Annotated in this window: 54 protein-coding genes, 1 tRNA gene and 1 pseudogene (2 of these 56 cut by a window edge); 20 read left to right on the top strand and 36 right to left on the bottom strand. The window is 68.9% G+C overall.

Annotated features, from left to right (window positions below; all coding sequences use genetic code 11):
- From MRAB57_RS20985 to MRAB57_RS20955, 7 genes and pseudogenes are all read left to right on the top strand, one after another.
- Positions 1–653, top strand: partial view of an MCE family protein gene (locus MRAB57_RS20985; protein WP_077090740.1) — the 3' portion only. It extends 403 nt beyond the left edge of the window; 653 of the gene's 1,056 nt are visible here — the last part of the coding sequence; its start codon lies off the left edge, out of view; its stop codon occupies positions 651–653.
- Positions 646–1,692 (top strand): MCE family protein, encoded by a 1,047-nt coding sequence (locus MRAB57_RS20980; RefSeq protein WP_077089050.1) that lies wholly within the window; start codon positions 646–648, stop codon positions 1,690–1,692. Before MRAB57_RS20985 ends, MRAB57_RS20980 begins: the two co-directional genes overlap by 8 nt.
- Positions 1,683–2,807 carry an MCE family protein gene (locus MRAB57_RS20975; protein ID WP_425436824.1) on the top strand — a complete coding sequence of 375 codons (1,125 nt, stop codon included), beginning with the start codon at positions 1,683–1,685 and terminating at the stop codon, positions 2,805–2,807. Before MRAB57_RS20980 ends, MRAB57_RS20975 begins: the two co-directional genes overlap by 10 nt.
- Positions 2,804–4,022: pseudogene (locus MRAB57_RS20970) on the top strand (MCE family protein). The gene MRAB57_RS20975 and the pseudogene MRAB57_RS20970 overlap by 4 nt, the downstream one beginning before the upstream one ends.
- Entirely contained in the window at positions 4,019–5,269 is a 1,251-nt protein-coding gene (locus tag MRAB57_RS20965) for an MlaD family protein (protein ID WP_077089048.1), read from the top strand. Before MRAB57_RS20970 ends, MRAB57_RS20965 begins: the two are co-directional and overlap by 4 nt.
- Positions 5,270–5,291: 22 nt before the next feature.
- Entirely contained in the window at positions 5,292–6,050 is a 759-nt protein-coding gene (locus MRAB57_RS20960; protein ID WP_077089047.1) for a hypothetical protein, read from the top strand.
- 8 nt (positions 6,051–6,058) lie between these two features.
- A complete protein-coding gene (locus MRAB57_RS20955; RefSeq protein WP_077090739.1) occupies positions 6,059–6,826 on the top strand; it encodes a mannan-binding family protein in 768 nt (255 codons plus the stop codon).
- A gap of 16 nt (positions 6,827–6,842) precedes the next feature.
- Here the strand turns inward: MRAB57_RS20955 and MRAB57_RS20950 are convergent, their stop codons facing one another.
- Positions 6,843–7,109 (bottom strand): hypothetical protein, encoded by a 267-nt coding sequence (locus MRAB57_RS20950; RefSeq protein WP_077089046.1) that lies wholly within the window; start codon positions 7,107–7,109, stop codon positions 6,843–6,845.
- A 4-nt stretch (positions 7,110–7,113) separates the two neighbouring features.
- Positions 7,114–10,872, bottom strand: coding sequence for a methionine synthase (gene metH, locus MRAB57_RS20945; protein WP_077089045.1), 3,759 nt, complete (start codon positions 10,870–10,872; stop codon positions 7,114–7,116).
- Positions 10,873–11,169: 297 nt separating this feature from the next.
- Here metH and MRAB57_RS20940 point away from each other — a divergent pair, with 297 nt between their 5' ends.
- Together MRAB57_RS20940 and MRAB57_RS20935 are read left to right on the top strand one after the other, a co-directional pair.
- Entirely contained in the window at positions 11,170–12,042 is an 873-nt protein-coding gene (locus MRAB57_RS20940) for a PAC2 family protein (RefSeq protein ID WP_173813954.1), read from the top strand.
- 114 nt (positions 12,043–12,156) lie between these two features.
- Positions 12,157–13,656: an amino acid permease gene (locus MRAB57_RS20935; RefSeq protein WP_077089044.1), complete on the top strand. Its 1,500-nt coding sequence runs from the start codon at positions 12,157–12,159 to the stop codon at positions 13,654–13,656.
- Positions 13,657–13,658: 2 nt separating this feature from the next.
- On the opposite strand, the gene MRAB57_RS20930 is transcribed toward MRAB57_RS20935, so the two are convergent.
- From MRAB57_RS20930 to MRAB57_RS20900, 7 genes are all read right to left on the bottom strand, one after another.
- Positions 13,659–14,540, bottom strand: a complete 882-nt coding sequence (locus MRAB57_RS20930; RefSeq protein WP_077089043.1) for an SDR family oxidoreductase — start codon at positions 14,538–14,540, stop codon at positions 13,659–13,661.
- 40 nt (positions 14,541–14,580) lie between these two features.
- Positions 14,581–15,816 carry a cysteine--1-D-myo-inosityl 2-amino-2-deoxy-alpha-D-glucopyranoside ligase gene (gene mshC / locus MRAB57_RS20925; RefSeq protein WP_077089042.1) on the bottom strand — a complete coding sequence of 412 codons (1,236 nt, stop codon included), beginning with the start codon at positions 15,814–15,816 and terminating at the stop codon, positions 14,581–14,583.
- Between the two features lie 18 nt (positions 15,817–15,834).
- Positions 15,835–16,602, bottom strand: coding sequence for a 3'(2'),5'-bisphosphate nucleotidase CysQ (locus MRAB57_RS20920; protein ID WP_108637975.1), 768 nt, complete (start codon positions 16,600–16,602; stop codon positions 15,835–15,837).
- A 52-nt stretch (positions 16,603–16,654) separates the two neighbouring features.
- Positions 16,655–17,470: an SCO1664 family protein gene (locus MRAB57_RS20915; protein ID WP_077089040.1), complete on the bottom strand. Its 816-nt coding sequence runs from the start codon at positions 17,468–17,470 to the stop codon at positions 16,655–16,657.
- Complete coding sequence (locus MRAB57_RS20910; RefSeq protein ID WP_077089039.1) at positions 17,454–18,041, bottom strand: DUF3090 domain-containing protein; 588 nt, start codon at positions 18,039–18,041, stop codon at positions 17,454–17,456. The genes MRAB57_RS20915 and MRAB57_RS20910 overlap by 17 nt, the downstream gene beginning before the upstream one ends.
- Before the next feature lie 76 nt (positions 18,042–18,117).
- Positions 18,118–18,873, bottom strand: a complete 756-nt coding sequence (locus MRAB57_RS20905) for a histidine phosphatase family protein (RefSeq protein WP_077089038.1) — start codon at positions 18,871–18,873, stop codon at positions 18,118–18,120.
- A 36-nt stretch (positions 18,874–18,909) separates the two neighbouring features.
- Entirely contained in the window at positions 18,910–19,212 is a 303-nt protein-coding gene (locus MRAB57_RS20900; RefSeq protein ID WP_077089037.1) for a hypothetical protein, read from the bottom strand.
- Positions 19,213–19,358: 146 nt separating this feature from the next.
- Between MRAB57_RS20900 and MRAB57_RS20895 the strand changes: the two genes are divergently transcribed.
- The 3 genes from MRAB57_RS20895 to MRAB57_RS20885 are packed head-to-tail and all read left to right on the top strand — an operon-like array spanning position 19,359 to position 21,786.
- Positions 19,359–20,411, top strand: coding sequence for an SMP-30/gluconolactonase/LRE family protein (locus tag MRAB57_RS20895; protein ID WP_077090737.1), 1,053 nt, complete (start codon positions 19,359–19,361; stop codon positions 20,409–20,411).
- Positions 20,408–20,677, top strand: coding sequence for a DUF5703 family protein (locus MRAB57_RS20890; RefSeq protein ID WP_077089036.1), 270 nt, complete (start codon positions 20,408–20,410; stop codon positions 20,675–20,677). The genes MRAB57_RS20895 and MRAB57_RS20890 overlap by 4 nt, the downstream gene beginning before the upstream one ends.
- Positions 20,674–21,786, top strand: coding sequence for a quinone-dependent dihydroorotate dehydrogenase (locus tag MRAB57_RS20885; RefSeq protein WP_245835969.1), 1,113 nt, complete (start codon positions 20,674–20,676; stop codon positions 21,784–21,786). Before MRAB57_RS20890 ends, MRAB57_RS20885 begins: the two co-directional genes overlap by 4 nt.
- Positions 21,787–21,973: 187 nt before the next feature.
- Here MRAB57_RS20885 and MRAB57_RS20880 read toward each other — a convergent pair whose 3' ends face one another.
- The 4 genes from MRAB57_RS20880 to MRAB57_RS20865 all read right to left on the bottom strand — a co-directional run bounded on the left by MRAB57_RS20880 (position 21,974) and on the right by MRAB57_RS20865 (position 24,871).
- On the bottom strand, positions 21,974–22,165 hold the full coding sequence (locus MRAB57_RS20880) for a hypothetical protein (protein WP_077090735.1): 192 nt from the start codon (positions 22,163–22,165) through the stop codon (positions 21,974–21,976).
- A 173-nt stretch (positions 22,166–22,338) separates the two neighbouring features.
- Positions 22,339–22,926 (bottom strand): alpha/beta fold hydrolase, encoded by a 588-nt coding sequence (locus tag MRAB57_RS20875; protein ID WP_077089035.1) that lies wholly within the window; start codon positions 22,924–22,926, stop codon positions 22,339–22,341.
- A complete protein-coding gene (locus MRAB57_RS20870; RefSeq protein ID WP_077089034.1) occupies positions 22,927–23,457 on the bottom strand; it encodes a YbhB/YbcL family Raf kinase inhibitor-like protein in 531 nt (176 codons plus the stop codon).
- A gap of 49 nt (positions 23,458–23,506) precedes the next feature.
- Positions 23,507–24,871 carry a M20/M25/M40 family metallo-hydrolase gene (locus tag MRAB57_RS20865; protein WP_077089033.1) on the bottom strand — a complete coding sequence of 455 codons (1,365 nt, stop codon included), beginning with the start codon at positions 24,869–24,871 and terminating at the stop codon, positions 23,507–23,509.
- A gap of 345 nt (positions 24,872–25,216) precedes the next feature.
- On the opposite strand from MRAB57_RS20865, the gene MRAB57_RS20860 reads away from it, so the two are divergent.
- Together MRAB57_RS20860 and MRAB57_RS20855 are read left to right on the top strand one after the other, a co-directional pair.
- Positions 25,217–25,302, top strand: a tRNA-Leu gene (locus tag MRAB57_RS20860).
- A gap of 136 nt (positions 25,303–25,438) precedes the next feature.
- On the top strand, positions 25,439–26,116 hold the full coding sequence (locus MRAB57_RS20855; RefSeq protein WP_077089032.1) for a phosphoribosyltransferase: 678 nt from the start codon (positions 25,439–25,441) through the stop codon (positions 26,114–26,116).
- A 17-nt stretch (positions 26,117–26,133) separates the two neighbouring features.
- On the opposite strand, the gene MRAB57_RS20850 is transcribed toward MRAB57_RS20855, so the two are convergent.
- From MRAB57_RS20850 to MRAB57_RS20770, 16 genes are all read right to left on the bottom strand, one after another.
- On the bottom strand, positions 26,134–26,469 hold the full coding sequence (locus tag MRAB57_RS20850) for a hypothetical protein (protein WP_077089031.1): 336 nt from the start codon (positions 26,467–26,469) through the stop codon (positions 26,134–26,136).
- A gap of 93 nt (positions 26,470–26,562) precedes the next feature.
- Positions 26,563–27,363 (bottom strand): DivIVA-like cell division protein Wag31, encoded by an 801-nt coding sequence (gene wag31, locus MRAB57_RS20845; RefSeq protein WP_077089030.1) that lies wholly within the window; start codon positions 27,361–27,363, stop codon positions 26,563–26,565.
- A 250-nt stretch (positions 27,364–27,613) separates the two neighbouring features.
- Positions 27,614–27,907: a YggT family protein gene (locus MRAB57_RS20840; protein WP_077090734.1), complete on the bottom strand. Its 294-nt coding sequence runs from the start codon at positions 27,905–27,907 to the stop codon at positions 27,614–27,616.
- 154 nt (positions 27,908–28,061) lie between these two features.
- Positions 28,062–28,709 (bottom strand): cell division protein SepF, encoded by a 648-nt coding sequence (locus MRAB57_RS20835; RefSeq protein ID WP_077089029.1) that lies wholly within the window; start codon positions 28,707–28,709, stop codon positions 28,062–28,064.
- Between the two features lie 66 nt (positions 28,710–28,775).
- Complete coding sequence (locus MRAB57_RS20830; RefSeq protein ID WP_077090733.1) at positions 28,776–29,558, bottom strand: YggS family pyridoxal phosphate-dependent enzyme; 783 nt, start codon at positions 29,556–29,558, stop codon at positions 28,776–28,778.
- A gap of 17 nt (positions 29,559–29,575) precedes the next feature.
- Positions 29,576–30,283: a peptidoglycan editing factor PgeF gene (gene pgeF, locus MRAB57_RS20825; RefSeq protein ID WP_077090732.1), complete on the bottom strand. Its 708-nt coding sequence runs from the start codon at positions 30,281–30,283 to the stop codon at positions 29,576–29,578.
- A 37-nt stretch (positions 30,284–30,320) separates the two neighbouring features.
- The gene (ftsZ, locus tag MRAB57_RS20820; protein ID WP_077090731.1) at positions 30,321–31,475 is read right to left on the bottom strand and encodes a cell division protein FtsZ; all 1,155 of its coding nucleotides are present in this window, start codon (positions 31,473–31,475) and stop codon (positions 30,321–30,323) included.
- Positions 31,476–31,690: 215 nt separating this feature from the next.
- Positions 31,691–32,659, bottom strand: a complete 969-nt coding sequence (locus MRAB57_RS20810; protein ID WP_077089028.1) for a cell division protein FtsQ/DivIB — start codon at positions 32,657–32,659, stop codon at positions 31,691–31,693.
- Positions 32,656–34,089 (bottom strand): UDP-N-acetylmuramate--L-alanine ligase, encoded by a 1,434-nt coding sequence (gene murC / locus MRAB57_RS20805; protein ID WP_077090730.1) that lies wholly within the window; start codon positions 34,087–34,089, stop codon positions 32,656–32,658. Before murC ends, MRAB57_RS20810 begins: the two co-directional genes overlap by 4 nt.
- 35 nt (positions 34,090–34,124) lie before the next feature.
- Positions 34,125–35,354 (bottom strand): undecaprenyldiphospho-muramoylpentapeptide beta-N-acetylglucosaminyltransferase, encoded by a 1,230-nt coding sequence (murG, locus tag MRAB57_RS20800; protein ID WP_077089027.1) that lies wholly within the window; start codon positions 35,352–35,354, stop codon positions 34,125–34,127.
- Positions 35,351–36,994 (bottom strand): putative lipid II flippase FtsW, encoded by a 1,644-nt coding sequence (gene ftsW, locus MRAB57_RS20795; protein ID WP_077090729.1) that lies wholly within the window; start codon positions 36,992–36,994, stop codon positions 35,351–35,353. Before ftsW ends, murG begins: the two co-directional genes overlap by 4 nt.
- A 30-nt stretch (positions 36,995–37,024) precedes the next feature.
- Complete coding sequence (murD, locus tag MRAB57_RS20790) at positions 37,025–38,476, bottom strand: UDP-N-acetylmuramoyl-L-alanine--D-glutamate ligase (RefSeq protein ID WP_077089026.1); 1,452 nt, start codon at positions 38,474–38,476, stop codon at positions 37,025–37,027.
- Position 38,477: 1 nt separating this feature from the next.
- A complete protein-coding gene (mraY, locus tag MRAB57_RS20785) occupies positions 38,478–39,557 on the bottom strand; it encodes a phospho-N-acetylmuramoyl-pentapeptide-transferase (protein WP_077089025.1) in 1,080 nt (359 codons plus the stop codon).
- Entirely contained in the window at positions 39,554–41,137 is a 1,584-nt protein-coding gene (locus tag MRAB57_RS20780) for a UDP-N-acetylmuramoyl-tripeptide--D-alanyl-D-alanine ligase (protein ID WP_077089024.1), read from the bottom strand. Before MRAB57_RS20780 ends, mraY begins: the two co-directional genes overlap by 4 nt.
- Positions 41,134–42,696, bottom strand: coding sequence for a UDP-N-acetylmuramoyl-L-alanyl-D-glutamate--2,6-diaminopimelate ligase (locus MRAB57_RS20775; RefSeq protein ID WP_108638116.1), 1,563 nt, complete (start codon positions 42,694–42,696; stop codon positions 41,134–41,136). The genes MRAB57_RS20780 and MRAB57_RS20775 overlap by 4 nt, the downstream gene beginning before the upstream one ends.
- A 66-nt stretch (positions 42,697–42,762) precedes the next feature.
- On the bottom strand, positions 42,763–43,368 hold the full coding sequence (locus MRAB57_RS20770; RefSeq protein ID WP_216823752.1) for a TetR/AcrR family transcriptional regulator: 606 nt from the start codon (positions 43,366–43,368) through the stop codon (positions 42,763–42,765).
- 70 nt (positions 43,369–43,438) lie between these two features.
- Between MRAB57_RS20770 and MRAB57_RS20765 the strand changes: the two genes are divergently transcribed.
- Positions 43,439–44,551, top strand: coding sequence for an FAD-dependent monooxygenase (locus tag MRAB57_RS20765; protein WP_077089022.1), 1,113 nt, complete (start codon positions 43,439–43,441; stop codon positions 44,549–44,551).
- Positions 44,552–44,556: 5 nt separating this feature from the next.
- Here the strand turns inward: MRAB57_RS20765 and MRAB57_RS20760 are convergent, their stop codons facing one another.
- From MRAB57_RS20760 to MRAB57_RS20740, 5 genes are all read right to left on the bottom strand, one after another.
- The gene (locus MRAB57_RS20760; RefSeq protein ID WP_077089021.1) at positions 44,557–46,611 is read right to left on the bottom strand and encodes a peptidoglycan D,D-transpeptidase FtsI family protein; all 2,055 of its coding nucleotides are present in this window, start codon (positions 46,609–46,611) and stop codon (positions 44,557–44,559) included.
- Complete coding sequence (gene ftsL / locus MRAB57_RS20755) at positions 46,608–47,816, bottom strand: cell division protein FtsL (protein ID WP_077089020.1); 1,209 nt, start codon at positions 47,814–47,816, stop codon at positions 46,608–46,610. The genes MRAB57_RS20760 and ftsL overlap by 4 nt, the downstream gene beginning before the upstream one ends.
- Complete coding sequence (gene rsmH / locus MRAB57_RS20750) at positions 47,813–48,991, bottom strand: 16S rRNA (cytosine(1402)-N(4))-methyltransferase RsmH (protein ID WP_108637973.1); 1,179 nt, start codon at positions 48,989–48,991, stop codon at positions 47,813–47,815. Before rsmH ends, ftsL begins: the two co-directional genes overlap by 4 nt.
- Positions 48,966–49,397 carry a division/cell wall cluster transcriptional repressor MraZ gene (gene mraZ / locus MRAB57_RS20745; RefSeq protein ID WP_077089018.1) on the bottom strand — a complete coding sequence of 144 codons (432 nt, stop codon included), beginning with the start codon at positions 49,395–49,397 and terminating at the stop codon, positions 48,966–48,968. The genes rsmH and mraZ overlap by 26 nt, the downstream gene beginning before the upstream one ends.
- 380 nt (positions 49,398–49,777) lie before the next feature.
- Positions 49,778–50,179 carry a DUF3040 domain-containing protein gene (locus MRAB57_RS20740; RefSeq protein WP_077089017.1) on the bottom strand — a complete coding sequence of 134 codons (402 nt, stop codon included), beginning with the start codon at positions 50,177–50,179 and terminating at the stop codon, positions 49,778–49,780.
- 322 nt (positions 50,180–50,501) lie between these two features.
- On the opposite strand from MRAB57_RS20740, the gene MRAB57_RS20735 reads away from it, so the two are divergent.
- Both MRAB57_RS20735 and lppM read left to right on the top strand, forming a co-directional pair.
- Positions 50,502–51,104 (top strand): GNAT family N-acetyltransferase, encoded by a 603-nt coding sequence (locus MRAB57_RS20735; RefSeq protein WP_077089016.1) that lies wholly within the window; start codon positions 50,502–50,504, stop codon positions 51,102–51,104.
- Positions 51,105–51,203: 99 nt separating this feature from the next.
- Positions 51,204–51,854, top strand: coding sequence for a lipoprotein LppM (gene lppM, locus MRAB57_RS20730; protein ID WP_077090727.1), 651 nt, complete (start codon positions 51,204–51,206; stop codon positions 51,852–51,854).
- 10 nt (positions 51,855–51,864) lie between these two features.
- On the opposite strand, the gene MRAB57_RS20725 is transcribed toward lppM, so the two are convergent.
- The gene (locus MRAB57_RS20725) at positions 51,865–52,761 is read right to left on the bottom strand and encodes a mycobacterial-type methylenetetrahydrofolate reductase (RefSeq protein ID WP_077089015.1); all 897 of its coding nucleotides are present in this window, start codon (positions 52,759–52,761) and stop codon (positions 51,865–51,867) included.
- A 210-nt stretch (positions 52,762–52,971) separates the two neighbouring features.
- Here MRAB57_RS20725 and idsA2 point away from each other — a divergent pair, with 210 nt between their 5' ends.
- Positions 52,972–54,021 carry a bifunctional (2E,6E)-farnesyl/geranyl diphosphate synthase gene (gene idsA2 / locus MRAB57_RS20720; protein ID WP_077089014.1) on the top strand — a complete coding sequence of 350 codons (1,050 nt, stop codon included), beginning with the start codon at positions 52,972–52,974 and terminating at the stop codon, positions 54,019–54,021.
- A gap of 4 nt (positions 54,022–54,025) precedes the next feature.
- Positions 54,026–55,570, top strand: a complete 1,545-nt coding sequence (locus MRAB57_RS20715) for an alpha-(1->6)-mannopyranosyltransferase A (protein ID WP_077089013.1) — start codon at positions 54,026–54,028, stop codon at positions 55,568–55,570.
- A 6-nt stretch (positions 55,571–55,576) separates the two neighbouring features.
- On the opposite strand, the gene MRAB57_RS20710 is transcribed toward MRAB57_RS20715, so the two are convergent.
- A complete protein-coding gene (locus tag MRAB57_RS20710; protein WP_077089012.1) occupies positions 55,577–55,981 on the bottom strand; it encodes an Rv2175c family DNA-binding protein in 405 nt (134 codons plus the stop codon).
- Between the two features lie 90 nt (positions 55,982–56,071).
- On the opposite strand from MRAB57_RS20710, the gene MRAB57_RS20705 reads away from it, so the two are divergent.
- On the top strand, positions 56,072–56,511 hold the start of the coding sequence (locus tag MRAB57_RS20705) for a protein kinase domain-containing protein (RefSeq protein ID WP_077089011.1). 784 nt of this gene lie beyond the right edge of the window; 440 of the gene's 1,224 nt are visible here — the first part of the coding sequence; its start codon is at positions 56,072–56,074; its stop codon lies off the right edge, out of view.

Here is a 56,511-nt window from a genome sequence, read left to right as displayed (position 1 = left end):
ACGTCACCGCGTTGCTGAATGGCTACGAACCGCTGTTCAGCCTGCTGAACCCGCACGACGCCGACAACCTGACCAAGGGCATCATCGCGTCGCTGCAGGGTGATACGGCGTCGCTGACCACGCTGATCGGCCAGACGTCCACGCTCACCGAGACATTCGCCGGACGCGACCAGGCCCTGGGCGATGTGATCACCAACCTCAACAAGGTGGTCGGCAACCTCGCCGCGCAGAACGACAATTTCGACGGCGTCATCACCCAGACCCGCGAGGTCGTCGCGCAGCTCGACGCGCGGCGGCCGGAGCTGGTCTCCTCGGTGGGGTCGCTGTCCCGGGTGATGGGCCGGCTGTCGACCTCGGCCCACGACGTGTATCCATCGCTTCGCGAGTTCGTCGACCGCAAGCCCGGTGTGGCCCGGCACCTGATGGACGTCGAACCACAGGTCGCGTTCTTCGGTGACAACATCCCGCTGCTGTTGAAAGGGCTCGCGCGGGTGGGCAATCAGGGCGCCTACGGCAACGCCTATGTCTGCGACGTGAACTTCATGGGATTCTTCCCCGGCCTCAACGACGTCGTGCCGATCATCGTCGCCGCCGCCACGCCCGGAAACAAGACGTGGCACACCCCGAGATGCAGGAGCACCGCCGATGGCTGATCCGTCCGTATGGGAGCGGATCAAGAAGCGTCCGCTGGAAAGCTACAACATGACGTGGCTCGGGTTCATCGGCGTCGTCGTGGTTGCGGTGGTGATCGGGGCCCTGCTGACGGTGCATGCGCTCGGCGCCGGATACCGGCACTACACCGCGGAATTCCTGCAGGCGGCCTCGCTGCGGCCCGGTAACCCGATCGTGGTCGCGGGCATTCCCGTCGGCGAGGTGACGAGCATGAAACTCGACGGCGATCACGTCGAGGCGGGACTGAAGATCCGCGACGACATCGCGCTCGGCAAGGACTCCCGGGCGAAGATCAGGGTCACCACCATCCTGGGTTCGCGTTATCTCTCGCTGGAGCCCAGCGGCTCGGGCTCGCTGCCCCACAACACCTTTGACCTGCCGCATACCGAGGTGCCCTACGACCTGCAGGCCGCACTACAGGATGCCACCACGACTTTCGAGCAGGTCGATTCCGACCGGTTCGCCCAGTCGCTGTCGGTGCTCGGCAAGCAACTCGAGGGCCTACCCGCGGTGATTCCGCAGGCCATCACGAACATTCACTCGCTGTCGTCGATCATCGCGGTGCGCCGCGACCAACTGGGGCAGCTGCTGCGCAGCACCGAACAGGTGACCAACACCCTGCGGCGCCAGCAGGCCGGCATCGGCAACTTGATCAACCAGGGCCAGGACCTGCTGGGCCAATTCGTCGCGCGGCGAGCCGTTTTCCACGCCATGATGCAGTCGCTGACGGGCCTGGTCGACACCATGAACCAGCTCGTGGTCAACGATCGGTCCGGCCTGGACTCGCTGATCGCCGACATGCGTGACTTCACCGGCCTGATGGCTCAGCACGACGACCTGCTGGGCAGCATGCTGCAGATCAGCCCGATCTTCTTCCGGGAAGCGGCCAACCTCACCGGTGAGGGCAACGCGGTGAACTTCAACGCGAACAACGTGCCGCTGGTCGACTCGTGGATGTGCGCGATCAGCGGGCGCGCCAAGCAGTTCGGCATGATCGAGTACTTCAAGGACTGCAAGTGACGGCGGCGCTGCGGTCCAAGGTGGTAGCCATCGTCGCCGCCGCGGTAGTGCTGGCGGCGGCCGTCGGCGTCGGCTGGTGGTACCTCGGCTCCGGCGAGGACACGATCAGCGTGACGGCCCAATTCGACAGCGCCTCTGGACTTTACGAGGGCAACGTGGTCGCGGTGCTGGGCATGCCGGTGGGCAAGATCACCAAGATCAACGCCAAGGGCCCCTATGTCGAAGTCGTATTCACCGTCGACCGCCGGGTGAAGGTTCCCGCTAACGCGCAGGCCGTCACGGTGTCCACCTCGATCCTCACCGACCGGCAGATCGAGCTCACCCCGGCCTACCACGGCGGTCCGGTCCTGGAGAATCACGACACCATCGGGCTGACCCGCACCAAAACTCCGGTCGAATTCAGCCGCGTGCTCAGCGTTCTCGACAAGGTCACCAAATCGCTGGAGGGCGACGGCCACGGCGGCGGACCGATCGCCGACGTGATCAACAACGGCAGCAAGGTCGTCGACGGCAGGGGCGCGGATATCAAATCGTCGCTCGACGAGCTGTCCAGGGCGCTGCGCCTGTCCAGCGACGGCGGCGCGCAGACGCGCGAGCAGATCACCACGATCGTCAAGAACATCAGCGCGCTGTTCGACGCGACGGCCGCCAACGACGGCAAGCTGCGCGAATTCGCCTCCACCATCCACCAAGTCAGCCAGATCATGGCCGACGAGGACATCGGGAGCGGCAACACCGGGAAGCGGTTCGATCAGCTGGTCCAGCGGGCCGGCGACCTGCTCGACGAAAACCGCGACACGATCAAGCAGGCACTGGTCAACGGCAACGGCACGGTGCAGACGGTGACCGAGCACAAGCGCGATCTCGCCGAAATGCTCGATGTGGCACCGATGCTGGCCGACAACGCCTACAACATGATCGACCGGGCCAACGGCGCCGTGCGGGCCCGCTTCCTCACCGACCGCCTGCTTTTCGACAGCCAGTACACCAAAGAGATCTGCAACCTGATGGGCCTCCGCCAACTCGGCTGCAGCACCGGGACGATCCAGGATTTCGGCCCGGACTTCGGGTTGACCTATGTGCTCGACGGCATGGCTGCGATGGGCCAGAAATGATCACCGTCCGCGTCAAAAGCTCGCTGGCCATACTGGCCGCGGTGTTGATCACCGCGGGGTGCGGCACGAATGGCCTTGCCAGCCTTCCGCTTCCGGCGCCCGGGCTCGGTTCGGGCGGATACACGCTGACCGCGGTGTTCTCCAACGCGCTGAACCTCCCGATGAACGCGAAGGTCAAGCTCGCCGGTGCCGACGTCGGGCAGGTCGAATCGATGACCGCCCGCAACTACACCGCGGTGACGACGCTGCGCATCCGCAACGGCGTGCTGCTGCCACGGGGCAGCACCGCCGAATTGCGCACCGCCACACCGCTCGGCGACGTCTTCGTGGCGCTCAAGCCGCCGGCCGATGATCCAGCGGACATGCCGATGCTGCGTAACGGCGACACCATCAGCCTGGAGTCGACGGCCGCCGCCTCGACCGTCGAATCGGTGCTGAGTTCGGCTGCGATCCTGGTCAACGGGGGGGCGGTGCGCAATTTCACCAACATCATCAATGGCTTCGGCAAGGCGACCGGCGATCAGGGCCAGGCCTTCGGAAACATGATCCGCAAGTCCAACCAGCTGGTCGGGACCCTCGACGCGAGGTCCGGCCAGATCTCCGACGCGATGACCCAATTGTCCCGTCTTTCAAACCAACTCGATGCGAAAGACCGCGCTATCTCCGACCTGATGGCGGCCGCCAGGCCCGCCACCTCGGCGCTGGCCGATAACACCACTGAACTCACCAATCTGGCCGTGCAGGCGGGCGACACCTCCCGGTTGCTGGCCAGGTTCCCGTCGATCGGCGGCACCGACACCAGCGGCCGCAGCATCATCCGCGACCTCAACACGATCGCCGGGGCCGCCAATGACGTGGCGGTGAGCCCGGACACCAGTTTCTACTCGATAAACCGGTTGATTCCCCCACTCGTCAAATCAACGTCAGGAAGCGCGATTTCGGTGCACGTGGGCGTGGACAAGCTGATCCTCGGATCGCTTCCCGACATCGGATACCCCGGCGACATCGGGCTGCACGGGCCGCACCACTACAACATCAACCTGCTCGTAGGTTCGCTGAAGTACACCCTGTGGCGGCTGCAGGAGCGGGTGGTCGGCCGGGGCCCGAACTCGCCGCAGGTGCCCGTCATTCCGGACCCGAACGTGCCGGGGCAAATCGACGTCACCGCCCCCCGGTCCCCCGCCGGGTCCGCTGTCACCGGGGTCGCAGCCATGATCGCCGCGGTCGCGAACTTCGTGGTGCGAGTGGTCCGCGCCGGCCACCGCCAGCAGGTGTGGCTGTCGGTCGCCGGGCTGGTGCTCACGCTGGTGGTGGCGAGCGCGTACCTGCTCGTCGGAGCGCTGCGGGTGACACCGTTCGCGTCCTCCTATCGGGTCACCGTGCAGTTGCCGGAATCCGGTGGCCTGCTACCGAATCAGGACGTCGCGCTGCGCGGCGTGCGCATCGGGCGCGTCGAGTCCCTGCAGATCACCGACGCAGGCGTCAACGCCGTCGCGAGCATCACCTCGAAGGCGAAGATCCCGTCGAACAGCGTCGTGCACGTGTCGGCGCTGTCGCCGGCCGGCGAGCAATACATCAACTTCGAGGCCGAATCCGACGCCGGGCCTTATCTGCACGACGGCAGCCTGATCGGCCTGGACCGCACCACGGTCCCGGTCAGCCTGGCGCGGTTGCTCGGTGACGCCGACGGCTTACTGGCACAGGTCGATCCGCACAAGATCGAGCTGATCAAGAAGGAACTGAGCATGAGTAAGGAGGGCCCGGTGAAGCTGGCCGCCATCGTCGACGGCGGCACCTTCCTGCTGTCCACGCTCGACTCGGTGCTGCCGCAGACCACCAGCATCATCAAGAACAGCCGCGTCGTACTCACGCTGGCCGGCGACAAGAACGCCGGCCTGGCGGCCACCGCCACCGAACTGCAGCACACGCTGTCCGGCGTCGCCCGGATGCAAAGCGGCTACCGGCGATTGATCGAACGGACGCCGCGGGCCCTGTCGGCCGTCGATAACCTGTTCTCCGACAACTCCGACACGATGGTGCAGTTGCTGGGCAGCATGGCCACCATGTCGCAGCTTCTGTATCTGCGGGTGCCGGCCCTCAACGCGCTGTTCCCCGACTACCGGGGCTCGGTGCTGGACGCGGTGACGAGCGCGTTCCACGACAACGGCGTGTGGGCGATCGCCGACCTCTACCCGCGCTACGTGTGCGACTACGGGACCCCGGCACACCCGCCGTCGTCGGCCGACTATTACGAGCCGTTCATGTACACCTACTGCCGCGACGACGACCCCGCCGTCTCGATCCGGGGGGCCAAGAACGCGCCGCGGCCGGGCGGCGACGACACCGCCGGCCCGCCACCTGGAGCGGACCTGGGCCGCAGGACCGACCCGACACCGAAGGGCCGCTTCACTATTCCGACTCCCTACGGTGGTCCGGCCCTGCCGATAGAACCGCCGCACTAGAAGCCGACACGGCAAAAAGGAGATGATGGTGGTCGCGACAGTCAAAAAGGACCCGAAGGTGCAAGACGAAACATCCGAAGACACGCCCGTCGACGAGGCTCAAGACGAGGCCGGCGACGTGGCCGAGGACGACACCGACACAGCGGACGCCGAGGAAATCGACGCCACCGCCGACGCCGAAGACGACGCAGACGTAGACGACGCAGACGCAGACGCCGAAGACGAAGACGACGAGGGCACCGGCCTGCTCAGGCGCAAGCGCCCCAAGGAGGCGCGCAGCAAGCGGCGCTGGCGGCAATACCTGCAGCGGCAGTATCTGCGGCGCGCCATCCTGCCGGTGCTACTGGTTGCCTCACTGTCGGTTTCCGGCTTCCTCGGCTGGATGCAATGGCAGGACCACCAGGTCAAGGTCGCCGGCCAACAGGCCCAGCAAGCGGCCATCGCCTACGCGCAGGTGCTGACGAGCATCGACTCGAACAAGGTCGACGAGAACTTCCGCGCGGTACTCGACGGCGCGACCGGCGAGTTCAAGGACATGTACACCCAGTCCAGCGTGCAGCTGCGCCAGCTGCTGATCGACAACAAGGCGAGCGCGCACGGCGTCGTCGTGGACTCGGCCGTTCAGTCGGCATCCACGAACAAGGTTGTGGTGCTGGTCTTTATCGACCAGACCGTCGCGAACTCGACGGCACCCGACCCGCGCATCGACCGCAGCCGGATCAAGATGACGATGGAGAAGGTCGACGGCCGCTGGCGGGCCAGCAAGGTCCAGCTGCTGTGATGCCCGCTATGACGAGAATGCTCATCGCGACGCTCGTATTGGCCGGCACCGCAACGGTTCCCAACGCCGGAAACGCGCACGCGTCGGCACCGTCGTTCTGCGGTGAGCTCGGCGGCAACTGGGACGGCCAGTACTGCCACACCTCGGTGACCTCCGAACGCAATGCCGTGCGGGACATCAAGGTCGCCGTCCCCGACGACCTCGTCGACAACCCCACCACGGGGCCGGCAATCCGCGACTACCTGCGCACCCTGGTCAACAACTGGAAGACCGCCAACGCGCACATGGCCGCGGACAGCTACGGCGAGGAGAACTTCGAAGTATTCCGGCACGCCAACCTGCTCAGCGCGGTGTTCCACGAGGACTACCACGCCGACGGGCCCCAGCCGAACAACGCCTACCGCACCTTCACCTTCGACATGGCGGCGGGCAGGCGGGTGCAGCTCGCCGACCTGACGACGTCGAACCCGCTGACCGCGATCCCACCGCTGGCCGCGCCGTTCATCGATACGGCGCTCAATCAGGCTCCGCCGCCCCATGATCCGGGCACCTACCCGTTCATCCTCGACCGTTGGACCCCCGACAAGGTCTACTCCGGCGCGTACAAGGCGTGGGCGCTGACGCCCGATGAGTTGATCATCTACATGCCCGACTATCCGGTGGGCCACGACGAGCCGATCAACTTCTCCCCCGGCCTGCCGCAGTGGTATATGGACGGCGGCACCGTCCAGGCTCACATCCCGCTGTCGGCCCTGGGTTCGGTGCTGCGCGTCTAGCCCCGAAACCCTTGTTTCAGTTGGCCTTTCGACGACGCATATCGATCGATATCACGTCGGCGACGTGCTCGCTCTGCATCGCGGGACCCTCATCCGCGGTGGACGCGCGGCCCCGGCGGGCCGAGAAACGAACGCTTGCCGCCAGATTCTGGTAGTCCCAAGCCAAGTCGCTGACCTCGCGCCTGGTGCGACCCAGAGCGGTGCACAGCGCCCCGACGATGCGCCGCAGATGCAACACCGTGGCATTGACGGCTTCGGCGGCGATATCGGCGATGCGGTGCACGGGCTCAGTCCTCCGGGTTGTAACCGAGGTTGGGGCCGAGCCAGCGCTCGGCTTCCTGCAGGGTCCAGCCCTTCCGCTTGGCGTAGTCGGCGACCTGGTCCTGGGCCATCCGGCCGACCACGAAATACTGCGACTGCGGGTGCGAGAAGTACCAGCCGCTGACGGCGGCGCCGGGCCACATCGCCATCGAGTCGGTCAGCTCAATGCCGGTGCGCTCGGTCACGTTCATCAACTCGAACAGCGTCGCCTTCTCGGTGTGCTCCGGGCAGGCCGGGTAGCCGGGGGCGGGCCGGATTCCGACGTACTTCTCACCGATGAGCGCCTCGTTGTCCAACGCCTCGTCCGGCTGGAATCCCCAGAACTCCTTGCGGACTCGTTGGTGCATCCGTTCGGCGAACGCCTCTGCCAGCCGGTCCGCGATCGACTCCAGCAGGATCGCGCTGTAGTCGTCGAGGGCTTCCTTGAACTCCATGATCTTGTCCTGGCTGCCGAGCCCTGAGGTAACGGCGAAGGCGCCGACGTAGTCGGCCAGGCCGGTTTCTTTGGGGGCGATGAAGTCGCCCAGCGACCGGTTCGGGATGCCGTCGCGGTGCTCGCCCTGCTGGCGCAGGTTGCGCAGCGTGGTCAGCACCTCGGTGCGGCTCTCGTCCGTGTAGACCTCGATGTCGTCGCCGACCGCGTTCGCCGGGAAGAAGCCGATCACCCCGTTGGCCGTCAGCCACTTCTCCTCGATCGCGGTGTCGAGCATCTCCTGGGCGTCGTCGTAGAGCTTGCGAGCGGCCTCGCCCGAGGCCGGGTTGTTGAGGATGTCGGGGAAGCGACCCTTCATCTCCCAGGCGTTGAAGAACGGCTGCCAGTCGATGTACTCCCGCAACTCGGCGAGGTCATAGGCGAGGAACTCCCGCACTCCCACCCCGATTTCGGGCACCGGCGGCGTGTAGGCGTCCCACTCGATCGGCGTCCGGTTGGCGCGGGCCTTCTCCAGCGTCAGCATCGGCCGTTCGTTCTTCTGCGCGTGCCGTTCGCGCAGGGATGCGTAGTCCGCGGCGGTGGCCTCCAGCAGGCCCGGACGTTGCTTGTCGTCCAGGAGTGCCGCAGCCACCGGCACCGAGCGGGACGCATCCTTGACCCACACCACCGGACCGCTGCGACGCGGCGCAACCTTGACCGCCGTGTGGGCGCGCGAGGTGGTCGCGCCACCGATCAGCAGCGGGATCTCCAGCCCCTTGCGTTCCATCTCGGCGGCGAAGTTGACCATCTCGTCCAGCGACGGGGTGATCAGGCCGGACAACCCGATGATGTCGGCGTCGTATTCCTCGGCCGCGGCCAGGATCTTCTCGGCGGGCACCATCACCCCGAGGTCGATCACTTCGAAGTTGTTGCACTGCAAGACAACTCCGACGATGTTCTTGCCGATGTCGTGGACGTCGCCCTTGACCGTCGCCATGATGATCGTGCCGTTGGTGTCCTTGCCGGCAGCGGCGCCGGAATCCGCCTTCTCCTTCTCGATGAACGGCAGCAGGTAAGCCACCGCCTTCTTCATCACCCGGGCCGACTTCACCACCTGGGGCAGGAACATCTTGCCCGAGCCGAAGAGGTCACCGACGACATTCATGCCGTCCATCAGCGGGCCCTCGATCACCTCGATCGGGCGGCCACCGGCGGCGGCGATCTCGGCGCGCAACTCCTCGGTGTCGTCGTCGACGTGGGCGTCGATGCCCTTGACCAGGGCGTGCGTGATCCGCTCGCGGACCGGGAGGCTGCGCCATTCGGCCGCGACCGGGGCTTTACCTTCCGAGGCCTGGTCCTTGCTGGCGAACCGCTCGGCGATCTCCAGGAGCCGCTCGGCCGCATCCTCGCGACGGTTCAGCACGACGTCCTCGATGCGCTCCCGCAGCTCGGGGTCGATCGAGTCGTATGGCACCAGCGCACCGGCGTTCACGATGCCCATGTCCAGGCCGGCCTTGATGGCGTGAAACAGGAACACCGCGTGGATCGCCTCGCGCACCGGGTTATTGCCGCGGAACGAGAACGACACGTTCGAGATACCGCCGGAGATGTGCACCCCGGGCAGGTTCTCCTTGATCCAGGCGCAGGCCTCGATGAAGTCGATCCCGTAAGTCGCGTGCTCCTCGATACCGGTCGCCAGCGCGAAGCAGTTCGGGTCGAAGATGATGTCCTCGGCCGGGAAGCCGACCTCTTCGGTCAGGATCCGGTAGGCGCGCCCGCAGATCTCCTTGCGGCGCTCGAGGTTGTCGGCCTGCCCCTGCTCGTCGAAGGCCATCACGACGACGGCGGCGCCGTACTTGCGGCACAGCCGCGCCTCGCGGATGAACTTCTCCTCGCCCTCCTTCATGGAGATCGAGTTGACGATCGGCTTGCCCTGCACGTTCTTCAGGCCCGCCTCGATGACCTCCCACTTGGAGGAGTCGATCATCACCGGGACGCGGCTGATGTCCGGCTCGGCCGCGATCAGCTTGGTGAACCGGTCCATCGCGGCGACGCCGTCGATCATGCCCTCGTCCATGTTGATGTCGATGACCTGCGCACCGACCTCGACCTGCTGCAGGGCCACCGATAGCGCGGTGTCGTAGTCCTCGGCCTTGATCAGGTTACGGAACCGGGCCGAGCCGGTGATGTTGGTGCGCTCGCCGATGTTCACGAACAGGGAATCGTCGGTGATGTTGAGCGGCTCCAGGCCCGATAGCCGGGTGGCCATGTCGATCTCCGGCAGCGCGCGGGGCGCCTTGCCCTCGACGACCTTCGCGATCTCGGCGATGTGCGGTGGCGCCGTCCCGCAGCAACCACCGACGAGGTTGACCAGGCCGGCGTCGGCGAAGTCGGCGATGTAGGAGGCCTGAGCCTCCGGGGTCTCGTCGTACTCGCCAAAAGCGTTGGGCAGGCCGGCATTTGGATAGCAGGAGACGAAGGTGTCCGCGATCCGCGACACCTCGGCGATGTAGGGCCGCATCTCCGGCGCCCCCAGGGCGCAGTTGAGGCCGACCGCGATCGGCTTCGCGTGCCTGATCGCGTTCCAGAACGCCTCGGTGACCTGACCCGACAACGTCCGCCCGGAGGCGTCGGTGATGGTGCCCGAGATGATCAGCGGCCAGCGGCGTCCGCGCTCCTCGAACAGCGTCTCGACGGCGAAGACCGCCGCCTTGGCGTTCAGCGAGTCGAAGATCGTCTCGATGATGAGCAGGTCGGCACCGCCGTCGACCAGACCGTTGGCGGCTTCGAGGTATGCAGCGACCAGCTGGTCGTAGGAGACGTTGCGGGCGCCGGGGTCGTTGACGTCCGGCGAGATCGACGCGGTCCGTGTCGTCGGCCCGATGGCGCCGGCCACGTAGCGGGGCTGCTCCGGGGTGCTGAATTCGTCGGCGGCCTTGCGGGCCAGGGCGGCGCCGGCGTAGTTCAACTCGTAGCTCAGGTCGACCATGTCGTAGTCGGAGAGCGAGACCGCGTTCGCGTTGAACGTGTTGGTCTCGAGGATGTCGGCGCCCGCCTCGAGGTACTCGCGGTGAATGCCCTCGATGATCTGCGGCTGCGTCAGGGTGAGTAGGTCGTTGTTGCCCTGCAGGGCGGTCGGCCATTCGGTGAACCGGTCGCCGCGGTAGCCCGCCTCGTCCGGCCGGTCCCGCTGGATCGCCGTGCCCATGGCGCCGTCGATCACCATGATCCGCTGGCGCAGCGCGGCGCTCAGTTCGTCGCTGCAGTCGGGGCGGATATTGGGCTCAAAGGCGCTCACGTACGTTCCTTCCATAGCGGAAGGCGTCCTTGACTCTGCCGAGCGTGGCGGATACCGGCGGGGAACCGGAACCGTTGCAACGCCTCTCGACCAGAAAAGTCTACGTTGTCACCCGACGTATAGACGCCCTGCTAGATCGAATTTAGTTACCAAGGTTAACCAGTTTGCGGCCACCCCTATTTCGCCTCGACGATCGCCGCAGTCACCTCATAAGCATAGACGTGCTATGCAAATGGCCCGGTCGTAACGGATTCCGGTCGGTGTCGGCGAGCGCTGGCACCGACCGTCCGGCGCAGGCCGTACCCTGATTTTGTGAACCCCGAAGGCAGCCCCCTGCCCGATCTGCACAACACCGTCGTCGTGGCGGCGTTCGAGGGCTGGAATGACGCCGGCGACGCCGCCAGCGACGCGCTGGAGCACCTCGACGCCATCTGGGAAGCCGATCCGATCATCGAGATCGACGACGAGGCGTACTACGACTACCAGGTGAATCGCCCCGTCATCCGGCAGGTCGACGGGGTAACCCGCGAGCTGGTGTGGCCCGCGATGCGGATTTCGCACTGCCGGCCGCCGGGCGCCGACCGCGACGTCGTGCTGATGCACGGTGTCGAGCCGAACATGCGCTGGCGCACCTTCTGCGCCGAGTTGGTGGCCATCGCCGACAAGCTCAACGTCGACACCGTCGTGATCCTCGGGGCGCTGCTGGCCGACACCCCGCACACCCGCCCGGTGCCGGTCTCGGGTGCGGCCTACTCCCCCGAGTCGGCCAAGCGCTTCGGCCTCGAGGAAACCCGCTACGAGGGGCCGACCGGGATCGCCGGGGTGTTCCAGGACGCCTGCGTCGCCGCCGGGATCCCCGCCGTGACTTTCTGGGCCGCGGTCCCGCACTACGTGTCGCAGCCGCCGAACCCCAAGGCGACGGTGGCGCTGCTGCGCCGCGTCGAGGACGTGCTGGACATCGAGGTGCCGCTGGCCGACCTGCCGACGCAGGCCGAGGAGTGGGAGCAGGCGGTCAGCGAGATGGCCGCCGAGGACGAGGACCTGGCCGAGTACGTGACGGCGCTGGAACAGCGCGGCGACGCCGAGGTCGACGTGAACGAGGCCCTGAACAAGATCGACGGCGACGCGCTGGCCGCCGAGTTCGAACGCTATCTGCGCCGCCGCCGTCCCGGCCGCGGTAGGTGACCCGCAGACCGTCGTGTTGCCCCGGCCGGTCGACTGCGAAAGGATCGCTAGCTAGCCAACCGGGGATCGAGACATTCGCAGCGGGTTGGGCGAACGACGACGATTGGATTTTCCTTGGCCGCCGAGCCCGTCACTCCTGAACCCGGCCCGAACGCCGCGGACAGCTTCAACGAGCAAGCCGGCTACCACAAGGGGCTCAAACCCCGGCAACTCCAGATGATCGCGATCGGCGGTGCGATCGGCACCGGCCTGTTCCTCGGCGCCGGCGGCCGACTGGCGAAAGCCGGCCCAGGGTTGTTCCTCGTTTACGCGGTGTGCGGCATCTTCGTGTTCTTCATCCTGCGGGCGCTGGGCGAATTGGTGCTGCACCGCCCGTCGTCGGGATCGTTCGTGTCCTACGCGCGGGAGTTCTTCGGCGAGAAGGCCGCCTACGCCGTGGGCTGGATGTACTTCCTGAACTGGGCGATGACGTCGATCGTGGACACCACCGCGATCGCCACCTACCTGCGGCACTGGACGACCTTCACGGCGATACCGCAGTGGGTGCTGGCCCTGATCGCGCTGGTGGTCGTGCTGTCGATGAACCTGATCTCGGTCGAGTGGTTCGGCGAGCTCGAGTTCTGGGCCGCGCTGATCAAGGTTTTCGCGCTGATCGCATTCCTGGTCGTGGGCGTGGTGTTCCTGGCCGGGCGATACCAGATCGACGGGCACCAGACCGGTCCCGGCGTGTGGGAAGGCCATGGCGGGCTGCTCCCGAGCGGCGCGCTGCCCCTGTTGGTGGTGGCCTCGGGGGTCGTATTCGCTTACGCCGCTGTCGAATTGGTGGGCACCGCGGCCGGGGAGACCGCCGAGCCGGAGAAGATCATGCCGCGCGCGATCAATTCGGTGATCGTCCGCATCGCGATCTTCTACGTCGGCTCGGTCGCCCTGCTGGCGGTGCTGCTGCCCTACACCGCCTACAAGGCCGGCGAAAGCCCGTTCGTCACCTTCTTTTCCAAGATCGGCTTCCATGAGGCCGGCGACCTGATGAACATCGTGGTCCTTACCGCCGCGCTGTCGAGCCTGAACGCCGGGCTGTATTCGACTGGCCGCGTGATGCATTCGCTCGCCATGAGCGGCAGCGGCCCCAGCTTCGCCAAGCGGATGACGAAGAACGGCGTGCCGTTCGGCGGGATCGCGATGACCGGCGTCATCTGCCTGTTCGGCATCGCGCTCAACGCCTTCAAGCCCGGCGAAGCCTTCGAGATCGTGCTCAACATCGCCGCGCTTGGCATCATCGCGTCCTGGGCCACCATCGTGTTGTGCCAGTTGCGGTTCTACCAATTGACCAATAGCGGGATCCTGAAGCGGCCGCGCTTCCGCATGCCGTTGACCCCGTACAGCGGCTTTGTCACCCTGGCGTTCCTGGTTTTCATCCTGGTGCTGATGGCGTTCGACAAACCGATCGGCACGTGGACAGTCGCCATGTTGATCGTCATCATCCCGGCGCTGATCGCGGGCTGGTTCGCGGTGCGCGGCCGTGTGATGGACGCCGCCCGCGAACGGATGGGCCACACCGGCCCGTTCCCCGCGATCGCCAACAAGCCCAGGCAACCCCCGCGTTCGGGGGCGTAGGCCTACGCCTTGCCCAGGTTCTCGTTGTAGGCGCTGGTCGAGCGGCCGAGCGCGGCAACCTCTGCATCCATCTGCGGCATCAGCTCGGCGGCGGCCTTGCGCAACGGGAATTCGCCGAGGGGCGTCGACAGCACCGGCTTGATCCAGCGGAACGCGGACACCCAGCCCGGGCAGTACACCCGCTCCTTGCGGGCCTCGATGCCCTTGACGAACGCGGCCGCGCACTTGTCCACCGAGGTGGTCTTGTTCAACGGCCACGGCAGCGACGCGAGCTGTTTGGCGAACGTGGGCAGGTCGGTTTTGGTGTCGCGGACCAGCGCGGTGTCGATCCAGGCCATGTGCGCCGACCCGACGCGCACGCCCAGGTGGGCGACCTCGAGCCGCAACGCGTGGGCCAGATGCTCGTTGCCGGCTTTGGACATGTCGTACGGGGCCATGCCCGGCGCCGCGGTGAACGCAGCCAGCGACGAGACGATCAGCGCGTAGCCGCGGCGTTCGATCAGCGCCGGCAGCGTGGCGCGCACGGTGTGAAAGACACCGAGCAGGTTGACGTCGAGCACCCGCTTGACGGCCTCGGGATCCACCGCCAGCACCGAGCCGTAACTGGCGATGCCGGCGTTGGCGACGACGACGTCGATGCCGCCGAAGCGTTCGACGGCCGCCGCGGCCGCGGCCTGCATCGCGGGCAGGTCGCGCACGTCGGCGACGACGGTGAGCACGTGCTCGCTGCCGCCGAGTCGGGCGGTCGCGTCGGCCAGCACCGCCTCGTCGAGATCGACCAGCACGAGCTTGGCGCCCTTGTCGCGCAACCGCTTTGCGACCTCGGCGCCGATGCCCCGCGCGCCACCGGTGATGAAGACGACTTGATCCTGCAGCGATGCCATGGTCAATGAATCCTTTCCAGCAAGGCGCTTCCCCCAGCGATTACAGTTCCACCCCGAGCAGCGCATCGATCGCGGCCGCGACCAATCCTGGCGCATCCGTGTCATGGCCACCGTACTCGAGTGCGTCGGTAGTCCAACCATCAAGTGCGGCAAGCGCTTTAGGGGTGTCGAGGTCGTCGGCCAGGTACTGGCGCACCCGCGCGAGGACATCGGTTGCATCCGGGCCTGCGGGCAGCGTCGTCGCGGTGCGCCAGCGCTGCAGCCGGGCGGCCGACTCGTCGAGCAGCTGCTGGCTCCACGACCGGTCGGCGCGGTAGTGCCCCGCCAGCAGGCCCAGCCGGATGACCGCCGGCTCGACGCCCTCGGCGCGCAGCCGCGACACCAGCACCAGGTTGCCGCGGCTCTTCGACATCTTGTGCCCGTCCCAGCCGATCATTCCCGCGTGCACGTAGTGGCGAGCGAATCGCCTTATGCCCCTGACACATTCAGCGTGGGCGGCGGTGAACTCGTGGTGCGGGAAGATCAGGTCGCTGCCGCCGCCCTGGATGTCCAGTCCGCTGCCGATCCGGCTGAGCGCGATCGCCGCGCACTCCACGTGCCAGCCGGGCCTGCCGTCACCGAAGGGTGATGGCCAGCTGGGCTCGCCGGGTCGCGCGGCGCGCCACAACAGCGCGTCGAGCTCGTCGGCCTTGCCGGGGCGGTCCGGGTCGCCGCCGCGCTCGGCGAACAACCGCAGCATGGTGTCGCGGTCGTAGCCCGACTCGTAGCCGAACTGCGGTGTGGCGTCGGCGCGGTAGTAGACGTCCGGAAACTCGCCGTCGATCACGTACGCCGCGCCGGAGGCCAGCATCTTCTCGACGAGCTCGACCACCTCGGCAATCGCCTCGGTGGCGCCGACGTACTCGGTCGGCGGCAGCACCCGCAGCGCCGCCATGTCCTCCCGGAACAGGGCGACCTCGCGATCGCCGAGTTCGCGCCAGTCGACGCCGTCGCGGGCGGCCCGCTCGAACAGCGGGTCGTCGACGTCGGTCACGTTCTGCACGTAGCGCACCTGGTGACCGGAATCCAGCCACTGGCGGTGGACGAGGTCGAACGCCAGATACGTGGCCGCGTGGCCCAGGTGGGTGGCGTCGTAGGGCGTGATGCCGCAGACGTACATCGACGCGGTCGCGCCGGGCGCCACCGGGCGGACCTGGCGGTCAGAGGTGTCGTAGAGCCGAAGGTCGGGTCCACGTCCCGGTATCGCCGGCACCGGTGCGGAGGACCACGACTGCATGCCTTGAACCTTAAGCGACTAGCGCACCGCGTCGCGGATGGCACCGAGCAGGATCGGGGCCAGCTCGGCGCGGCACATCACGAAGTCGGGCAGATACGGGTCGGGCTGGTTGTAGCGCATCGGCGAGCCGTCCAACCGCGACGCGTGCATGCCCGCAGCCAGCACCACGCCGGCCGGCGCCGCGGAATCCCATTCCCACTGCCCGCCCGCGTGCAGGTAGGCATCGACGTCGCCGTCGATGATGGCCATCGCCTTGGCGCCGGCCGACCCGATGCCCACCGGCTGGATGGCCAGCGTCTGCCGCATGTAATACAAAACGGCCGGCGGCCGCGTTGCGCTCACCGCGATCCGCAGGGTGTGCGGGATGCCCTCCCGCGCGTTCGCGTCGGTCACCGTGTCGCTTCGGTACACGACGTTGTCGCGAGCGGGCAAAGCGACTGCGGCATCAGTGATTTCGCCTTCACCGTCGGTGGTGCGCTGCCACAGCGCGATATGCACCGCCCAGTCGTCGCGCCCGGGTGTGGAGAATTCGCGGGTGCCGTCGACGGGGTCGATGATCCATACCCGGTCGGACTTCAGCCGGACCAGGTCGTCGTAGGCCTCCTCGCTGAGCACGGCGTCGTCGGGCCGCTCGGCCCGCAGCCGCCGCAGGATCAGCTCGTTGGCCAGGCTGTCGCCCGCGTCGCCGAGCGCCCAGGGATGGCCGAAACCGATCTCCTCGCGCACTTTCACCAGCAACTCCCCCGCGTCGGCGGCGAGATCGGCGGCCAGTTCGGCATCGCTCATCTCTTCGGGTGCCGGGGTCACCGCTTCAGTATCGCCGACGGCACCGGGTGCCCTAGAACGCCGGCCAGGGAATGGGCCGGTGGCGGTTGGGCCCGGGCATCACCGGATCGTCCAGCAGCCGGTGCGCGCGGACGCGCAGCGCGGCGATTTCGTCCTGGGTGAGGTGCTCGGCGAGTTCCTCGCCGAAGTCGTCGGCCAGCGCACGGGCCAGGCCGATGACGGCCTCCAGCATGTGATCGTCGATCGGCTTGCCTGCCCACCCCCACAGCACCGTGCGCAGCTTGCTCTCGACGTGCAGGCACACGCCGTGGTCCACCCCGTAGATGTTGCCCTCGAGGTCGCGCAGGACGTGGCCGCCCTTGCGGTCGGCGTTGTTGATCAGGATGTCGAACACCGCCATCCGCCACAGCCGGATGTCGTCGGCGTGCATCAACATCACCTCGTCGCCGGTGTAGTCGTAGGCCCGGGTCACCGGTAGATAACCCGGCTGCCTTCGACCCGCGGGAAACAGGTCGACCGGGTCGGGCCCCGGCCGCGGCTCGGTGTCGGGGTCGTCGCCGGGCTGCTCCACCCACAGCTGCAGCATGCCCGGACCCGCCGGCCCGTGCCGAATGATGGTGTAGGGCACGATGTTCCAGCCCAGCCGGACCGACACCAGATACGCGGCGAGTTCGCGGCCGGCCAGTGTCCCGTCCGGAAAATCCCACAGCGGCTGCTCGCCGGCGATCGGCTTGTACACGCAGTGCGCGCTGGACTCGCCGTGCGTGGCCTCACACAGGAAGGTGGCGTTGCTGGCCGAGCGGATCCGTCCGAGAACCGTCAGCTCGCCGTTCCGCAAGACCTCGCGATCGTCATTCCTCGGGTTCATCGCCGGGCCCGGGCAGCGCGCTGCGCTTGTAGCCGTTGGCGCGGGCGCAGATGTGGCCCTCGGGGTCCAACGGCTCTTCGCACAGCGGGCACGGCGGCCGTCCGGCCGAGATCACGCGATTGGACCGGGTGGCGAACTGCCGTGCCGACTCCGGCGTCAAGAACACCCGCACCGCGTCGGGCCCCTCGTCGGTGTCGTCGAGCACCACCGAGGCGTCGAATTCGGCGTCGGTGACGGCCAGCAATTCGACCACCACCGTCTGCGCCTCGGAGTCCCAACCCAGGCCCATCGTCCCGACCCGGAACTCCGCGTCGACGGGGGTGACGAGCGGGTCGAGGTCGTCGACCTCGGCGGGCTCTGGCGGCACCGGGGTGCCGAACCGGCGGTTCACCTCGAGCAGCAGCGCACCGATGCGTTCGGCGAGCACGGCCACCTGTTGCTTCTCCAGCACCACCGAGACGACGCGGGCGTCGTGGACGGCCTGAACGTAGAAGGTCCGGTTTCCGGGCTGACCAACCGTCCCGGCCACGAAGCGGTCGGGTGTGCGGAAGACGTGAATTGCGCGGGCCATGGCACTTTCCAAAATACCGGCTGTTGGCAATGCAATGCGATCCGGATTGGGTTGCCTGCCGAGAGATCCAGCGGAGTTAATCCGTGGAGCCGCCGACCACCGCGTCGCTCGACGGCACCGCATCGCCGGTCTGGGTTTGCGATTCCTCCGGTTTGTCGCCCTGCCCGTCGGCCTTGGCCTCGTCGGTCTTCGGCGGTGGCCCGGCCCGCAGACCCGCCGACAGCCGGGCGCCGGTGTGGTTGACATGCAACACGAATGGGCGCAGCTCCGTGTAACGGATCACACTCACCGACGCGGGGTCGGCGGTGACGCGCTGGAAGCCGTCCAGGTGGATGCCGTAGGCGTCGGCGATCAGCGCCTTGATGACGTCACCGTGAGTGCAAGCCACCCACAGCGCATCGCCGCCGTGCTCGCCGGCCAGCCTGCGGTCGTGCTCGCGGACGGCGGCCACCGCGCGCGCCTGCACCTGCGCCAAGCCCTCGCCGCCCGGGAACACCGCCGCGCTGGGATGGGCCTGTACGACCCGCCACAGCGGCTCCTTGGCCAACTCGGAGATCTTGCGGCCCGTCCAGTCGCCGTAGTCCACCTCGGCGAGCCGGTCGTCGATCAGCGGCTGTAGGCACAGCGATTCGGTGAGCGGCTCGATCGTGCGGCGGCACCGCAGCAGCGGCGAGGAGACGACGGCCCGGATCGTCAGGTCGCCGATCCGATCGATCAGCCCGACGGCCTGCTCGCGGCCCTTGTCGTCGAGATCGACGCCTTCGGACCGACCAGCCAGCACTCCCGCCGTGTTCGACGTCGATCGACCGTGGCGCAACAGGATGACCGTCACGACGACGACCGTACCGAATGCGGGTGGCGCTGAGGACTAACGAGCGACGGGCACCGCACGCGCGACGGCGTCTCGCACCGCGGCGGTCAGGCTGCGCTCGTCGGTGAGATCGATGTCGACCAGGCCGCGGACAGCCTTCGCGACCACGTCCTCGGCCTGCGGAACCGGGTCGGAAAGACGCGGCCGGTAAACTTCGACAACGAGCGACCGATGCTCAATGTGGAAAGAAAAACTGCGCCCATCACCGACTTGTCCGTACCCGCTCGCAAAGATGCCTGTCGAAATGTCTTCGACAGCAAACTCCCTGTCCGAGGTATGCCGGTCAACGATGACGGTCATGACCCGACCATACCTCTCCAGTACGGTCGGTCGTGGTCGACATGGCCATATTGGATGCGAAAGCGTTCCCTAACATGTGAACTTCACGTCCGACTATCGAAGGTCAGTTGTTGCTGTCACGCCCTAGAAGCGAGAAGCGCCTAGCCCTGCGTCACGGGCCCACCGCGCTTCTTTTGCTGGCCCTAGTGCTGGCCCAGATCGCCGGATGCTCGTCGAATCCGCTCAGTACCGCCCCGCGCACGATCGAACCGGCCCGCGCGGCCGACTCGCCGCCGGTGTCGCAGAATCCGGCCGGTTCGGTGCGGCCGCTGGCGGGGCACGCCGCGGCGGCCGTCTTCGACGACGGCACCCACCAGCTGGCGGTGCTGACGCCCGGCCCCGACCCGGCGGCCCCCGCCGGCCTGACGGTGGTCGGTCAGGCACCGGCCGAACCGCGGTCCATCGCGCTGCCCGGGCCGGCGACCGCGCTGACCGGCGACGGCCGCGGCACGGTCTATCTGTCCAGCCGTGGCGGCTACCTGGCAGCCGACCTGTCCACCGGTCACGTTGAGCGGGTCGCGGTCGCCGACGCCGCGCAGGTCGACTTCACCGCGATCGCGCGCCGCGCCGACGGCAAGCTGGTCCTGGGCAGCGCCGACGGCGCCGTCTACGTGCTGACCGCCCGAACCCCGGATGGCGGTAGCGCGGCCGTCGAGGGCCGCAACAAGATCTTCGCCCGCGTCGATTACCTTGCGACCCAAGGGAATACGACCGTCGTCCTGGATCGCGGGCAGACGTCGGTGACGACGATCGGCGCCGACGGCCGCGCCGAGCAGGCGCTGCGCGCCGGTGAGGGCGCCACCACCATGACCGCCGATCCGCTGGGGCGAGTGCTGGTCGCCGACACCCGCGGCGGCGAACTGCTGGTGTACGGCTGTTGTTCGCCGCGGACCCCGCTGATCCTGCGGCAGGCCTACCCGGTGCGCGGCGCGCCCTACGGGCTGGCCGGATCGAGGCAGTTGGCCTGGGTGTCCCAGACCGCATCCAACGCCGTCATTGGTTACGATCTGTCAACCGGAATCCCCGTCGAGAAGGTGCATTACCCAACTGTGCAGCAACCCAACTCGCTGGCCTTTGACGAAGCCGCGGACACCTTGTACGTGGTGTCGGGATCCGGTGCGGGGGTCCAGATCATCGAGCACGCGGCGGGTACCCGGTGACGGCGTCGCGGCCCAGTCCTTCACGACGTAGCGCGCTGCCGACCGGGTGGGACGCCGATGTGTCCGACGACTACGAGAGGGTGCTGTTGCGCCTGCCGCCAGAAGTGACCAGGCTCAGCGCCTCGGTCCGGCTGTCCATCGAGGCCGAATATCGCGGCTGGGAGCTGGCGCGGGTGCGGCTCTACACCGATGGCAGTCGACGAGTGTTATTGCGCCGCAAGAAGTCTCGCCTGGCCAACCAGCGACTCGACCAACCGGAACTGTGACGGCGGCGGAGGCGCGCGGGCATCGCGCGTACGGGCTGCTGCGCCGACTGTTTTTCTTGATCCCGCCCGAGCGCATCCACACGCTGGTGTTCGCCGTGCTGCGCGGCGCGACCGCCGTCGGCCTGTCGCGACGGACGCTGCGCCGACTGCTGAGCCCGAGCGATCCGGCGCTGGCCAGCACCGTGTTCGGGGTTCGTTTCCCCGGCCCGCTGGGGCTGGCCGCCGGCTTCGACAAGGACGGCGTCGGGCTCGGCACCTGGGGCGCACTGGGTTTCGGCTATGCCGAAATCGGCACGGTCACCGCGCACCCGCAGCCCGGCAACCCCGCTCCCCGCATGTTCCGGCTGCCCGACGACCGCGCCCTGCTCAACCGGATGGGGTTCAACAATCGCGGCGCCGGCGAGCTCGCCCTGCGCCTGGCGCAGCACCGGCCCGACGTGCCGATCGGCGTGAACATCGGCAAGACCAAGGCGACCCCGGCCGCCGAGGCCGTCGACGACTACCGGGCCAGCGCCCGGCTGGTCGGGCCGCTGGCGTCGTATCTGGTGGTCAACGTCAGCTCGCCGAACACTCCCGGCCTGCGCGACCTGCAGGCAGTCGCGGCGCTGCGGCCCATCCTCGAGGCGGTGCTCTCGGAAGTCTCGGCGACGTCGACGCCCGTGCTGGTCAAGATTGCACCCGACGTCTCCGACTCCGACGTCGACGACATCGCCGACCTGGCCGTCGAACTGGGTCTGGCCGGCATCGTGGCAACCAACACCACGGTGTCGCGCGGCGGCCTGGCCACGCCGGGAGTCGACGAGCTGGGCGCCGGCGGCATCTCGGGCCCGCCGGTGGCACGCCGGGCCACCGAGATCCTGCGCCGCCTCTACCACCGGGTGGGCGACCGGCTGGTGCTGATCAGCGTCGGCGGCATCGAGACCGCCGACGACGCCTGGGAGCGCATCGTCGCGGGCGCCTCGCTGCTGCAGGGCTACACCGGCTGGATCTACGGAGGCGGCTTGTGGCCCAAGCACATTCACGACGGCATCGCCGACCGGCTGCACGCGGGCGGGTTCGCCTCGCTGCGGGATGCGGTGGGGTCGGCCGCTGACCCTCCGCCGAGCTAGGCGGCGGAGTCGCCGTCGTCTGGCAGTCGCGCAAAAGTCGCTCGATTACGACCTAGAGCGGCGCATCGCCGCGAATCGTCATAGCGGCTGATCTTCGAGCCCGTCGAGACATGCAGCCTCTGGTGGTCCGATGTACCCGTACCCGTCACTGCAACGCCATTGCCGCCCAGCGAGCGATAGACGGGATTTAAGGGCGGTTGGCTTGGCGCTTGCGCGGCCAGGCCCTGTAGGCGAGGTAACCCATCAACAGAGCGAGGCCTCCAGCACTGATCAGGCCGAGTGTCGTGCCGTGGGTGCATGCATTCAGCACGAACAAGGCCAGGAACAGGACGGCCAACGCCGAGTAGAACCATCGGCCGTACAGGGAGCTGGTCGTCACGCGCACGTCCTCACATCTGGTGTCGTTGCAGACCTTGATCTCCCCGACGATGGCTTTCGTCACGCCGTAGGGACCCCATGCGCAGAATTTTATGGCGACGGCGCGCGGGCCGGTAGTCACCCCAAATGAGCTGGCTCGGCCGGGAAGTGCCATGCGGCACCACCGACAAGTTTTCAGCGCAGCGAGTCCAGGTATGCGGCGACGAAATCCGTGGTGCGGCGATGCCATTCATGAAACCGCCGCACCATGTGATGGCCCACGCCGTCGATGCCCACCCATTGCGCATCCAGGCCGCGTTCGCGGGCTCGCAGCGTCTGGATGCGGGAGGCCTCCGGGTCGGTCCGGGTATCGGCGGTGCCGTGCACGACGAGCAGCCGGGTGGACGGCGGAATCAGGTCACCGTCGTCGCGTGGCCAGTACGGCGCCAGCGCCACCACCGCCCCGATCTGCCCGCCGGCGGCCAACCGCGTTGCGACCCGACCACCCATCGAATGCCCCACCAGCACAATACTTTTCGGCTCATATCGGCGACCGGCGGCGGCAAGGACGGCGGTGGCGTCGGCGACCGCGTCGTAGCGCGGGCTGTTCCACCCGCGCAAGCGGTACTGGACACGCCGCACCTCGACATCGCGGCCCAGTCGGCGGCGCAGCGCGCCCGCCACCAACATCATCCGCAGGTTAGGCGGATGCCACCATCGATAACGCTCGTCGCTGCGCACGCGGCCGCCCGGCAGGACCAACACACACGCGCGAGCGCTCACCTACTTCTGTTCGTAGACGCCGTGAATGTAGGCGCGCGCGATCGCGTGCTGGAACAGGTTGAACCCGAGGAAGGCCGGGCTGGCGTCCTCGCTCAGCTCGAGCTTGTCGACGTCCACCGCGTGCACCGCGATGTAATACCGGTGCGGGCCGTGGCCGGCGGGCGGCGCGGCGCCGATGTAGCGGCGCATGCCGGCGTCGTTGACCAGCTCCAGCGCGTCGCCGGGCAGGTTGCCTCCGCTGCCGGCGTCCTCGGGCAGCTCGGTGACGTCGGCCGGCAGGTTGGCCACCGCCCAGTGCCAGAAGCCGGACAGCGTCGGGGCGTCGGGGTCATAGACGGTCACCGCGAAGCTGCGGGTCTCCTTCGGGAACCCGGACCAGGCCAGCTGCGGGCTGACGTCTTCGCCACCGGCGCCCATGATCCCGCTGACCTGCGGGGTGGCCAGCGCCTGGCCGTCGGCGAGCGATTCTGACGTCAAGCCGAACGTCGGCAGCTTGGGCAGGGCGTCGTACGGGTCGGACACCGAACTCATGAACGGTCCTCTCGGGTGGTCGAAGGCAACAGTCGAACCTGATTCTTCACTAGCAATGCGTCAGGAAATGGGCCAGCACCTCGGTGCCGAACCGCAACGCGTCGATGGGTACCCGCTCGTCGACGCCGTGGAACAACGAAGAGAAGTCAAGATCCGGCGGCAGCCGCAGCGGACTGAAGCCGAAGCAGCGAATTCCCAAGCGCGCGAAGGCTTTTGCGTCGGTCCCGCCGGAGAGCATGTAGGGCACCGTCCGCGCGTCGGGATCCAGCGCCAGCACCGCGTCGTTCATCGCGTCGACCAGATCACCGTCGAAGCTCGTCTCGTAGGAGTCGAGGTCGCGGATCCATTCCCGCGACACGTCCGGGCCGATCAGCTCGTCGACCTCGGCCTCGAACGCCGCCTTGCGGCCCGGCAGGATTCGGCAGTCCACCACCGCCTCGGCCGTCGCCGGGATGACGTTGGCCTTGTAACCGGCCTTGAGCATCGTCGGGTTCGCGGTGTCGTGCAGCACGGCCTTGAGCATCCGGGCCATCGGTCCCAGCTTTTCGATCGTCCCCTCCAGGTCGGTCGAATCGGGATCGAAGCTCAGGCCCGTCTCCTCGCTGAGGGCGGCCAGAAATTGCAGGACGGTGTCGGTCATCACCAGCGGGAAATGGTGCTTGCCCAGCCGGGCGACGGCCTCGGCGACGGCGGTGACGGCATTCTGGTCGTGCGCCATCGAGCCGTGTCCGGCCGTCCCGCGGGCGGTCAGCCGCATCCACGCCAGGCCCTTCTCGGCCGTCTCGATCAGGTAGAGCCGGCGTTCGCCGCCATCCGGCCGCGGCACCGTCAGCGAGAAGCCGCCCACCTCGCCGATCGCCTCGGTCACGCCGTCGAACAGGTCGGGCCGGTTGTCGACCAGCCAGTGCGCACCGTAGCGCCCGCCGTGTTCCTCGTCAGCGACGAACGCGAACACCAAGTCGCGCGGCGGCACGATCCCGGCCCGCTTGAGCTGCCGGGCGACCACGATCATCATCCCGACCATGTCCTTCATGTCGACCGCGCCGCGACCCCAGACGTAGCCGTCCTCGATCGCTCCGGAAAACGGGTGCACGCTCCACTCGGCCGGTTCGGCGGGCACGACGTCCAGGTGCCCGTGGATCAGCAGTGCGCCCCGCGACCTGTCCGCGCCGGCCAGGCGGGCGAAGACGTTGCCGCGACCGGGCCCGCCGGACTCCAGGTACTCGGGCTCGTAACCCACCTCGGCGAGCTGCGCGGCGACCCAGTGCGCACACTCGGCCTCGCCCTGGGTGGTCTCGGGTTCACCGGTGTTGGTCGTGTCGAACCGGATCAGCCTGCTGACCACGTCGACCACGTCGTCGCTGGAGTGGTTCGGGTCCTCGGTCTCAGCCGTCACAACACCCTTTCCTACCATCGCCCGGCCAGACCGGCTCGGCGCCGCCCGCACAGCCGGTTGCTGAACTGGCACGATTCGGCATCGGAGACGCCCCGGGCGGCGTAAGGTCTCCCGCCATGTCTGCTGCAACGAAAAAGGCCGGCGTCGCCTTGGCCCTCGCCCTCATCGCCCTCGGCGCGAGCGGATGTGCTCTCGCTACCGTCGTTCCCTCGTCCTCAGCGCCGGCCCACGTGCTGGATCTCTCGGGCCCGGGTCACTGATCACCGAAGCCGACGCCGGTCCTGTCGCGCAGGCCCGGCGAGCTGGATTGGGTCCACACCGGCCGATCCGTTAGCCTTAGCTGCCAACTTCTCGTTGGCACATGTCCGAGTGGCGGAATGGCAGACGCGCTAGCTTGAGGTGCTAGTGCCCTACTAATGGGCGTGGGGGTTCAAGTCCCCCCTCGGACACGCGACGGAGGCGAGCGAAGTGGATGCTCGTGTCTTGTTGCCGCACAACACCATTCGTTCCACACCGGCGCTTCGCCGCGTGGGCTTGCAACCGCACGTACGCTGGAGGCAGGCCCGTACCCGGGAGTGCAAACCAATGAGTCCACCCAGCGGCTTTCGCCGGCGGACCGCGTTACGGACATTTCGCGACCGTCGCGAGGCAGGTCGCGCGCTGGCCGAGCAGCTCGCGTCATACCGCGGCAAAGACAACCTGATGGTGCTCGGGCTGGCGCGCGGCGGCGTTCCCGTGGCCGCCGAAATCGCCTCGGCGCTGCGGGCCCCACTGGACGTCTTCCTGGTCCGCAAGCTGGGGGTGCCGCGCTGGTCGGAGCTCGCGATGGGCGCACTGGCCAGCGGTGGCGGTGTGGTGATGAACGACAACGTGGTGTCCAGCCTGCACGTCACCGACGAGCAGGTTCGCGAGGTGATCGACAGCGAGACCGCCGAACTGACCCGCCGTGAGCAGGCCTACCGGGGCGGGCGCCCGGCCGCCGACCCCACGGGCAAGATCGTGATCCTGGTCGACGACGGCATCGCCACCGGCGCCAGCATGCTCGCGGCCGTGCAGGCGATACGGGCCGGCGGCCCGGATTCGATCGTGGTCGCGGCCCCGGTCGGGCCGCAGCCGGTGTGCCAGGAGCTTTCGCGGACGGCCGACGACGTGGTGTGCGTGACGATGCCGGGCGATTTCGAGGCTGTCGGGCAGGTCTACGACGACTTCCACCAGGTCAGCGACGACGAGGTGCGCGAGCTGCTCGCCAATCCGACGGTCTGAGCACCGCCGGCTGTCGACTACTTGGCCGATTCCTCGCCGCGGCCCTCGGCCGACACCGGGGACTGCTCGGTCGCTTCGCCGGCATCCGCGGCCGGCTCATCGATGGCGGCGGACTGCTCGGTCTCGTCCGCGACCTCTTCGGGGTAGTCGTACGCGTCCTCGTCGGCCGCTTCGGCCGCATCGACGCCCGAATCACGGCGCTGGCGTTCCCGCAACGCGTCGATGATCAGCAGCACCACGCCCAGCACGCTGGCGCCGATGCACACCCAGGCAACAAGTTCGTTGCTGGTGACGACCGCAAATACCAGGGCGACAAGCCCAATGAGGGCCAGTACCAGCGCAATGATCAGCATCGGTCATCCTCCAGCCGACGGGCGGGACTGCCAGGTCCAGTGCAGGGTTCGGTGCCAGCCTCGCAGTGACGAGTTTCCGGCACCACACCGAGGCTAGTTGGCGCCCCGGTTGAATTGCTCGAACGCCCCTGCATCCGCGCTGGAGTCGACGGGCGCCGCCGATCCGCGCTGACCGAGCTCCTCGAGCTGCGACTCCAGATAGGTCTTGAGCCGGGTGCGGTATTCGCGTTCGAACGTGCGCAGCTGCTCGAGGCGGCCTTCCAGCACCGTGCGCTGCTGGTTGATGGTTCCCATGATCTCGGAGTGCTTGCGCTCGGCATCGGCCTGCAGGGCATCGGCCTTCTCCTGCGCCTGGCGCAGTTGGGTCTCCGACCGGGTCTGCGCGTCGGCCAGCATTGCCTCGGAACGCTGCTTGGCGTCGGCGACCTGAGAGTCGGCGGATTGCCGGGCCTCGGTCAGGATCTGGTCGGCGTTGGCACGCGCGTCCGCCAGCAACTTCTCGGACTCCGCCTGGGCGCTGCTGGTCAGCCGGTCGGCGGTGTCCTGGGCCAGGCTCAGCACGCGGGCGGCCTTGAGAGCCTGCTCCTCGTTGGTGCCGCTGGGGGCCGCAACCGGGGCGGCCTTGACCGGCTCGGGCTCGGGTTCGGGTTCGAAGACGGGAGCGGCCGGGGCGGGCTGAGCAGCGGCGGGAGCGGCGACGCCACCACCGGCGGCCACCTCGCGGTCGAGCTCCTCGATCCGCTGACGCAGATCCGAGTTCTCTTCGATGAGCCGCGTCAGCTCGTTCTCGACGAGGTCAAGGAATGCGTCGACCTCGTCTTCGTTGTATCCGCGCTTGCCGATAGGCGGCTTACTGAACGCCACATTGTGGACGTCGGCTGGTGTAAGCGGCATTGTTCGTCCCCTCAAGTTCCTGTCAAACGTTCTGGAAAGTGTAGAACGGAGTAGCAGCCCTTGTGCAACTGCCGCCCATCCTGTCACACCAGACTCGGCGGTCGCCGATTAGGCCAATAAATAAGATCCAATTTCAGACACTAAGAGCAATAAAATCTGAATCCTTAGAAATTGCAAATCGCGCGCATCAAACCGAAGCCGAACCGTGGCCAAACTGTCGCCAAGGTGCTCCCGGTGCGGCCGCCGTCGCTCACGCCGACGCGGCGCCGAACGCCAGCTGCATCCCGATGAACGCGACCAACAGCAGCACCATGATGGACAGGTCGAAACGGACCGCCCCGATGGTCAACTGCGGGATGAGCCGGCGCAGCAGTTTTACCGGCGGATCGGTGATCGACATGATGATCTCCAGGATCACCACGGTGATGCCCGTGGGATGCCAGTCACGGCTGAACGAGCGGATGAACTCGACGACGACCCGGGCGATGAGCAGCAGCCAGAAGATGAACAGCGCAAACCCAAGGATTTGGAAGAAGAGCACCAACGAAAGTCCCGACCTTACGATGAGATGGTCATTCGACGCGCGCAAGCGCGGCATCCGCTAGCGTACCGACTCGCTCGGCAATCAGACATCTCACCTGCGCCGCATGGCCGCGGCAGGGCGCTGACCGCCCCGCCGCCGGCGGGGCTGATCGCGGCTATTGGTAAGCGTAGAAGCCGGTTTCGGCGATCCGGCGACGCTCCTCCGGCGACACATCGACGTCGGCGGGCGACAGCAGGAACACCTTGGTCGCGACCTTGTCGAAGGAGCCGCGCAGGGCGAACGCCAGGCCTGCCGCGAAGTCGACCAACCGCTTGGCGTCGGCGTTGTCCATCGAGACCAGGTCCATGATCACCGGGGTGCCATCGCGGAAGCGCTCGCCGATGGTGCGGGCCTCGCTGTAGTCCTTGGGCCGCAGCGTCGTGATCTTCGACAGCGGGTGGCCGTCCTCGAACATCATCGCCATCCGGCGCGGGTCCATCGCCAGCGCACCGCGGGTGCCACCACCGCCGCGAAGGAAGGAACCGAGGCGCGGCCTGCTCATTTCCGGCCGGTCGAAGTCGCGACCGCGGAACGAGGCCTCCTCGGCGTAGCCGCCGCGGTACCCGGCGGGCGCGTAATCGGGCTCACCGCGCGCGTCGTCGTAGTCGCGTCCGTCGTAGCGGCCGTCCACGCGTCCGTAGCCGTCATCGAATCGCGGCCGCGGGAAACCCCGGGACGGGGCGCGGTCGTCGTAGTACTCGTCTTCGTAGTCGTCCATCGGGGCCATTCCGAAATAGGCCTTGACCTTATGCAGTGTGCTCATCGCGTTTGCCCTTCTAGCCCCTGGGAGTATTGATGTCTGTGATGAAGGTGTGACTACAGTGACTACTCACGGTGACGGTAGCCGCCGAGGGCCCAATAGCGCGGTACCGACACGCACACACGTCGAACCGTGTTTGACGGCGATTTCGAAGTCATTTGACATGCCGGCGGACAAACCGAGCGCATTCGGATGCGATGCGAGAACCCGCCGATGCTCGGATTGGAACCGCTCGAACGCCTCCTCGGGATCGCCGTCCAGCGGCGGGATGGCCATCAAACCGACCAGCTCCAGGCCCTCGGATGCCTCGACCTGCGCGCACACCTCGTCGACCGCCCGGGGCTCGGTGATGTCGATGCCGCCTCGCGTCACGTCGCCGTCCAGGCTGACCTGAACGTAGGCGCGCAGCGGGTTCGCCCGCTGACCCTCGCCCAGCGCCGCGGTGACGGCGCGATCCAGCGCGGTGACCAGCGCCGGGGTGTCGATCGAGTGTGCGGTGTGGGCCCAGCGGGCCAGCGATCGGGCTTTCTTGCGTTGAATCCGGCCCACCATGTGCCAGTTCACTTCCCGGGAATCCGATCGCCCCGAAGCCGCGGAAGCGGTAACCAACCGAGTGAGTTCCGCCACCTTTGCGGCGGCTTCTTGTTGCCGGGATTCGCCCACTGATCGGCAACCCAATCGAGACAAAATCGCGACATCGGTTGCCGGAAAGAATTTGGTAATTGGGAGAAGTTCAATTTCTCCGACATTGCGACCCGCGCGCTCCGCGGCGAGCGCAAGTCGCGAACGAACCGCCGCCAAGGCGTGCGTCAATTCCGATTCGCGGTTTCCTTGTGCTTCCGGAGCCGGCATGTCCCCCGCGATGACGCTCACTCCATCCACACCAACGACGCCAGCCGCCCGGTTGGCGCGCCCCGGCGATGACTGAACAGCGAACGGTCGGCCACCGTGCAACGCGGATCGACGTCGATCGACGTGATGCCCAAACCCTTTAGCTGGCAAGCGATTCCGGCGCGAAGGTCCAACCCCGGCGTCCCGGCGGCGGTGGTGGTGCGGCTGCCGGGCAGCGCAGCCTCGACCTGGTCGGCCATCGCAGCGGGCACTTCGTAGTTGCTGCCGCTGACCGCAGGCCCGAGCAATGCCGAAATGTCGCCGGGCTGCGCGCCGAGCTCTTTCATCGCCTCGACCGCGCGGGTCACTACTCCATTTGCCGCACCCACGCGGCCGGCGTGAATTGCCGCGGCCACTCCGGCGCGCGCATCGGCCAGCAATACCGGCACGCAATCGGCGGTCACCACTGCCAGCGCGAGTCGCGCCGTCCGGGTGACCAACGCGTCGGTGTCATCGATGACGGCACCCAGTGGTCTGTCGACGACGGTCACGCGATCGCCGTGCACCTGATTCATCCACACCACCCGGTCGGCGCCCAGGCCGACGGCGGCGGCGAGCCGCGCGCGGTTGGCGGCCACGGCCTTCGGGTCGTCACCGACGTGGTCGCCCAGGTTGAAGGTGTCGAACGGCGGCTTGGAGACGCCGCCCGCGCGGGTGGTGGTCACGCGCCGGATGCGAACGCTCACCTGACCAGTATCCGGCGCGCGCCGCATGCTCGAGGACTCAGCGGCGCATGAAGGGCGGCACATCGACGTCGTCGTCATCGCCGCCGATACTCAGCGTCGCACCGTTGGTGTGCACCGGAACGCTGACGGCGTCGACCGGTTCGAACAGCGTCGACGTGAGCTTGCCTGCCTTGGCCGCCTCGATCCGGTGCGCGCCGCCGGCCTTCTCCGTGCCGGTGGCCCCGACGACGGGCTTGCGGCCCGCACCCGCGGCGTCGAAGCCCGCGGCGATGACGGTGACGCGCACCTCGTCGCCCAGCGAGTCGTCGATCACGGTGCCGAAGATGATGTTGGCGTCCTGGTGAGCGGCGTCCTGCACCAGCGAGGCTGCCTCGTTGATCTCGAACAACCCCAGGTCGCTGCCGCCGGCGATCGACATCAGCACGCCTTGGGCGCCCTCCATCGACGCTTCCAGCAGCGGCGAGTTGATCGCGATCTCGGCGGCCTTGAGCGACCGGCCCTCGCCGCGCGCCGACCCGATGCCCATCAGGGCCGTACCCGCGCCGGACATGATGCCCTTGACGTCGGCGAAGTCGACGTTGATCAGACCCGGTGTGGTGATCAGGTCGGTGATGCCCTGGACACCGTTGAGCAGCACCTCGTCGGCACTGCGGAATGCGTCCATCAGCGATACCGCCGCGTCACCCATCTGCAGCAGGCGGTCGTTCGGGATCACGATCAGGGTGTCGCAGCTCTCGCGCAGCGAGGAGATGCCGGTCTCGGCCTGGTTGCCGCGCCGCTTGCCCTCGAACGAGAACGGGCGGGTGACGACGCCGACGGTCAACGCGCCCAGCTTGCGCGCGATGCTGGCGACGACGGGCGCGCCGCCGGTGCCGGTTCCGCCGCCCTCGCCTGCGGTGACGAACACCATGTCCGCGCCGCGCAGCAGCTCTTCGATCTCGTCCTTGGCGTCCTCGGCGGCCTTGCGCCCGACCTCCGGGTCGGCGCCTGCGCCCAGTCCGCGGGTGGACTCGCGGCCCACATCCAGCTTGACGTCGGCATCGCTCATCAACAGCGCCTGCGCGTCGGTGTTGATCGCGATGAACTCCACGCCCTTAAGGCCCTGTTCGATCATCCGGTTGACGGCGTTGACGCCGCCGCCGCCGATACCCACGACCTTGATGACGGCCAGGTAGTTATGCGGGGGGGTCATCATTCGTCTTCCTCCCTGGTGGCTCTGGTTCTCCCCGATGGGGTTCTCGCGTACGGTGTCGGCTTCCCTGGCAAACTCTCAACCTCAACCATAGAGTTAGAGTTATGTCAAGTAGTTCCGCGCAACCAGAACGGTATGGGTATGGCGCGCGCTAACCACGCAGGCGCGCCGACGCGCGGCGCGCAAATTTTTTCTGCCCGTCGGCGTGTTCGCCGCTACTTCACGGTTGGTAGGTCGGGGCTCGAGACGTCGTAAACCTTGCCGGGCTGGGTCAGCAGAGCCGCCAGCTTTTCGGCCTTCTCGTCGGTGCGGTCGGTGGTCCCCCAGATCACGACCCGGCCGTCGCCGAGCGTGAGGGTGATCGAGGCCAGCGACGGCGCGGCGATCCGGCCCACCTGACCCGCGACCTCCGGGCGCAGCGCCAGCAGCACCTGCAGGGCGGCCTTGGTCGTCGGGTCGGTCGGCCCGGGATCTGCGACGTCGAGGTAGGGCAGCGCCGGCGGGGGCGGGCCGGTCGCGAAATCGACGCCGTCGCGGTCGAACAGATGCGGCCCGTCCGGAAAGTCCTTGACCGCCACCGGGACTCGCTCCACGATGGTGATCCGCAGCGCCGAGGGGTATTGCCGCTGCACGCGGGCGCTGGCCACCCGCCGGATCGCGGCCACCCGGTCGGCGACCTGGTTGGTGTTGATCTGCAGCAGCGGTGTGCCGATCCGCACCTGCGCGGCGTCCAGGACCTCTTCGCGGGTGACGGTCCCGGTGCCGGTGACGACGATGTTGCGGGCCGCCATCGCGGGCGTGAAATAGAGGACCAGCGCCAGCCCGACCCCGACGATGACCAACAACACCGTCGCGAGCAGCATTTTCAGGCCGCGAACAACGCCTCGCGCAACGGGTTTGGGCTCGTTGGCGATGCGCCCGCTGGCCCGGCGCTTGGCCTCGCGCCGAGCTTCCTCGATCGCGGTGGCGCGGGCCTGCGCGGCGCGGCGCTCGGCGCGTTCCCGGCGTTCCCGGCGCCGCGGCCCCTCGACCTCGACATCGTCCTGCCCCACCTCGTCGCCCTGCGGCTGGTCCCGTTCGACGGCGATCGGTTCGGTGACCGCGGCGTCGGGGGGCTCGGGCGGCTCGGCGGATGCGGCCGCGTCGGCGACGTCGGTGGGCGTGGCGTCGTCCGGGTCGGTCATTGCGTCACCCCGGGCCGGCCGGGAGCGCTGCGATTGGCGCGCATCCGCAGCGCGGAGACGATCTCGGGGCCCAGCAGCGTCACGTCGCCGGCGCCCATCGTGACGATGATGTCGCCGGGGCGGGCGGCGCCGGCGATCTGTTCGGCCGCAGCGGAGAAATCCGGGAGGTAGCGGGCCGGCACGCTGACGTGCTCGGCCACGGTGGCCCCGCTGATACCGGCGAGCGGTTGTTCGCGGGCGCCGTAGACGTCGAGCACGAACACCTCGTCGGCGGCACTCAGCGCGTGACCGAACTCGGCGGCGAAAGCCTTTGTCCGCGAATACAAGTGGGGCTGAAACACGACCAGCGCGCGACCCTCGCCGTTCTGCTCCAGCAGCCCGCGGATCGCCCCCAGCGTGGCGCCGACCTCGGTCGGGTGGTGGGCGTAGTCGTCGAACACCCGCACCGAGTCGGCCGTACCGACCAGCTCGAAACGGCGGCGCACGCCCTCGAAACCGGCCAGGCCGTCGAGCACGTCCTCGGCGTCGGCGCCGACCTCGACCGCTGCCAGCAGCGCGCCCAGCGCGTTGAGCGCCATGTGTCGGCCGGGGACCGACAGCCGCATCACCCGCACGGCCGCCGGACCTTGTTCCGAGGCCAGCTGGATGCGGGCGACCGCCTCGGTGCCGTGCTGCTCCCAGGACAGCAGCGCGCCGGCCAACTCGTCGTCCGATTCCCCCTGCGACCCGTAGCGCAGCACCCGGATACCCAGCTCGGCGCTGCGCCGGGCCAGCGCCGCCGAGCCGGGATCGTCGGTGCACACCACCAGGGCGCCGCCCGGGGCCAGGCGCTCGACGAAGGCGTCGAACACCCCGACGTAGGCGTCTTCGCTGCCATAGAAATCCAGGTGGTCGATCTCGATGTTGGTGACGACCGCGACGTCGGGCGTGTATTCGAGCAGCGAGCCATCGCTTTCGTCGGCCTCGGCGACGAAGTATGCGCCGCTGCCGTGGTGCGCGTTGGTGCCGGCCTCGCCGAGGTCGCCGCCCACCGCGAACGACGGGTCGAGGCCGCAGTGCTGCAGCGTGACGATCAGCATCGACGTCGTCGTCGTCTTGCCGTGGGTGCCGGTGACCATCAGGGCGGTGCGCCCGACCATCAGCTTGGCCAGCACCGCCGGGCGCATCACCACGGGAATGCCGCGGCGGCGCGCCTCGACGAGCTCGGGGTTGGTCTTCGGGATGGCCGCGTGGGTGGTGATGACCGCGGTGGCGCCGCCGGGCAGCAGGTCCAGGGACGAGGCGTCGTGTCCGATGCGGATCAGCGCGCCGCGGGCCCGCAGCGCGTGCACGCCGCGCGACTCCTTGGCGTCCGAGCCCGACACCATGCCTCCGCGATCGAGCAGGATGCGGGCGATGCCCGACATCCCGGCTCCCCCGATGCCCACCATGTGCACCCGCTGCAGCTCGGGCGGCAACTGTTCGGTCACGACGTTTTTCCGGTCCTCTTGGCGGACCGCGGCCCCCTATCACGCGCTCGTCGCGCAATGTCCAGCGCGGCCTCGGCGACGTGGCGCGCCGCATCCGGGTGCCCCACCAGCGCGGCGGCCGCGGTCATGGCCGCCAGCCGCGGCGGGTCGGTGAGCAGGCCGGCGACCTCGCGCGCCACCAGCTCCGGCGTCAGGTCGCCGTCAGCGACCACCATCCCGCCCCCGGCGTTGACCACCGGCAGGGCGTTGAGTCGCTGCTCGCCGTTGCCGATCGGCAGCGGCACGTAGATCGCCGGCAGCCCGACGGCGGACACCTCGGCGACGGTCATCGCCCCGGACCGGCAGATCGCCAGGTCGGCGGCGGCGTAGGCCAGGTCCATCCGGTCCAGGTAGGGCACCGCCACGTAGGGCGGATCGCCGGGACCGGGGGTGCGCAGCTCGAGGGTGTTCTTGGGGCCGTGGGCATGCAGGACGGCCACGCCTGCGGCGGCCAGGCCGGCGGCGGCCGCCGAGACCGCCCGGTTGAGCGACACCGCGCCCTGGGAACCGCCGAACACCAGCAGCACCTTGGCGTCGTCGGCGAAGCCGAAGTGCCTGCGCGCCTCGGCCCGCAGGCCCGCGCGGTCCAGCGAGGTGATGGCCGCGCGGACCGGCACCCCGACCACCTCGGCGCCCGCAAGCCCGGAATCCGGCACGGCGGACAGGATCCGGACGGCGCTGCGGGCACCGACGCGGTTGGCGATCCCGGCGCGGGCGTTGGCCTCGTGGATCAGGACCGGGACGCGGCGGCGCAGCCCGGGGATGCCGCGTGCGGCCAGGTAGGCCGGCAGCGCCACGTATCCCCCGAAGCCGATCACCACGTCGGCGCCGACGGAGTCGAGCACCCCGCGCGTCTCGCGCACCGCCCGCCACACCCGCGGTGGCAGGCGGGCCAGGTCGCCGCTGGGTTTACGCGGCAGCGGGACGGGGGTGATCAGCTCGAGGTGGTAGCCGCGCTCGGGCACCAGCCGGGTCTCTAGGCCGCGCGCGGTGCCCAGCGCCGTGATCCGGACGCCGGGGTCCAGCGCGGACAGCGCATCGGCCACGGCCATCGCGGGCTCGACGTGGCCGGCGGTCCCGCCGCCGGCCAGCACGACCGACAAGGCGGCATTGACCGATGATGCGGCACCGGCGGGCGAGGGACTCGCCCCCTGCCCGCCGGTCGCCTTCCTGATCGTGTTGTTCACCCGTAACGCTGACCTTCCAATGCGCGAGCGCGCCGTGGTTGACGCTGACCGGCTGCCGCAGTGGCATAGCGCTGGCCAGATCCATGATGCCCTGAACGGGTGCCCTGCCGGGCACCTGTCCGGGGCAAGGCCGGCCGCAGCGGCGGTTCGGCGTTGCGCCCCGACGATTTGGCAGCTTTGCGGGCGGGCTGCTTGCCCCCCTTGCGCGTTACCTGGGCAGGCGGCCGGGCCGGCTGCTGCGCCGAGCGCTTGCGATCGCGAAACGCCTCGATGCGCGGCGGCGTGTACGGCTCCGGCGGTGCCAACCGCAGCAGCCGGTTCATCTTGTCGTCGCGCCCGGCCCGCAGCGCGGCCACCGCCTCGGGCTCGTGTCTAGCCGCGTTCGCCATCAGACCGATCATGAAAAGCGTTGCTGCCGTTGATGTTCCGCCCGCAGAGATGAGTGGCAGCTGCAGGCCGGTCACCGGCAGCACGCCGATCACGTAGCCGATGTTGATGAACGCCTGGCCCAGCACCCACATCGTTGTGGTGGCGGTCAGCAGGCGCAGGAACGGGTCGGCCGACCGGCGCGCGATCCGCATGCCGGTGTAGGCGAACAACCCGAAGAGCGCTAGCAGCGCGAACGCGCCGATGAACCCGAGCTCCTCGCCGATGATCGCGAAGATGAAGTCGTTGTGGGCGTTGGGCAGGTAGTTCCATTTGGCGGTGCCCTGCCCGAGGCCGTCGCCGAAGATGCCGCCGTGGGCCAGCGCGAATTTGGCCTGCCGGGCCTGATAGCCGGTGTCCATCGGGTCGTTCTCCGGGTCCAGCCACGATTTCACCCGGTCGGACCGGTAACCGGCCGACATCGCCAGCACCGCGCCCGCCATGAATACCGCCAGCAGCGAGGTCCCGAAGACCCGCAGCGGCAGCCCGGCGTACCACAGCAGCGCCAGCAGGATGATGCCCAGCGACACCGTCTGCCCGAGGTCGGGCTGGGCGACGATCAGCGCCAGCGCAATGATGGCGGCCGGCACCAGCGGGATCAGCATCTCGCGCAGCGTGGCCCGCTCCAGGCGGCGGCTGGCCAGCAGGTGCGCGCCCCAGATGGCGAACGCGATCTTCGCCAGCTCGGACGGTTGCATCGAGAAACCGGCGACGACGAACCACTTCCGCGAACCGTTGGCCAGGTGGCCGATCCCGGGCACCAGCACCAGAACCAGCAGGATGATCGTGACCACGTACCCGGTGAAGGCGAGCCGGCGCAGGAATCGCACCGACATCCGCATCGCCGCGTAGGCCGCGATCAGACCGATGATCGTCCACAGCACCTGCTTGCCGAAGATCACCCAGGCCGAACCGTCGGCGCCGTAGGACCGCACCCCGGAGGCCGAGAGCACCATGATCAGGCCGAGCGTCGTCAGCAGCGCGGTGACCGCGATGATCAGGTGAAACGAGGTCATGGGCCGGCCCAGCCACGCGCCGACCCGGGCGCGCGGACTGCGTTCGTTGTCGGCGGCCTGCGCCTTTGCCGGCTCAGCGGCCTTGTTCGCCGTCTCGTCCGGCGTCGCGATCGCGTCCGTCGTCGGCTCGGCGTCGGTGTCCTCCGCCGCGGCCTGCTCGGCCGGCGCGGTGTCGGTAGCCCCCTTGCCCCGGCGCATCAGCCGGGTCAACCTCTTCGCCACCCTCGCCTACAGCTGAGCGGCGCGTACGGCGGCGGCGAATGCGTCACCGCGGTCGGCGTACCCGGTGAACTGGTCGAAGGATGCGCCCGCGGGCGCCAGCAGCACGGTGTCGCCCGGCTTGGCCAAGTCGCGGGCCGCGGCGACCGCCGCCGTCATGACCCTGGCGCCGACATTCTCATGAGAAACATCCGTCACATCAGCCCCAGGAATCACAGCAGTCGCATTCATACCAGCATCCTCGCCTGTCACAACCTGGACGACGGGGACATCCGGCGCGTGTCGCGATAACGCCTCTGCAACCTCTTGGCGGTCCTGGCCGATCAGCACGGCGCCGACCAGCCGTGACGCGACCCGGGCCACCTCGGCGTCGACCGATGCGCCCTTCAGCAGGCCCCCGGCGATCCACACCACCCGCGGGTAGGCCAGGATCGACGCCTCGGCGGCGTGGGCGTTGGTGGCCTTGGAGTCGTCGACGTAGGTGATGCCGTCGGCGACGAGTACCACCTCGGCCCGATGCCGGCCCACCTGGAACGAGGCGATCGCCTCCGCGATCGCCTCGGCGGGCACGTCGACGCTGCGGGCCAGCGCCGCGGCGGCCAGGGCGTCGAGCACGCCGACGGGCCCCGGCACCGGTATCGAGTCGGCGGGCAGCAGGGCCACGTCGTCGGCGAAGGCGCGGTCGATCAGCTGCCCGCCGCGCACGCCGAGCTCCCCCGCGGCCGGCTCGCCGAGGCGGAAACCGGCCCGCACCGGCGCCGCCGCGGTGCCCAGCAGCGCGGCGGCCCGGCTGTCGTCCAGCCCCACGACCGCGACCCGGCCGTCGAGCACCCGGGCCTTCGCGGCGGTGTACTCGGCCATCGTCTGGTGCCAGTCCAGGTGATCCTCGGCGATGTTGAGCACCACGCCCGCCTCGGGCCGCAGCGACGGCGCCCAGAACAGCTGGAAGCTGGACAGCTCGACGGCCAGCAGGTCGGCGGGCTGCTCGAGGACGTCGAGCACGGGGTCGCCGATGTTGCCGCACAGCACGCTGCGCCGGCCGGCCGCCGTCAGCATCGCGTGCAGCATCGACGTCGTCGTCGTCTTGCCGTTAGTGCCGGTCACCACCAGCCAGCGCCGCGGCGGGCCGTAGTGGCCCGCGGCGTCCAGCCGCCACGCCAATTCGACGTCGCCCCAGATCGGTACGCCCGCCGCCGCGGCGGCAGCCAGCACCGGGGCCGACGGATGGAAGCCGGGGCTGGTGACCACCAGCGCGTAGTCGGCGATCCGGGCTGCCGCGGTCGCGGGATCCGTTGTCGCGACGCCGCTTTCGGCGTATGGGCGCAGCATGGCCGGGTCGTCGTCGCACAGCGTCGCCGCCGCCCCGAATCGCTGCAGCGCGCCCAGGATCGCCCGACCGGTCACCCGGGCGCCGGCCACCAGCACGGGCGCGCCGGGCGTCAGGGGCTCGAGCCCGCTCATGTCAGGCACCGACTGCGGCGAGCCACTCACCGTAGAAGAGCGCCACGCCCAGGCCGCAGGTGATCGCGGTGAGCAGCCAGAAGCGGATGATCACCGTCGTCTCGGCCCAGCCGCTCAGCTCGAAGTGATGATGGAAGGGCGCCATCCGGAAGACCCGTCGCCCGGTCGTGCGGAAGGCCAGGATCTGCAGCACCACCGAGCCGGCCTCGGCGACGAACAGCGAACCCAGCACCACCGCAAGGATTTCGGTGCGGCTGGTGACCGACAGGCCCGCGATGATGCCGCCCAGGGCCAGCGATCCGGTGTCGCCCATGAAGATCTTGGCCGGCGCGGCGTTCCACCACAGGAAGCCGATGCAGGCGCCCGCGGTGGCGGCCGCGACGATCGCCAGGTCCAGCGGGTCGCGCACGTTGTAGCAGCCCAGGCCCGGCGCGCTGACGCAGGCGTTGCGGTACTGCCAGAAGGTGACCAGCACGTAGGCGCCGGTGACCATCGCCATGGTGCCCGCGGCCAGCCCGTCCAGGCCGTCGGTGAAGTTCACCGCGTTGGACCAAGAGGTGACGATGACCACGCAGAACAGCACGAACAGCGCGGGAGTCAGTGTGACGGTGGCGATCTCGCGCACGTAGGACAGGTCGGGGCTGCCCGGTGTCAGGCCGTTGGCGTTGTGGAAACTCAGCACCAGGACGCCGAACAGCACCGCGGCGGTGATCTGCCCGACCGTCTTGGTGGTCTTGTTCAACCCGAGGTTGCGCGAGCGGCGGATCTTGATCAGGTCGTCGAGGAAGCCGACGCCGCCCAGGACGGTGGCCAGGCCCAGCACCAACAGACCGGACGCGGACACTCCCTCGCCGTCGAACGCCAGCCCGGCCAGGTGGGTGCCGAGGTAACCCGCCCAGATGCCGGCCACGATCGCGACGCCGCCCATCGACGGGGTGCCGCGCTTGGCGTGGTGGCTGGGCGGGCCGTCCTCGCGCGTCTGATGGCCGAAGCCCTGCCTGGTGAACAGGCGGATCAGCGCGGGGGTCAGCAGGATCGACACCGTCAGCGCGACGGCGACGGCGATCAGGATCTGCCTCACGGGCGCTCTCCGGCGTCGGCACTGCTCGACGGTGACGACCCGCTTCGCCCGGCTTCGCCGCCCTCGCGATCGTCACGCAGCGCCTCGGCCAGCGCGCCCAGCCCGGCGGAGTTGGACGCCTTGACCAACACGACGTCGCCGGGTTGCACCTCGGCGCGCAACAAAGCCAGGGCGGCGTCGCTGTCGGCCACGGTGACGGCCCCCCTATCCGAGGAAGCGCCCCAGGAGCCCTCCATGACCGCTCCGTGGTGCATGGCGCTCATTGACCTCCCCATTCCCACGACAACGAGTCGAGACACATCTAAGCGCACCGCCAGCCGGCCGACGCGATCGTGCTCGGTTATCGCGTCGTCGCCGAGCTCGGCCATTTCGCCGAGCACCGCCCAGCTGCGCCGCGGGACAGCGCCCGATTGCTGCCCGCGGTGGGCGATCCAGGCCAGCGCCTGCAGCCCGGCCCGCATCGAGTCCGGGTTGGCGTTGTAGGCGTCGTCGATCACCGTCACGCCGTCGGCGCGGGTGGTGACGTGCATCCGGTGCCGCGACACCGGGCCCGCGGCCGCGAGCGCGTCGGCCACCCGCTCGACGCTCGCTCCGCATTGCAGCGCGACCGCGCTCGCGCAGAGCGCGTTCGTGACCTGGTGGTCGCCATACACCCCGAGTTGAACCTCCGCTTGGGTGCCGTTCGCATGCAACGTAAAACGCGGCCGGGCCAATTCGTCCAGCGACACGCCCTGCGCCCACACGTCGCTGGGGCCCGCGTCGGTGCTGGCGGACCGGCTCACCCGGATCACCCGCGCCGCGGTCCGCTCGGCCATCGCCGCCACCGCCGGGTCGTCGGCGTTGAGGATGACCGCCCCGGACTGCGGAACTGCTTGCGGCAGTTCACCTTTCGTTCTCGCGATGGCCTCCCGCGAGCCGAACTCGCCCAGGTGCGCGGTGCCGACGTTGAGCACCACCCCGATCGCGGGCGGGGCGATCTGCGCCAGTGCGGCGATATTGCCGGGATGGCGCGCCGACATCTCCAGAATCAGGTAGTCGGTCTCGCGCGTCGCGCGCAGCACCGTCCAGGGATGGCCCAGCTCGTTGTTGAACGATCCCGGCGGCGCGACCACCTCACCGAGCGGGGCCAGGACGGCGGCGACCAGGTCCTTGGTCGACGTCTTTCCCGACGACCCGGTGATCCCGATGATGGTCAGCCCGCCGGCCACCAGGTCGGCGGCGACGGCAGCGGCGAGCTTGGCCAGGGCGGCCAGCACCGCCGCCCCCGAGCCGTCGGTGTCGTGCTCGAGCACCCCGGCGCGGCCGTCCTCGGCCTGATGCGGCGCGACCACGATGGCGGGAACCCCGACGGGACGGGCGGCCAGCACCGCCACCGCGCCGGCCTCGACGGCCCCGGTCGCGTGGTCGTGTCCGTCCGACCGCGCCCCGGGCAGCGCCAGGAACAACCCGCCCGGGCCGACGGCGCGCGAGTCGAATTCGACGGTGCCGGTGACGCGCCGCTGGGCGGCGTCCTCCGGTGCGATGTCGGCCAGTGTGCCGCCGACGATTTCGGCGACCTGGGCCACGGTCAGCTCGATCATCGCAGGGCCTCTAATGCCGCCGCCAGCTCGACGCGGTCGTCGAACGGGCGGGTCTCGGCGCCGGTCCGCTGCCCGGTTTCGTGGCCCTTGCCGGCGATCACCACGATGTCGCCGGGGCGTGCCCAGCCCACCGCGTGCCGGATCGCCTCGCGCCGTTCGCCGATCTCGACGACTTCGGCTTTAGAACCGCTTTCGGTTGTCCCGGTGAGGATTTCGCGGCGGATCGTGGCGGGATCCTCGCTGCGCGGGTTGTCGTCGGTGACGACGACCAGGTCGGCCAGCTCGGCCGCGACCGCGCCCATCGGCGCCCGCTTGCCCGGGTCCCGGTCGCCGCCGGCGCCGAACACCACGGCCAGCCGGCGCCCCGGTTGCAGCAGCGTAGTGAGCACGGCCCGCAGCGCGCCGGGCTTGTGGGCGTAGTCGACGAGGGCCAGGAAATCCTGGCCGCGATCGATCTCCTCCAGCCGCCCGGGGACCCGCGTCCGCAGCAGTCCGGGTGCCGCTTGCTCGGGCGAAACGCCGACCGCATCCAGAACAGCCAGTGCGACAAGACAATTGGCGATGTTATAGCGGCCGGGCAGCCGGATGCCGATCCGGTGCTGGGCCCCGTCGGGCCCGACGACGGTGAACTCCTGGCCGCCCGCGCCCACCGGGGCCGCGTCGATGGCTCGCCAGTGCGCCGGCTGGCCCTCGGCGCTCACGGTGACCGCGTGAGCGGCCCGCGCGGCCATCGCGCGCCCGGCGTCGTCGTCGATGCACACCACCGCGCGCCGCGCGTGCAGCGGCGAACCCGGGTCGAACAGCAGCGCCTTGGCCTCGAAGTAGTCGGCCATCGTCGGGTGGAAGTCCAGGTGGTCGCGGGACAGGTTGGTGAAGGCGCCCACCGCGAACCCGGTGCCGTCCACCCGGCCGAGCGTCAGGGCGTGGCTGGACACCTCCATCACCACGGTGTCGACCCCGCGCTCGGCCATCGCCGCCAGCATCGCCTGCAGCGCCGGCGCCTCCGGGGTGGTCAGCGCGCTGGGGATGTCGGCGCCGTTGATCCGGATGCCGATGGTGCCGACCAGCCCGGCGACCCGCCCCGCGCCGCGCAGCGCGGATTCGACCAGGTACGTCGTCGTGGTCTTGCCCGACGTCCCGGTGATGCCCAGCACGGCCAGCCGGTCGGACGGGTTTCCGTACACCGTCGCGGCCAGGCCGCCGAGCACGCCCCGCGGCGTCGGATGCACCAGGGTCGGCACGGACGTCGGACCCATCTCGGCTACCCCCGCGTCGTCGGTCAGCACCGCGACGGCCCCGCGCCCGATCGCGTCGGCGGCGAAGCGGGCGCCGTGCGTGGTCGAGCCGGGCAGGGCGGCGAACAGATCACCGGGCAACACGTCCTGGGCGCGCAGCGTCACACCGCTAATCGGCAGGTCGGGTACCTGGTCGCCGCCGGCGGGCACCGCGCCCACCTCCGCCGCCAGCGCGGGCAGCCGCACCCCCGCGTTCGCGCTGGGGCGCAACTCGGTGGGCACCGGCACTTCCGTCACACCTTTCTCGCGCGGGGTCATCCTCATGATCAGCCATGACACCCTACCCAGGAGCGCAGGCCGGCGAGGCGCTCCCGCGCCTACGCTGGCCCGTTACCGGCCCTTACGCGAGTCGAGTAGCGGCAGAAAGATGGTGTCGACGATCTCCACGATCGCGTCGTCGGGCACCGGTTGCAGCGTCATCAGAACTTCGTAGCGGAACAGCTCCACGGGCACCCGCGCGATCCGGTCGGTGACCTGGCCCGGCTGGATTTCGCCGCGGTCGATGGCCCGCTGGACGATTTGCTCCAGGATGGCGTCGCGGTCACCCTGAATGAGCGCCCGAATGTCGGCCAGGCTGCGGCCGGTCTGCTGGTAGAAGCCGCCCAGCCGGGTCATCAGCGCGGCCACCAACCCCACCCTGAGCTTGTTGGCCTCCCTGAGCAGGGCGATGACGTCGCCACGCAGGCTGCCCGTGTCGGGGACGGCGACGACGTCTTTTTCCACCTCGTGGGCCAGCGCGGCGAGCACGAGCTCCTGCTTGCCGGGCCAGCGCCGGTACAGCACCGCGCGACTGGTTCCCGCCCGCACGGCGACGGCGTCGATCGTCATGTCGTCATAGCCGTGCTCGGTCAGCTCCGCCCACGCGGCATCCAGCAGGGCTTCCTCCAGCGCGGCGCCCCTGCGCCGGCGCGCCACGCCCGTCGCATTAAGAGACATTGCGTTTCCTATCGGTAGAGGCTATGGTCATAAGATACATCACGTATCTTAAACTAAGGGAGCGGATCTCATGCGCATTCTCGTCTCTGGTGCAGGAATCGCCGGCTTGAGCGCGGCGCTCGACCTCTGCGCCGACGGCCATGACGTGACCATCGTCGAACGCGCGAACCACCTACGGGTCAACGGCTCCCCCATCGACATCCGCGGCGACGTCGCCATCGGCGTCGCCGAGAAGATGGGTCTGCTCGGAGAGATCCTCGACCATCGCGTCGACATGAGCGAACGCATCCAGTTCATCGACGCAACCGGGACCGTGGTGGCCGAACCGCCCTTCGAGGTGATCAACGATTCACCCGACGACATCGAAATCCCCCGCGAGGACCTCACCACCCTCCTCTACAACCACCTGGGACCGTCGGTGGAGCTGCGGTTCGAGCAATCCATCGCCGAACTGCACGACGACGGCCGCGGAGTCGACGTCCGCTTCGCCTCGGGTGCCCGCGACCGCTACGACCTGGTGGTCGGGGCCGACGGGATGCACTCGGCCGTCCGCCGCTTCACGTTCGGGCCCGAACGGCAGTTCCTGCGCCACCTCGGCTACTACGTCGCATTGGCCGCCCTGCCCGATTACTCGCCAAACGGACGCAACAACCCGATGTACAACTTCCCCGGCCACCTGACCGGCATCGCCGCCTACAACGATAAGGCCTTGGCGGTCTTCATGTTTCGATCGCCATGGCTCGACTACGACTACCACGACCTCGCGGCCCAGAAGCAGATCCTCGCCGACGCGTTCGCCGGCCACGACCAGTGGCGAGTCCCCGAATTGGTCGACGCGGCAATCCGCGACCCGGAGCTCTACTTCGACTCCGTCAGCCAGATCGACATGCCCGCATGGCATCGCGGGCGCATCGTGCTCGTCGGCGACGCCGCACACAGCTCCTCCAACCTGTCGGGCCGCGGGACGAGCCTGGCACTGACCGGCACCTGGTTTCTGGCCCAGGCCCTACGCGACCACCCGGGAGACCTCGAGCGGGCATGGGGGCAATACGAGCGCGACCAGCGGCCGCACGTCGTCCGATCCCAGGCAACGGCGGCGCCGGGAGGCGACCGCCTGGTCCCGGCCACCCAGGACGAAATCGACACGCGCAACCGCAGTTTCGCCGCCGCTCGCCTGGACTAACCGCCTCAGGTGGCCTGCAGCGTCAGCGGCGGCCCGGGGTCGGGCGACAGCGGGACATTCTCACGCTGCATCAGCCAGCCGGCGATGTTGTGGAACAGCGGGGCCGCTGAGTGTCCAGGCGTGCCGTCGGCGTTGCGCTCCGGGTTGTCCATCATGATGCCGATCACGTAGCGCGGGTTGTCGACGGTGGCCATGCCGGCGAACGTGATCCAGTAGACGTTGTCGAAGTAGCAGCCACAGCCGGGGTTGATCTGCTGGGCGGTACCGGTCTTGCCCGCCATCTGATAGCCGGGCACGGCCGCGGCCGAGCCGGTGCCCTGCTGGTAGCCCATCGGGTCGCGTTGCACGACGGCGCGCAGCATGCCGCGCACGGTCTGCGCGGTCTGCGGCGAGACCACGCGGACACCGTCGGGATGCGGTTCTTCGGTCCGGGTGCCATCGGCGGCGATCGTGGCCTTGATGATGCGCGGCGGGACGCGCAGCCCGTCGTTGGCAATCGTCTGGTACATGTCCGTCATCTGCAGCAGGGTCATCGAAAGACCTTGGCCGATAGGCAGGTTCGAGAACGTGCTGCCCGACCATTGGTCGATGGGCGGAACCAGCCCGGAACTTTCGCCGGGCAACCCGACGTTGGTGCGCTGCCCCAGCCCGAATTTACGGAGCATGTCGTAGTAGCGCTCCGGGCCGACGCGCTGTGCCAGCATCAGCGTGCCGACGTTGGACGACTTCCCGAAGATGCCCGTGGTGGTGTACGGCATCACGCCGTGGTCCCAGGCGTCGTGGATGGGGACGCCGCCCATCTGGATGGAGCCCGGCACCTGCAGCACCTCGTCGGGGTTGGACAGGCCGTACTCGATGACCGAGGACGCGGTCACCACCTTGTTCACCGAGCCCGGCTCGAAGGGCGACGACACCGGCAGGTTGCCCAGCTGCTTGTCGCCCTGCCGCCCGATGTCCTGGGACGGGTCGAAGGTGTTGTCGTTGGCCATGGCCAGCACTTCACCGGTCTTGGCGTCCAGCACTACGGCCGAAACATTGTGCGCCCCAGACACGTTCTTCGCCTGCTGGACCTGCTGCTGCACGTAGAACTGGATGTCGTCGTCGATCGTGAGCTCGACAGTAGAGCCGTTGACCGCCCTGTGCCGGTTGCGGTAGCTGCCGGGGATGACCACGCCGTCGGAGCCGCGGTCGTAGGTCACCGAGCCGTCGGTGCCCGACAGCACGGAGTCCAGGCTGTCCTCGAGCCCCAGCAGGCCGTGGCCGTCCCAGTCGATGCCGCCGACGACGTTGGCGGCCAGCGATCCGCCGGGGTACTGGCGCAGATCCTGCCGCTCCGAGCCGACCTCGGGGAACTTGTCCGAGATCGCGCTGGCGATGGCCGGATCGACGGCGCGCGCCAGGTAGACGAAGTTGTCGTTCGTCTGCAGCTTCTTCAGCACGGTGACGAAGTCCGGCTTGTTGCCCAGCCGGGTCGATACCTCTTTGGCGATCTCCTGCAGCCGCGTCTGCGGATCGGGGGCGGCCGGGTTCTTCCGCTTGGCCTCCTCCAGCTGCTCGCGAATTCGCTTCGGCTGGAACGTCAATGCGCGCGACTCGATGGTGAAGGCGAGTTGCTGATTGTGCCGGTCGACGATGCTGCCGCGGACGGCCTTCTGGATGTCGGTGACCTTGAGCTGCCCGGCCGCCTGGGCCCGCAACGCCGGGGCGTCCGTCACCTGAAGGCGGAACAGCTGCACGCCGGCCACCAGCATCAGGATCAGGATCACGGCGTAGCCGGCACGGTGCCGGAAGGTGAACGACCCACCGCGGCTGACCACTTCCGTCAGCTGACGGGTGCGCCGCTCGCGTGCCGAGTGACCGGCGTCCGCGCGTCCGGCCGCCTGAACCTCCTTGGGGTCCTTGGCTTTCCGGAACCTGCGCGGCTCCCGGACATCCTTGGGCGCCGTGGCCTTTTCCCCCTTGCGAGCGCGCCGAGGCTGCCCGGCATCGGACTTACCACGACCGCGCGTCGGCCGCGGCGACTGGGAACGGCGGGTGCGCCGGGGCTCGCCGCGGCTCATCGGGCCGCGCCCGGCATAGCGGCGGCCGGCGGGACGATCTGCTGGCCGCTATTCGGCACCAGCCCCGGGACGACCGGTGCCGCCGGCGGCAGCACCGAGGCACCCGGGATCAGCGGGCCACCCACGCGCGGCGCAGGCGGCGCGATGCCACGTGGCAACGGGACCGGCACCTGGGCGGGCATCGGGACCGGTGCCTGTGCCGGGACGGGCGTCCCGCCGATCGGGATCGGGCTTTGGTTGGGCACCCCGGGACTCTCGGGCGCCGCGGGAGCCGGCAGCCCTGGCAGGGGCATCGCCACCGGCGGCTGCCCGACAGCAGGCCCGCCGGGCATGCCCGGCAGCGGGGCGATCTGCGGAATGTGCTGGCCGCCCACCGTCGTCGACCCGTCGGGGGCTCGCAGCAGCGCCTCGGGCCCGGACCTCGTCGGCGCGGGCGCGAGACCGGGAACGGGCTCGACGCGCACCGGGATCTCCGCCGGGGGCGCCACCGGCTTCGCGGGGGCCGCGGGGCCGGCGTCGGGAAGCTTGGAGTTCAGCGGCGGCGGCGGAACGCCGTCGGCCGGCTTGGGCGTGCCGACCACCACCCAGTTACCGGAGGCGTCCTGAACCAGGTGGGCGGTGTCGCGGGTGGGGATCATGCCCTGCTTGCGCGCCGCTTCGGCCAGCGCCGGCGCGGCCTCGGCCTCGCGCACTTCACGTTCCAGCGACTCCGCCTGCTGCTGCAGCATCCGGTTCTTCTCGCGGGCGTGGCTCAGCCGGTAGGAGCGCTCGGCCGAGTCGGTGGACAGCCACAGCGTCAGGCCCAGCCCGAGGCCGAGCGCGCCGATGATCAGCACGACGAACGGCACCTTGCTCAGCAGGGTCCGGGGTCGCAGGTCGATCGCCGCCAGGCGCATCGCCACGCGCTCGGTCAGCCGGGGCCGAATGACCTTGGGTGCCTTGGCCTTCCGCGCCTTGGCCCGGGCCCTGGCCTGCCGGGTGCTCTTGGGGCGGTTCGACCGTTCGACCGGGCGGGCGTTCGGGCCGGTCTGCGGCCCGGCATTGTGCGTCCGCGGTTCGCGGCTGGGCGTCGAGACCTTTCCGGGACGGCTGCGCCGCGACGCCGCCTCCGCCGGCGTGCGCCTGCTGGTACGGGCGGAAGCGTCACGCCCACGCCGACGGTCACTGCCGCCCTGGCGTTTCGGTGTGTCACGCTTGGTTTTCATGCGTCGCCCTTCCCGGTCCCCTGGCGCTGCGATTCTGATTCGTGTTCCACCCGTTGCACTGCCCGTAAGCGCACCGGGTTGCTGCGCGGATTGCGTTCGATCTCAGCGGCATCCGCACGCTCCGCGCCGCGCGTCAACGCCCGAAACCGCGGCCCGCGGCCGGGCAGCTCCATCGGCAGGTCGACGGGCGTGCGCGAGGCCACCGCGTCGGCGAATGCGCGTTTGACGATCCGGTCCTCCAGCGACTGATAGGCCATCACCGCGACGCGACCCCCGACGGCGAGCGCATCCAGCGCGGCCGGGATGGCGTCGCGCAGCGAGTCCAGCTCGTCGTTGACCGCGATGCGCAGCGCCTGGAAGGTGCGCTTGGCCGGATGCCCGCCGGTGCGCCGGGCCGGAGCCGGAATCGCTTGGTAGAGCAGCTCAACCAGCTCGGCCGTCGTCGCAAAGGGGGCGCGGGCGCGCTGGCGGATGATGTGCTTGGCGATGCGGCGGGCGAACCGCTCCTCGCCGTAGCGGTGCAGGATGCTCGCCAGCGCCGCCTCATCGTAGGTGTTGAGGATGTCGGCCGCGGTCAGCGACGACTCCGAGTCCATCCGCATGTCCAGCGGCGCGTCCTGCGCGTAGGCGAAGCCGCGCTCGGCGCGGTCGAGCTGCATGGACGACACTCCGAGGTCGAACAGGATGGCGTCGACCGATTCGATTGCGGCATAACCCGATTCGGCCAGGGCATCGGTGATGCCGTCATATCGCGTGTGCACCAGGGTGATTCGGTCGCCGAAGGCCGCCAACCGGTCGCGAGCAATGTCCAGGGCGCCGGAATCGCGGTCGAGCCCGATCACCCGCAGGCCAGGCAGCTCGGTGAGGAATCGTTCCGTGTGCCCGCCCGCGCCCAGGGTCGCGTCGACGAGGACAGCCCCGGATCCGTCCGGGTGGTGCCGGGTCAGCGCCGGGGCGAGCAGCTCGACACAGCGCTCCAGCAGCACGGGCACATGCCCGAACTCGCTTGGCCGATCGGCCACCGCGACACCTCCAGGGGTATGGCGGGACGCCCACGCACCGAGGTCCCTGTCCGAAGCTACGAACCTGGCGTTGGGGAAGTACGCCAGGGTCGGTTCGGGCAGAGGCCACGATGCACGGGCATGCGCCTCAGATAATGTCGCCGAGTGCTTCATCGCTGGCCGCGGAGAAGTTCTCTTCGTGGGTCTGCTGGTAGTCGTTCCAGGCCTGCGCATCCCAGATCTCGAGGTAGTCGACCGCCCCGATCACCACGCAATCCTTGGACAGGTTGGCGTAGCGGCGGTGGTCGGCCGACAGGGTGATGCGGCCCTGCGTGTCGGGATGCTGCTCGTCGGTGCCGGCGGCGAGATTGCGCAGGAACGCTCTTGCCTCCGGGTTGCTGCGGGACGTCTTGCTGGCCCGGCGGGCCAGCTGTTCGAATTCCGTCCGCGGGTAGACGGCGAGGCTGTGGTCTTGGCTCTTCGTGACCATCAACCCCCCTGCCAGTGCGTCGCGGAACTTGGCCGGCAAGGTGAGCCGTCCTTTGTCGTCGAGCTTGGGCGTGTAGGTGCCGAGAAACACCAGCTCACCTCCTGTCGAGGCCGGCTTCCGGCTCGCCCAAACACTTCAGCCACCATACCCCACAACCCCCCACTTTTCCCCATTAATTGAGTCTCGGCGCGGTGTTTCCTGGCCCATCCGCCACACCGCGCTGCGCCGCGACCGCGCGGGGGCAGCTGAGGGCGCACGTGGAGCGGCGAGAAACCGCATTTCAAAGCCCACAATTCGCGAAGTGGGGCCCAGTGGGGCGTCCGAGTGGGGGCCAGTGGGGCTCGGTTTGGCCTCAGTTGCGCTTCGAACAGGTGTCGGCCACGAAGCCCGAATCGACCCGGACAGCGCGCGGACAAGAGAGAAGGGGCAGCCGTGTGGCTACCCCTTCGACGCCCGTGCCGGGCGGTCCGCTACTCGTCGAAACGGCGGCGGAACCGGTCCTCCATCCGGCTGGTGAACGACCCTCCGCCACCCTTATTCCGGCGGCGCGGCGCACCGGCCGCCGGTCCGGGATGCTCCGACCGCCCCGCCATCCGGGGGCCGGTGATGGCAAACACCACTCCGCCGAACATGACGATGAAGCCGAAGACGCTCAGAATTGGGAAGCTACCGATCATCGTGGCCTTGAACGCCACGCCGGAAACCAGCATGGCCAAGCCGATGACGAACAACGCCGCGCCCTGCAGGCGCCGCCGCGCGGTCGGTGCGCGGAACCCTCCGCCACGGACGCTCGAGGCGAATTTGGGATCCTCGGCGTAGAGAGCGCTCTCGATCTGATCGAGCATCCGCTGCTCATGATCGGAGAGTGGCATTCGTCCCTCCTTGCCGACAGTTGGACACGTAACTATCGATAGCACGCGGATGCCCATTGTAGGGGCAACTAACACAGATGATACGAGGTCGATCTGCGCCGTACCACTGGTTCGGCACCGATTCTATCCCCGCAGCGTCCAGACAATATTGTCGCCCGCCAACGGCCGTGCGTTACAACCGGCTTAGCCAAAACTCGAGCAGTCGCGCCGCTTGCCACCACCGCCCGTCGCACAGGCACCGTCGGGTCCGATAATGGCTCTGCACCGGCACGGCGTGGGAGCAACCGGAAGCCGGATCACTGGATGAGGAGGGCACCGCGAGTTGGCGATCTTTCTCATCGATTTCCCGCCGAACGAGATGGAGCGCCGTCTGCGCGACGCCCTGGGCGTTTACGTCGATGCGATGCGATACCCGCGGGGCACCGAGAACCAGCGGGCCGCCATGTGGCTCGAGCACATCCGCCGGCGCGGGTGGCAGGCGGCGGCCGTCGTCGAGGCCGAGGCTGCCGAGGACGGGGCGGAGCCCTCGCCCGCCGAACTCAGCGACGCGCCCCTGCTCGGTGTCGCCTACGGCTACCCCGGGGCGCCCGGTCAGTGGTGGCAACAGCAGGTGGTGCTGGGTTTGCAGCGCGGCGGCCTACCGCCCGAGGTCATCGACCGGCTGATGACCAGCTATTTCGAGCTGACCGAGCTGCACATCCACCCCCGCGCGCAAGGCCGCGGCCTGGGCGAGGCGCTGGCCCGCCGGCTGCTCGCCAATCGCGACGAGCGCAACGTGCTGCTGTCCACCCCGGAAACCAACGGCGAGGCCAACCGCGCGTGGCGCCTGTACCGGCGGCTGGGCTTCACCGACATCATCCGGCGCTACCACTTCGCCGGGGACCCACGGGCATTCGCGATCCTGGGCCGCCCGCTGCCGCTGTAGCGGGGCCCGATCTGGCACGATGACCTGGTGCGCGCCAGCTCTCCCCCGCTTCGAGCCCGACGACCTGCCGCGCGGCGGCGCCGCGTGCTGGCGATCGCCATGCTGCTGTTCCTGGTGCCCCTGATGACCGGGTGCCTGCGGGCCAGGGCCTCGTTCACCATTTCCGCCGACGACCTGGTGTCCGGGGACATCATCGCCGCGGCGAAGCCGAAAACCCCCAAGGACACCGGCCCGCAGCTGGACAGCAACAACCTGCCGTTCAGTCAGAAGGTGGCGGTGTCCAACTACGACAGCGACGGCTATGTCGGGTCGCAAGCGGTGTTCTCCGACCTGACCTTCGCCGAGCTGCCGCAGCTGGCCAACATGAACTCCAACGCCGCAGGCGTGAACCTGTCGCTGCGCCGAAACGGCAACCTGGTGCTCCTGGAGGGCCGCGCCGACCTGACGGCGGTGACCGACCCCGACGCCGACGTCGAGCTGACCGTCGCGTTCCCCGGGCCGGTGACCTCGACCAACGGCGACCGCGTCGAGTCCGACGCGGTGTCCTGGAAGCTCAAGCCGGGCGTGGTGAGCACGATGACCGCCCAGGCCCGCTACACCGACCCGAGCACCCGCTCGTTCACCGGAGCGGGCGTCTGGCTGGGCATCGCGTCGTTCGCGGCCGCCGGCGTGGTGGCGCTGCTGGCCTGGGTCAGCCGGGACCGCTCCGAGCGGCTCACCGCGCCGCGCGATCAGCCGCCGGCAGCGTAGCCGCCTTGAGCTAGACGCGCTGCGCGGGCGACCAGTACGAGATCATCTCGGCGAACGTCTGGAACGCCGGACCGGACAGCCCGTACGTCGCCTCGAGGTGGATGCTCAGCGGGAAGCCGAGCTCGGCGACGCCGTCGACCACCCGCTTGTACACGTCGAGCATCAGCTGGCGTTTCTGCGGGGGCTCGGCGCCGGCCAGCCGCTTGACGAACTCCTGCTCCTCGGCCACCGCGGCGTTGCCCGGGTCCTGGATGAGCCAGTTGATCAGGCCGACGCGGTTCTCCACCTGCGGCACGAAGCCGAACGACAGCAGGATCTCGGGCCGGTGATGGGTCGTCCTGGCGAACTCGGTCAAAAAACCCACGATCGCGTCGGAGTACAGCAACTGGGTCATCGCGTAGGTCGCGCCCTGATCGCACTTGAAGTTGAGGCGGCCCTGTTCGCCCTCGCGGGTCGGGATCAGGATCACCCCGCGGTTGGGCACCAGGTCCCGGTAGATCGACAGGGCGTCGGTCGGCGCGACGCCGTCGCCCTCACCGTCGTTCATGGTGCGCGGCACGCCGACGAACACCACGCCCTCCATGCCGGCGTCGGTCAGTTCGGTGAGCCGCCCACGCAGCGCGGGTTCGCCCATGAACGCGGTGACCTGCGTGCACAGGCCGTTGATCCCCGGCAGCTCAGGCCGAACGATCGACCAGAAGTCGAGCACGTCGAACTTGGGCTTCATCGGGACCGGACGGTCGTCGTCCTCGGCGATGATGCCGGGAATCATGACGTGCCGGATCTGGCCGTCGAGCCCGGAGTCGGCCGAGTGCCGCACCACTTTCGCCGCCTCTTCTTCGGCGCGCGCCCGACCGTCTTGGGTGTTCGGCGGCACCAACTCGAGCGCGATGGTGTTGAGGGTCACGCGGGTCCTCTCCAATTGACGACTGCTGCCCGGCCGCGCGACGACGGCAACCAGACCTCCGCCAGCATAGGACCGGGATAGTGAGGCAGGCGAAGCAACTGGGTTGTCGCGCCGAATACACTGGTCGGGCCCAGAGGGCATAAGTCACGCCGAGCAGAAAGGGGCGCCGCGCTGAGCCTGCAAACCCCGGCAGCAGCGGCCACCGTCGAGTTGACCGGCGCCGTCACCGACCGACTTCGGCGGTACCTGCGCGAGCGGCGGGCCGAGACCGCCTACATCGGTGACGATTACGGCCTCCTGGTCGAGGCGCTGGAAGACTTCGTGCTGGGCGGCGGCAAGCGGCTGCGGCCCACCTTCGCCTATTGGGGCTGGCGGGCCGTGACAAGCAAAGAACCCGATTCCGAAGCGCTGCTACTGTTTTCGGCGCTGGAGCTGCTGCACGCCTCCGCGCTGGTACACGACGACGTGATCGACGATTCCTCCACCCGCCGCGGCCGGCCGACGACGCACGTCCGCTTCGCGGCGCTGCACCGCGACCGCGACTGGCGGGGTTCGGCCGACAAGTTCGGGATTTCGGCGGCCATTCTGCTCGGCGACCTGGCCTTGGCCTGGGCCGACGACATCGTCTTCCGGGCGGATCTGTCTCCCGACGCGCAGCGGCGAGTCCGGCGGGTCTGGGCCGACATCCGCACCGAGGTGCTCGGCGGGCAATTCCTCGACATCGTCGCCGAGGCCGGCGCGGCCGAGTCGATCGCGTCGGCGATGAACGTCAACACCTTTAAAACCGCGTGCTACACCGTGTCACGCCCGCTGCAGCTGGGGGCGGCCACCGCCGCCGACCGGCCCGACGTGCAGGCCATCTTCGCGCAGTTCGGGACCGACATCGGCGTCGCGTTCCAGCTGCGCGACGACGTGCTGGGCGTGTTCGGCGATCCGGCCGTGACCGGCAAGCCCTCCGGTGACGATCTGCGATCGGGCAAGCGCACCGTGCTGCTCGCCGAGGCGCTGCAGCTGGCGGACGCCTCGGATCCGCCGGCGGCCAACCTATTACGCAGCTCGGTCGGTGCCGGGCTGACCGACGCACAGGTGGTCGAACTGCGCGAAGCCATCGAGTCGGTGGGCGCGCTGGCCGCGGCCGAGGAACGCATCGCCACGTTGACCCGACGAGCGCTGGACGCGCTGGCGGCCGCACCCATCAACGCGACGGCCAAATCGGGCCTGTCCGAAATGGCCAGGATGGCCACGAACCGGTCGGCCTGATCCGATGACCTCCCCGATCCCCACCCCGTCGGCCGATCCTGTGCGATCAAAAAGGTCAGTCGGACAACGACTTTCGGAGATCGTCGCATTCGCGGCGACACCGCAAGCCCGCCCCGCGAAGCTCGGGTTCCTGGCTTCGGTGCTGATCACCGTCGGCGGCCTCGGCGCCGGCAGCACCAAGCCACACGACCCGCTGCTGGAGTCGCTGCACATGTCCTGGCTGCGTTTCGGCCACGGGCTGGTGCTCTCGTCCATCGTGTTGTGGGCGGGCGTCGCCCTGATGCTGTTCGCCTGGCTGCTGCTGGGCCGACGGGCGCTGGCCGGCGAAACCACCGAGTTCATGATGCGGGCCACCACCGGCTTCTGGCTGGCGCCGCTGCTGCTTTCGGTGCCCGTCTTCAGCCGTGACACCTACTCGTATCTGGCGCAGGGCGCGCTGCTGCGCGACGGCTTCGACCCTTATGCCGTGGGCCCGGTAGCCAATCCGAACACCTTGCTGGACAACGTAAGTCCCATCTGGACCATCACCACCGCACCCTACGGCCCGGTGTTCATTCTGGTCGCGAAGGTCGTCACGATGGTGATCGGCAACCACGTGATCGTCGGGACCATGCTGCTGCGTCTGTGCATGCTGCCCGGGCTGGCGCTGTTGATCTGGGCCACGCCGCGGCTGGCCCATCATCTGGGCAGCAGCGGCTCGATCGCGTTGTGGATCTGTGTGCTCAACCCGCTGGTGCTCATCCACCTGATGGGCGGGGTGCACAACGAGATGCTGATGGTTGGCCTGATGGCCGCCGGTATCGCGCTGACTTTCCAGGGCCGCCACGCGTTCGGCATCACGCTGGTCACCATCGGGATCGCGGTCAAGGCCACGGCGGGGATCGCGCTGCCGTTTTTGGTCTGGGTGTGGATGCGGCACCTGCGCGAGCAAAAGGGCTATCGGCCGGTCCGCGCGTTCGTGGCGGCCTCGGCGATGGCGCTGCTGATCTCCGCCGTGGTGTTCGGCATCCTGACCGCGGTCGCCGGGGTCGGGTTCGGCTGGCTGACCGCGCTGGCCGGGTCGGTGAAGATCATCAACTGGCTGAGCGTGCCGACCGCCGCGGCCAACCTGATTCATTTCCTGGGCAGCGGGTTCTTCGCGGTCAACTTCTACGCGACGCTGCTGATCACCCGGTACATCGGCATCGGGGTCATCGTCTTGGCGCTGCCCCTGGTGTGGTGGCGATCCCGGCACGACGACCGCGGCGCGCTGACCGGCATGGCGTGGGCGATGGTGATCGTGGTGCTGTTCGTGCCCGCCGCGCTGCCCTGGTACTACTCGTGGCCGCTCGCGGTGGCGGCCCCGCTGGCCCAGTCACGACGGGCGGTCGCGATTATCGCCGGGCTCTCGACGTGGGTCATGGTGATCTTCAAACCCGATGGCTCGCACGGCATGTACTCGTGGCTGCACTTCTTGTTGGCGACGGCCGTCGCGCTGGGCGCCTGGTATGCGCTGTACCGGGTCCCGGCGGTGCGCACCGACGAGGCCGAAGAGCCCGTCGCCGCCTAGTACGCCTTAGTAGGCCATCGCCTGGGCGCGGCGCATGACTTCGCGCGCCTGATGCGCCTGCAGCGCGTCGACCGGGCGCGCGTTGCTCAGGGAATCGCGGCTGCCGTCGCGGGTGACCGTCAGCGACGGGTCAGGCGTGAACAACCAGCGCACGATCTCGGTTTCGTGATAGCCGCCGTCGTGCAGGATCGTCAGCAGGCCGGGCAGGCTCTTGACGACCTCGCCGGAATTGGTGAAGAACAGCTGCGGTACCACGACGGCGCCTTCGCGCCGCACCGCGACCAGATGGCCTTCGCGTAGCTGCTGCTGCACCTTGGTCACCGGAATGCCCAGCAATTCGGCTACCCGGGGCAGCTCGTATATCGGCTCGTCGGGCTCTAGAACATCGTCGCCGGCCGGAATGCTCCCCACGGCGCCAGTCTAGGCCTCGGCACGCGCCGAAAGTATGCCTTCAACCGATGTTCCGGCCCTAATGACAACGCCGCACCTACGATTGGCCCCGTGACCAGACCCGGGGCGGGCGACCCGTTGGAGAACGCGCTGCTCGATGGCCGCTACCTGGTCCAGTCCAAGATCGCCAGCGGCGGCACCTCGACGGTGTACCGCGGCCTCGACACCCGGCTGGACCGGCCGGTCGCGCTGAAGGTGATGGATGCCCGGTACGCCGGCGACGAGCAGTTCCTGACCCGCTTCCAGCTGGAAGCCCGCACGGTCGCCCGGCTGAAGAACCCCGGGCTGGTCGCCGTCTACGACCAGGGCCTCGACGCCAGGCACCCCTTCCTGGTGATGGAGCTCATCGAGGGCGGCACGCTGCGCGAGTTGCTGGCCGAGCGTGGCCCGATGCCGCCGCACGCCGTCGCGGCGGTGCTGCGCCCGGTGCTGGGTGGGCTGGCCGCCGCGCACCGGGCCGGCCTGGTGCATCGCGACGTCAAGCCCGAGAA

Source organism: Mycobacterium rhizamassiliense (assembly GCF_900157375.1).
Taxonomy (GTDB): domain Bacteria; phylum Actinomycetota; class Actinomycetes; order Mycobacteriales; family Mycobacteriaceae; genus Mycobacterium; species Mycobacterium rhizamassiliense.
Note: the sequence above shows the minus strand (reverse complement) of the source record. Positions and strands in the feature narration are given on the sequence as shown.

Coding starts and splice junctions, on each gene's coding strand:
- MRAB57_RS20810 (WP_077089028.1), bottom strand. CDS start 32,659: ATGACCGACCCGGACGACGCCACGCCCACCGACGTCGCCGACGCGGCC.
- MRAB57_RS20765 (WP_077089022.1), top strand. CDS start 43,439: ATGCGCATTCTCGTCTCTGGTGCAGGAATCGCCGGCTTGAGCGCGGCG.
- murD (WP_077089026.1), bottom strand. CDS start 38,476: ATGAGCGGGCTCGAGCCCCTGACGCCCGGCGCGCCCGTGCTGGTGGCC.
- MRAB57_RS20830 (WP_077090733.1), bottom strand. CDS start 29,558: ATGCCGGCTCCGGAAGCACAAGGAAACCGCGAATCGGAATTGACGCAC.
- mshC (WP_077089042.1), bottom strand. CDS start 15,816: ATGCAGTCGTGGTCCTCCGCACCGGTGCCGGCGATACCGGGACGTGGA.
- MRAB57_RS20770 (WP_216823752.1), bottom strand. CDS start 43,368: ATGTCTCTTAATGCGACGGGCGTGGCGCGCCGGCGCAGGGGCGCCGCG.
- MRAB57_RS20780 (WP_077089024.1), bottom strand. CDS start 41,137: ATGATCGAGCTGACCGTGGCCCAGGTCGCCGAAATCGTCGGCGGCACA.
- MRAB57_RS20835 (WP_077089029.1), bottom strand. CDS start 28,709: ATGAGCACACTGCATAAGGTCAAGGCCTATTTCGGAATGGCCCCGATG.
- ftsZ (WP_077090731.1), bottom strand. CDS start 31,475: ATGACCCCCCCGCATAACTACCTGGCCGTCATCAAGGTCGTGGGTATC.
- MRAB57_RS20855 (WP_077089032.1), top strand. CDS start 25,439: ATGAGTCCACCCAGCGGCTTTCGCCGGCGGACCGCGTTACGGACATTT.
- MRAB57_RS20920 (WP_108637975.1), bottom strand. CDS start 16,602: ATGAGCGATGCCGAACTGGCCGCCGATCTCGCCGCCGACGCGGGGGAG.
- MRAB57_RS20955 (WP_077090739.1), top strand. CDS start 6,059: ATGACGAGAATGCTCATCGCGACGCTCGTATTGGCCGGCACCGCAACG.
- rsmH (WP_108637973.1), bottom strand. CDS start 48,991: ATGAAGCACTCGGCGACATTATCTGAGGCGCATGCCCGTGCATCGTGG.
- MRAB57_RS20775 (WP_108638116.1), bottom strand. CDS start 42,696: ATGAGGATGACCCCGCGCGAGAAAGGTGTGACGGAAGTGCCGGTGCCC.
- MRAB57_RS20915 (WP_077089040.1), bottom strand. CDS start 17,470: ATGAACCCGAGGAATGACGATCGCGAGGTCTTGCGGAACGGCGAGCTG.
- metH (WP_077089045.1), bottom strand. CDS start 10,872: ATGGAAGGAACGTACGTGAGCGCCTTTGAGCCCAATATCCGCCCCGAC.
- MRAB57_RS20760 (WP_077089021.1), bottom strand. CDS start 46,611: ATGAGCCGCGGCGAGCCCCGGCGCACCCGCCGTTCCCAGTCGCCGCGG.
- MRAB57_RS20740 (WP_077089017.1), bottom strand. CDS start 50,179: ATGCCACTCTCCGATCATGAGCAGCGGATGCTCGATCAGATCGAGAGC.
- MRAB57_RS20910 (WP_077089039.1), bottom strand. CDS start 18,041: ATGGCCCGCGCAATTCACGTCTTCCGCACACCCGACCGCTTCGTGGCC.
- wag31 (WP_077089030.1), bottom strand. CDS start 27,363: ATGCCGCTTACACCAGCCGACGTCCACAATGTGGCGTTCAGTAAGCCG.
- MRAB57_RS20980 (WP_077089050.1), top strand. CDS start 646: ATGGCTGATCCGTCCGTATGGGAGCGGATCAAGAAGCGTCCGCTGGAA.
- MRAB57_RS20960 (WP_077089047.1), top strand. CDS start 5,292: ATGATGGTGGTCGCGACAGTCAAAAAGGACCCGAAGGTGCAAGACGAA.
- MRAB57_RS20850 (WP_077089031.1), bottom strand. CDS start 26,469: ATGCTGATCATTGCGCTGGTACTGGCCCTCATTGGGCTTGTCGCCCTG.
- ftsW (WP_077090729.1), bottom strand. CDS start 36,994: ATGCGCCGGGGCAAGGGGGCTACCGACACCGCGCCGGCCGAGCAGGCC.
- murC (WP_077090730.1), bottom strand. CDS start 34,089: ATGGTGGGCATCGGGGGAGCCGGGATGTCGGGCATCGCCCGCATCCTG.
- MRAB57_RS20865 (WP_077089033.1), bottom strand. CDS start 24,871: ATGGTAGGAAAGGGTGTTGTGACGGCTGAGACCGAGGACCCGAACCAC.
- lppM (WP_077090727.1), top strand. CDS start 51,204: ATGCTGCTGTTCCTGGTGCCCCTGATGACCGGGTGCCTGCGGGCCAGG.
- MRAB57_RS20965 (WP_077089048.1), top strand. CDS start 4,019: ATGATCGCCGCGGTCGCGAACTTCGTGGTGCGAGTGGTCCGCGCCGGC.
- MRAB57_RS20870 (WP_077089034.1), bottom strand. CDS start 23,457: ATGAGTTCGGTGTCCGACCCGTACGACGCCCTGCCCAAGCTGCCGACG.
- ftsL (WP_077089020.1), bottom strand. CDS start 47,816: ATGAAAACCAAGCGTGACACACCGAAACGCCAGGGCGGCAGTGACCGT.
- MRAB57_RS20930 (WP_077089043.1), bottom strand. CDS start 14,540: ATGGCATCGCTGCAGGATCAAGTCGTCTTCATCACCGGTGGCGCGCGG.
- MRAB57_RS20900 (WP_077089037.1), bottom strand. CDS start 19,212: ATGACCGTCATCGTTGACCGGCATACCTCGGACAGGGAGTTTGCTGTC.
- MRAB57_RS20715 (WP_077089013.1), top strand. CDS start 54,026: ATGACCTCCCCGATCCCCACCCCGTCGGCCGATCCTGTGCGATCAAAA.